A 57266-nucleotide genomic window follows, 5' to 3' on the forward strand; every position below is an offset into this window, starting at 1 on the left:
CCCATGCAGCAGGGAGAGAATATCCTCCCTGTTGTGTAAAAATAAAAAACCCACCTCTGGAAAGCGGTGGGTTTTTTTATAAATCATTAAATCGACCAGTGACGAATAATTCTTGATGAAGACTCATTGTTAAAGTCTGCAATTCCTGGTAACTCTTTGGTAGCATGTTGATCAATAAATGGCGAATCCTTATTTTTGCCACTTTGCATAACGACAAAAAAGACAATGAAAAAACTGAGTCGCAATGATCCCTGCTCTTGTGGCAGCGGGAAAAAATATAAGCAATGCTGTATGGCTGCAGATGAAGCAGCAAATGCGCAAGCGGATAAACAAAAACAGCAAGTACAAGACCAGATTGCTACCTGGCTGAACCAGGGCATGACACTGCACCGTAGTGGAGAAATTGAAGCTGCCAGAAAGATTTATGAGCAAATCTTACAGATCAAACCAGAACATGCAGATGCCTTGCATTTATACGGAGTGACTGCTCACCAGCTGGGAAATTATGTACAAGCGATACAATTTATCCAGCAATCATTGCAGATTAATCCCCAGAATTTTTATGCACTGAACAATTTGGGATCAGCACTGCGGGAATCCGCACAGTTGGGGCGCGCGCTGGAATGTTTTCAGCAAGCCTGTAAACTCAAGCCTGACTATGCTGAGGCGCATAGCAATATAGGTAATGTGTATAAAGATATGGGAAGGCAGGACGAAGCTATATCGGCTTACAGACATGCAAACAGTTTGAATATGTCATTAGCTGAGCCCTGGAATAATCTGGCGCTGATTTATCAAAAACGTAAGGAATTAGGCCTTGCCATACAATATGCAGAACGCGCAGTCGCATTGCAGCCAAATCTGGCGGAGATTCATAATACCCTGGGTAATATTTATAAAGATGCTGGTCAGATTGCACAGGCATTGAACAGTTATCAAAGCGCCGTTACCCTAGATCCACAACATGGTAATGCCCTTCATTTCATTCATGTACTCAATGGTCAGACCAGCAGCCAGGCACCGGTGAGCTATGTCAGCAAGATATTTGATGATTATGCCGAACGCTTTGACCAGCATCTGCAAGAGGTGCTGGAGTATCAGATTCCCGTTGTCATTGGCAAAGAACTCAGGAAATTACGCGTTACTGGCGCAAGCGCATGGCGCATACTTGATCTGGGATGTGGTACAGGGCTGGTGGCAAAAGAACTCGCCGCTATGGCAGTGCAGTTGGTAGGCGTTGACCTATCCGAAAAAATGCTGTTAAAAGCCCAGGCCAGGCAGATTTACCACAGACTGATTAAGGCAGATTTGCTCACCATGACGCAGCAAGAAGCAATGGCAAGTTATGAAGTGGTGGCGGCGGCTGATGTATTTGTGTACTTGGGGCAACTTGATAAAATCATCCTAGAGGTCAGTCGCTTATTGGTTGCAGATGGCCTGTTCGCTTTTTCTGTTGAAGCTGCTGATGAAGACCCGACTCAGAGAGGGAACAGCATAGGCTATATGCTGCGCAGCAGTGGCCGCTATGCGCATCAATTGAGTTATCTGGACAAGTTGGCATCTGAGTATGGATTTACGTCCTTACAATGTTCGCCACAAACCATCCGAATGGAAAATTTGCAAGCCATTCCCGGGTATCTGTTGCTCTGGCGAAAACAGACCTAAGGCATCTCACAAAATTAATTTTGTGCTATTGCCTTTCCAAATTAAAAGAATGAAGCACCGACGACAACTGCTTGAGTTATTCGGGGAGTGGTGCGGTGTGCCTTAATTTTGAAATAAGCTGCGGCTTAATACCGGTAGTTGTGCTGAAAAAAGCGCCATCACTTTATCCTGCTGATACAATACTGCACTTGATTTTGACCGAAGCGCCTTCATTTCAGCGTAAGTAATCGTGTTGTGCGTGTTGTGATCAAAATAAATAATGATTTGCGATTTAATGCCATCTAAGCTTGGCGCTTAACCCATGCCATCAATGGAAATGGGCTTTTTCTAGTTATTGGAGTTTTACTATGTTTCAAAATGCTCAAACCCTGGACAAGAACCTGCATGGCTCTTTGCGCTTTCAACCTGCTGCAGACTTTGCGTTTGCCCGTGGCCTGACCACTGCCCCTCTGGCACCGACAGAAATTCCTGAAGCAGCTCAGTTCTATCCTATTTTGTTCTCGCAATCCGGCTTGCTCAATGCAATCGCAGTTTTGGGATTGAGAGAGCGCAATGTTTTCCTGAATGAAAAAAATCAATGGACTGACACTTATGTGCCTGTTCATGTTCGCCGCTATCCATTCATCCTGGGTCGTATTGGTGATACGGATGACTACGTGCTGGCTGCTGATATGGACGCACCACAGTTCAACACTAAAGAAGGTGAACTGGTATTTACTGAAAAAGCAGAATTCAATCCTAGCTTCGGCAAAGTATTGGAATTGCTGAACAGCTATGAGAAAAATCTGCGTGAAGGCCGCGTTATCTTGAATGAGCTGGAAACCACAGGCGTGTTGGTTGCTAAAGACCTCAACTTCCGTGAAGGCAACGAAGTGCACCTGATCGGTGGTTTCCGTATTGTTGACCGCGAAAAAGTCATGGCACTTGACGACGCCACACTGGCACGCTGGGTACGCAGCGGCTTGATGTCTCTGCTGGAATTGCATTGGGCATCTTTCCAACACCTGCCGAAAGTCGCATTGGCATCTTCACGTCCAGATCAGGTTCAATAATCTGTATTTGACTTGCATTAGAATGTGAATGGAAAATGGGGCCTGTGCCCCATTTTTCTTTTGGATCAAATTACAAGGTGAATGCTTTGAAATTACTACACGTAGGCTGCGGCCCGCAAAACAAGTCAGGTACTACACCTTTTTTCCAGTCAGATGAATGGCAGGAAGTGCGTTTCGATATTGATCCCAAGGTCAACCCTGACATACAGGGCACTTTAACCGATATGAGCGCCGTTGAAACAGGCTCTATCGATGCGGTTTATTCATCGCATAATATTGAGCATCTGTATCCGCATGAAGTACCCGTCGCGCTTAAAGAAATCATGCGCGTACTCAAAGATGATGGCATCTTTGTGGTGACCTGCCCGGATATGGTGTCTGTCTGCAAGCTGGTGGCTGAAGATAAATTGCTGGAACCCGCCTATATCTCCCCGGCAGGGCCGATTGCACCGATCGATATTTTATATGGACACCGTGCTGCCATGGAGAAAGGTAATTTGTTTATGGCCCATCGCTGTGGCTTTACCCAGAAAGTACTGATGAATACCCTGGCTGGCGCAGGTTTTCAAACGGTAGTAGCTGCTTCACGTCCCTCTGCTTTTGATTTGTGGGCAGTGGGTAGTAAAAGTGCCAGACCTATTCTCGAGGTTGAAAATTTATTGCGTGCGCAATTGAAATAAGCAGTATTTGCTGATGATGCAAAAGAAAAAAATAAATACTGCGGCCAAAGGAGTCAGCCCTACTGCCCAGGCAGGCAAGGCTGCGCAGTTGTTACAGCAGGCGCTGGCCTTGCATCAGACGGGTAAGCTGGCTGAGGCAGAAGCCATTTATCAGCAAATACTGCTGGCGGATGCCAGGCATTTCGAGGCCTTGCAATTTTTAGGGATGATCAAGCGCAGCACAGGTGAACTGGAGCAGGCGCTCGATTTGCTCACAATGGCTGCATCCGTCAATCCGGCCAATACCATCATTCATGCCTCGCTTGGTAATGTCTTGCTGGATCTGCAGCGTCATGCAGATGCCATTGTCAGCTATGACCGTTTTCTGTTATCCATGCCAGACTTTGCCGAAGTCCTGAACAACAAGGCAAATGCACTCAGTGCTGTGGGACGTGAGGCCGATGCCATGGCCTGTTACGAGCAGGCGCTGCTTAAACAGCCAGATTTTCCCGATGCCTATTTTAACCGGGGCAATCTTTACATGGATATGCGCCAATATGCGCTGGCTCTGCACGATTATGAACAAGTGCTGCGCACCAATGCGTCCCATTTTCAAGCCTGGAATAATCGTGGCAATGCGCTCTTGAAGCTGGAAAGACTACCAGAAGCATCGCAAAGTTATCAGCAGGGATTAAGCATTGCACCAGGCAATGCAGAGTTGCATGGCTGTCTGGCCAATCTCTATAAAATCACTGGAAAATTAAATGAAGCTGTTCAGCATTATGCCAAAGTGCTGGAGCTGACTACGACTGGTTTCCCCAGGCAAAATGCCGCGCTGCAACTGGTAATTTTGCATCATGTGTTTGGCAATCCGGCAAATGTAGACGCTTTGTTGCAAGTGGCAAAAGGCATGCTCAACAATGCGCTTATCAAAGATAAAGGTTCTTTGATCTACTGCGCCTTCATGTTGAAAATACAGTCGTGGTGGCAAACTTACAGTCAGCAGGCGCAATTCCCGCAAGCGCAAGGCGTACTGTATGTCATAGGGGAAAGCCATATGCTGTCGGCTCATAATCTGGTCGTCAGTTATGGAGGGCAGCATTTGCAATGTAAGGGATTGTGGATAGAGGGATGTACGCAATGGCAAATCGGTAAAACCAAGGCTAATCATTACCAGCAATTACTGGCAGATTATCTACGGGTAATACCTGTAGCTTCCAGCGTATTGATCACTATAGGCGAAATTGATTGTCGCATCGATAGCGGCATCTTGAAAGCCAGCAAAAAATCTACTGCTTCCGCCGAAATTAATCTGACACAACGCGTACACAATACTATAGCCGCCTATCTGGACTTTATTGCTGCCCAAGCGCAACCGCGCCAGCTCAAGTGCATCATCAGCGGCGTACCAGCCTATCATATGAATGAAAGTGGCTGTGCTCAAGATGAGCTACAAGAGTTTGGTCAATTCCTGTCCCTGTTCAACACCAGCTTGAAGCAGCAAGTATTAGCGAGAGGCATGAATTTTCTGGATGTTTTTGCCATGACCGATAGCGGTAGCGGTAAAGCCAGCCAGCAATGGCATATAGATGAGCATCACCTACGTCCTGACGGCATTCTTGAGGCATTTTCCCGTCATTTGCTTACAGCATGAAATTGCCTGCAGCAAGACACATTTGCATGCTTCCCCAGAGCTGATTAGCGTTTATACTGTAACAATTTTCCAAGTTCGTATTCCTACTCAATTTGCGCTATGAAAATCCTGTTTGTTCACCAAAATTTTCCAGGTCAGTTTGTGCATCTTGCGCCCGCTCTGGCTGCCGATCCAGCGAATGAAGTTGTCGCACTGTCCATGCAAAAGGCTGCGCCAGCACTATGGAATGGGGTCAAGGTATTTTCATATCAGCTTACCCGTGGTACCAGTGCTGAAACACATCCGTGGCTGGCGGACAGTGAGCCAAAAGTCATCCGCGGTGAAGCTGCCATGCGTGCAGCACTGCAATTGCGTGAACAAGGTTTTGTGCCTGATGTGATCATTGCTCACCCTGGCTGGGGTGAGAGCCTGTTCTTGAAAAAAGTCTGGCCCAAGGCCAAACTAGGCATCTACGCAGAATTCTTTTATCACGCACAAGGTGCGGACGTCGGCTTTGACCCTGAGTTTTCTTCCAATGCCATTGAACAGGCCTGCAAGATACAACTCAAGAATATCAATAATCTCTTGCATATAGAAATAGCCGATGCGGCTATTTCCCCTACACATTGGCAAGCCAGTACCTTTCCCGGTGCCTTTCGTGAGCGCATCAGCGTCATTCATGACGGTATCAATACGGATATGATCGCTCCCAATCCTGGTGTGGCCTTGACCTTAGGTGGCGGATTGAAGTTGACGCGGGATGATGAAGTCATTACCTTCGTGAACCGCAATCTGGAGCCGTACCGCGGTTACCACATCTTCATGCGTGCCTTGCCGCAGATACTGGCGCAACGTCCCAACGCGCACGTCCTGATGGTGGGTGGTGATGATGTCAGTTATGGTGCCAAGTCTGAAAGTGGGAAATCATGGAAAGAGATTTTCCTCAACGAAGTGAGTGCTCAATTGCCAGAGAGTGCGCGCCAGCGTATCCATTTCCTTGGTAATATTCCTTACCAGCACTTCATTCCCTTACTGCAATTATCACGCGTCCATGTCTACCTGACCTACCCCTTTGTACTGTCGTGGAGCTTGCTTGAAGCCATGAGTGCTGGGTGTGCCATTGTCGCCTCCGATACCCAGCCTTTGCGTGAAGCCATACGCCACAACGAGACAGGCAGATTGGTAGATTTCTTTGATGTAAAAGCTCTAAGTCAGGAGGTCTGTGATTTGCTGGACCAGCCAGAGGAAAGACAGCGTTTAGGTGAAAATGCCCGTCGTTTTGCCTGTGAATTTTATGACTTGCAAAGAGTGTGTTTGCCTGCTCAACTGGAATGGGTATACGCGCTCGGAAATGAAACAAAAGTTAACATTCAAAATGATATATCTGCACAGTCGCTTGTAAACACTGTCGTAATTGAGTTAAAATAAAACCGTAGCCAGCAAGACCATTAAGAACTCAGCGCCCCGCAACGGATATTGCGGGGCGTTTTTTTTGCTTCTGCTCATCATCATTCTTTATCTTCATTGTGCCCGTATGCACAATTTGCTCACTCAACACCTTTTAGCTCATGCCGTACTAGGCGTATTCCCTGGCTAAATCATTTGGTCTTGTGTATGCCGATGTGACTAATATCACTTTGCTTCATGCTAAGCATGTTTTTAGGTGTAGAAAAACATGTCAATTAAATAAATTCTGGATTTTTCAAAAATTCTTGTCATGCCCCATATATGGGGAGTATGCAGAAATTACCAATAGCTTCACAGTCAAATTGGAGTAATTTTTTATATACAGGGGGGGGTATGCAAAATATACATGCTTCGATACACGAAACACGTTTTAAAAGCGTAAAACTTGTGTTACGCTTTCGAAAAATGTGATGTACATCACATTTAATTGAGTTGTGAACAGGGATAATGCCGCCTTGCCTTAAAAATGCAGATGAATTTGTTTTCTACAAACTTTATTCATCAAGTGGCCACCTTTTATATTGCGATGTTTTTAGCACTTCAGTGTGCAAAGAATACAAATGATCTCGAAATTAAAACTTCCACAAACTGAAATTGCACAGGTCCTGATGACCTTTAAAAGTGCTTTCAGGACCGTTGGCATTTTCAGTGCCATCATCAACCTGTTGATGTTAGCACCTTCCCTGTACATGTTACAGGTTTACGATCGCGTTTTGCAAAGCCGCAACGAAATCACATTGTTGATGTTGACATTGCTGATGTTGGGTGCTTATGCCTTGATGAGTGCGCTTGAATATATCCGTAGCTTTGTATTGATACGTCTCGGCGCCAAGCTCGACATGCAAATGAACAAGCGCATTTATACTGCTGCATTTGAACAAAACCTGAAGCGTGGTGGTGGCAATGCTGGCCAGGCTTTGCAGGATCTGACACAGATTCGCCAGTTCCTCACAGGTGCTGGCTTGTTTGCCTTCTTTGATGCGCCATGGTTCCCGTTCTACCTGGCCGTGATTTTCATGTTTGACACCTACCTGGGTTTGTTTGCTCTGGCTGCGGTGATCGTCATGGTGATCCTGGCGTACGCCAATGAAGTCGTCTCCAAAAAGCCTTTGACTGAAGCCAATACCATGGCCATCGTCTCTAGCAATCTGGCCACCAACAACCTGCGCAATGCGGAAGTCATTGAAGCTATGGGTATGTTGCCTAACCTGATGTCGCGCTGGTTCAAATTGCATGGTCGTTTCTTGCAGTTGCAGGCAGAAGCCAGCGAAAAGTCAGGCATTATCACCGCCTTGAGTAAATTTGTTCGTGTTTCGGTACAGTCTCTGGTACTCGGTTTTGGTGCTTTGCTGGTCATTGAAGGCAAGATGTCACCAGGTATGATGATTGCCGGTTCTATCCTGTTGGGTAAGGCGACTGGCCCTATTGATCAACTCATCGGTGTATGGAAACAATGGAGTACAGTCAAAGGTGCCTATGGCCGCTTGAATGAATTGCTGGCATCCAACCCACCTCGCCAGGCGGGTATGGATTTACCTAAACCACTCGGTGCTTTGTCTGTTGAGGGTGTAACTGCTGCGCCTCCTGGCTCTACCGTTGTTGTTGTCAAAGGCCTGTCCATGGCCCTGCAACCAGGTGATGTACTTGGTGTGATTGGCCCTTCAGGTTCAGGTAAATCCACGCTGGCACGTTTGCTGGTCGGCGTCTGGCCTGCTGCTGTCGGCAAGGTGCGTCTGGATGGCGCAGACATCTATCAATGGAACAAGGACCAGCTTGGACCAAATATCGGTTACCTGCCACAAGACATAGAATTGTTTGGCGGTACGGTAGCAGAAAATATTGCCCGTTTTGGCGAAGTCGATTCTGAAAAAGTCATCCTGGCTGCCAAGCGCGCTGGTGTACACGAATTGATTTTGCATTTCCCGCAAGGCTATGACACCCGTCTGGGTGATGGCGGTGCCGGTTTGTCCGGTGGTCAAAAACAGCGTATCGGCCTGGCCCGTGCCATGTATGACGATCCGTCCCTGCTGGTACTGGATGAGCCGAATTCAAATCTGGATGATGCTGGTGAGCAAGCGCTTGTGATGGCGGTCAATGATTTGCGCCAACGTGGCAAAACAATCGTGCTGATCACTCATCGCACTACTATCCTGGGCGCTACCACCAAGCTTCTGTTGTTACGCGACGGTGTAGCTCAGGCCTTTGGCCCGCGTGACCAGGTATTGGCTGCGCTGAATCAGGCAAATCAACAACAGGCACAGCAGATGCAACAAGCCCAGCAGGCTGCTGCGGCACAACAGGCAGCCCAGCAAGCTCAGGCTCAGAACAGTCTGCAGTCCGCAGCTTCAGAGCCGCCAGCAGATACGCAGGCAAGAATCAATGCCACAGCTGCAGAAGAGGAATAATCATGAAAAATGCATTGGTAAAAAAAGGTGATGTCACGGATGTGGCAACGCACAACGTAGAAATACTTGAAGTCAACACAGATGCACGTGGCTACTCCCGCCTGGGCTGGATCATTATCCTGATCGGCGTGGTTGGTTTCCTGTTGTGGGCATTTACAGCGAAGCTTGACAAGGGTGTGCCCATGAGTGGCAACGTCGCCGTCGCGTCCAGCCGCAAAGTTATTCAGCATCAGACCGGTGGTACTGTCGATGAAATTCTGGTCAAGGATGGCGATGTCGTTAAAGAAGGCCAGACCCTGTTGAAGATGAATTCTGTCAGTGCCAAATCAACTGCAGAAATCACCCGGGTGCAATTGTTTACTGCCCAGGCAGTAGAAGCCCGTTTGCTGGCTGAACGTGCCGGTGCAAAATCCATCAGCTTCCCCAAGGAACTGGATGAGGCAAAAAGTGATAGCCGTGTAGCCAACACAATTTTGCTGCAACAGCAATTGTTCACTACCCGCCAGATATCCATGCAAAGTGAGTTGGGTGCAGTCGATGAAAATATCGCTGGCTTGAGATCGCAATTGAAGGGGCTGGAAGAATCCATGGTCAGCAAAAAGCAGCAACAGGTGTTCCTCAAGGAGCAGCTTGATGGTATGCGTGACCTGGCCAAGGAAGGTTATATCGCCCGTAATCGCCTGCTGGATTTGGAACGTACTTATGCACAGGTAAATGGCAGTGTTTCTGAAGACCTGGGCAATATGGGCCGTGTGTCACGCCAGATCATGGAACTGGGCTTGCGCAAATCCCAGCGTCAGCAAGACTATCAAAAAGAAATCCGCACGCAATTGTCTGATGTGCAAAAAGAAGCAGAAGCTTTGCAAAACCGCCTGACTGCACTGGACTTTGATCTGAACAATGTCATGGTAAAAGCACCCGTGGCTGGTACCGTAGTTGGCCTGAATGTATTTACCAAAGGTGCAGTTGTGCCTAGCGGTTTCAAATTGATGGAACTGGTTCCTCAGGACGACGCCCTGATCGTGGAAGCCATGTTGCCAGTCAATCTGGTTGACAAGGTTCATGCTGGTTTGAAAACCGAGTTGATTTTCTCTGCATTCAACACCAATACCACGCCACACATCCCTGGCATCATTACCCAGGTATCGGCTGACCGTACGGTAGAAGAAAGAACCGGCCAGGCTTTCTATAAAGTGCGTGCTGAAGTCGCACCTGAAGGCAAAAAGCTGATTGCCAACCTGAATATTCGCCCAGGCATGCCTGTTGAATTATTCGTCAGCACTGGTGGCCGCACCATGATGAACTACCTGCTGAAACCGATTATTGACCGTGCCCATTCCGCAATGACTGAGGATTAATGATGAAAAAATCATGGAAGCGCCTTAATCTGATCGCAGCTGCCTGCGGCATACTCGTGATGTCGGCAAGTCAGGTTCATGCCATGGGCCTGGTGCAGGCCTATGAAGCAGCACTGATCAATGACCCGACTTACCGTGCCGCTGTTTCTGAAAATGTCGCTGGGAAGGAATACCGCAAGATAGGTCGCGCAGGTTTGCTGCCGACCATACAATACTCCTATGGCACCAGCAAGAACAGGGCAGAAATCACCTCGCCGTCGACGAATTTCCTGGGGCAGCCAACTGGCGGATTTACAGAGAGTAATTACGACTATACCAGTATCACCAATTCCGTTTCGTTGCGCCAGGTATTGTTCAGCCTGGATACAGCTGCACGTTATAAACAGGGTATAGCGCAGACCAACTATAGCGATGCCATCTTTTCGGCACGTAGCAAGGACTTGATCATTCGTTTGACGACGGCCTATGCTGATGTCAAATTTGCCGAAGATCAGCAGGACTTGTTCCGTGCCCAAAGAGATGCTTACGCTGAACAAAAACGCATTAATGAGCGCATGTTTGAAAAAGGTGAAGGCACCAAGACAGACATGTTGGAGACCCAGGCAAAGCTTGATGTTGCCGAGGCTCAGGTGATAGAAGCGCAAGACAATTTACTGAATGCAAGAAACGCTTTTTCTGCCATCGTCGGCAGTGAAGTAAATCAACTTGACGGCTTGCGCCCTGAGTTCACCGTCATGCCCGTCACTCTCTCAAGTTTTGAAGAGTGGATGACGATTGCAACAGAAAACAATCCTGAGATAGCAGCTGCTAAATATTCAGTAGAAGCGGCCGAGCTGGAAATCAGCAAGGCCAAGGCAGGCCATACACCAAGACTGGAACTCAATGCCGGTTACAATCGTGGCTTGTCTGACAGCATCACGACACGTACGCAAGATCAGACGATCAAAAGCGTCGGTGTGCAATTGGTGATACCGATTTATTCTGGTGGTTATGTCACGGCAATCAGTAACCAGGCCATTGCCAACCGCGACAAAGCCAAGGCCGATCTGGATGCAACCCGGAATAGAATCTCGATAGAATTGCGCAAGCAATTTAATGCGATACAAACCAGCTTGACGAAAATCAGCGCCTTGCAAAAATCGGTTAATTCAGCGACTTTGCTGGTTGAAGCAACCAAGCAAAGTGTCAAGGGTGGTGTCCGTATCAATCTTGACGTGCTCAGCTCCGAGCAACAACTGGTCGCTACCAAGCGTGACCTGGCGCAGGCCAAGTACAATTACCTGATCAGCTTCCTCAAGCTGCGTGTCACCGCTGGCAATATTACTGTGGATGATGTGCAGACAGTTGCTGCTTATTTCTCACCCAACTGATATTGACTAAGACTGTAGCCAGGAATTAAATCTGGTAGCAAGTCAGACACTAAGTTAGCAGAAATAAAAAAACGGCACATCCTTACAAATGTGCCGTTTTTCATTTTCAGGCAGAAATCAGCCCGCCAATTTTTTCTTCAGCAATTCATTGACCTGTGCGGGGTTGCCCTTGCCCTTGGTCGCCTTCATTGCCTGGCCAACCAGCGAATTGAAGGCCTTCTCTTTGCCAGCGCGGTATTCATCGACAGATTGCTGATTCGCAGCCATGACTTCATCAATGATTTTTTCCAGTGCACCGACGTCAGAAATCTGCTTCAAACCTTTGACTTCAATCACCTGATCTGCCAGATTCACGTCCGCAGAGGGCGCTTGCCACATGGCAGCAAACACTTCCTTGGCAATCTTGTTGGAAATCGTGCCGTCAGCAATACGCTGCAACAACACAGCCAACTGCGCAGACGTTACCGGAATGGCGCTGATATCCAGGCCTTCGCGGTTCAGGGTCGCAGCCACATCGCCCATCATCATGTTCGCGGCAGGTTTTGCCTGTGCCGTACCAGCAGCAGTCACCACGGCTTCAAAATAAGTTGCCATGCCCTTGGATTGCGTCAGGATAGTCGCATCGTATTCAGGCAGGCCCAATTGCTCAATAAAACGCTGGCGCATGGCAGATGGCAACTCCGGCATGGTGGCGCGTACTTGCTCTACCCATTCACGGCTGATTTTCAGTGGCGGCAGATCTGGATCAGGGAAGTAACGATAATCCATCGAATCTTCCTTGTCGCGCATTTTTACCGTGATTTTCTTATCCGGGTCGTACAGGCGCGTTTGCTGAATGACTACGCCACCATCTTCTATCAATTCAATCTGACGGCGCACTTCATAATTGATCGCTTCTTCCAGGAAACGGAAAGAGTTCAAGTTCTTGATTTCACAACGTGTACCAAATTCTTTCTGGCCTACCGGACGCACAGAAACGTTGGCATCGCAACGGAAAGAACCTTCCTGCATATTGCCATCACAGATATCCAGCCAGGTCACCAGCGAGTGCAATGCTTTTGCATAGCCGACTGCCTCAGCTGCACTGCGCATGACAGGCTCAGTGACGATTTCCAGCAAGGGTGTGCCAGCACGGTTCAGGTCTATGCCTGTCATGCCCTGAGCTGCGCCATGCATGGATTTACCAGCGTCTTCTTCCAGATGGGCGCGTGTCAGTTCTATGTTCCTGAATTCGGTCTTGCCATCTTTTTCAAACACACAAGGTACGAAACCACCTTGCACTACCGGGATTTCAAACTGGCTGATCTGATAGCCTTTAGGCAGGTCAGGGTAGAAATAATTTTTACGGGCAAAGATGGATTCCGGTGCAACCAGCGCGCCAACTGCCAGGCCAAACTGTATGGCTTTTTCCACCGCGCCTTTATTCATGACTGGCAGCACGCCAGGCAAAGCCAGATCAACCGGGCTAGCCTGGGTATTTGGCTCAGCGCCAAATTGTATTGAAGAGCCGCTGAAAATTTTTGAATTGGTCTTGAGTTGCGCGTGCGTCTCAAAACCGATAACGACTTCCCATTGCATAATATTTCCTCGTCTTATCTTTATCTTATTGCGTCTGCCTGCTTATGGACATAAAGCCGCAGATCCATTCAACTCATTGATCGTAGGTACAGCTGCCGGTCTTAGTGTCCACCGTCAGTGCTGAAAAATTCTTGCGCGAGCCGCACAGGGTAGGGCAGCTGGGCTTGATATGCAGGGCATCGCCTTCACGTTCCAGACGTATGCTGCATTGAAAGCCACGATCAAAATCATAACCCCGTTTGAGTCGCGCTGCTGAGGCGTCCTTGAGTTGCAAGCGCCAGCCTTTTTCTGTCAATTCTGCTTCCACACCATCTTCAGTATCTATGCTGCATTCATGTCCGCGATTACTGCGAAACACAGAAGACTCCCACTGAAATTCCGTGACCTGCGTACCATTCAATTGCATGCGTGCCTGATCACTGAAAATCAGGCGCTCACCATCACCATCTTCCTTTTGCGTTTGTGTGCAGGCGATACGGGTATCAAGTGTCTGCGCAGACACGCTGCTGCCTATCACCAACATAGCGGCACTCAGGAAGATCTTCAAGCTCATACAGGTGCGCGGGTATGCCAGTCAGTCACTTGCTGGAACTGGTGGGCCACATTCAGCAATTTCGCTTCATCATAGTAATTGCCGATGACTTGCAAACCTACCGGCCGCTTGGCATTCTTTTCGCCTTGCCCAAAACCGCAAGGGATGGACATGCCAGGTAAGCCAGCGAGACTGGTCGACAGGGTAAAGATATCGGCCAGATAGTTGGCCACAGGGTCATCGGCTTTCGAACCCAGGTCCCATGCCACAGTCGGCGCTACCGGCCCCATGATGACATCACATTTCTCAAACGCTGCAGCAAAATCCTGCGCGATCAGGCGGCGTATTTTTTGTGCCTGTAAATAATAAGCATCATAGTAACCGTGCGACAGTACATAGGCACCAACCATAATACGGCGCTTGACTTCAGCACCAAAACCTTCGGCGCGGGACTTCTTGTACATCTCTTCAAGATTTGTATAATCCGCTGCACGATGGCCATAACGCACACCATCAAAACGGCTCAGATTCGAAGAAGCTTCTGCCGGTGCGATCACATAATACACAGGGATGGACAACTCGGTCTTTGGCAGAGAAATTTCTACAAGTGTCGCGCCCAGTTTTTCATATTCAGCCAGTGCAGCACGTACCGCCTGTTCCACATCCGCAGCCAGGCCGTCAGAGAAAAATTCCTTGGGCACACCTATGCGCAAGCCTTGCAAAGACTTGTTCAAATCACGGTTGAAATCTTCTTTTTTGCGTTCGAGAGAAGTCGAATCTTTCTCATCAAAACCTGTCATTGCATTCAGCAAAATGCCGCAATCTTCAGCGGTTTGGGCGATAGGGCCACCCTGATCCAGCGAAGACGCAAAAGCAATCATGCCGTAGCGCGATACGCTGCCGTAAGTAGGCTTGATACCAGTCACACCGCAAAACGATGCCGGTTGACGGATAGAGCCGCCCGTATCGGTTGCTGTTACTGCCGGTGCCAGGCGTGCAGCAATTGCTGCAGCTGAACCACCAGAAGAGCCGCCAGGTACGGCAGTCTTGTCCCAGGGGTTTTTCACCGGGCCAAAATAAGAATTTTCATTCGAAGAACCCATGGCGAATTCATCGCAATTCAATTTGCCCAGTGTGACTGTACCGGCCTTGTTGAACAGTTCAACCACGGTTGCATCGAAGGGACTGACATAATTTTCCAGCATGCGCGAGCCTGCTGTAGAGCGCCAGTCGCGCGTCACAAAAATATCTTTATGAGCAATAGGCACGCCTGTCAATACGCCAGCATCACCACTGGCCAGGCGTGCGTCGGCTGCTGCAGCCTGTTGCAAGGTCCATTCAGGATTGACGTGCAAAAAAGCATTCAGATCACTGGCAGCAATACGGTTCAGATAATGCTGGGCAAGTTCGGTGGCGGAAACCTGCTTGCTTTGCAACAGGGCGGATAATTGCGAAATTGTCTTGGTATGCATAAGTGAAATATGACTTATTCAGTCTCAATAACCTGAGGTACGAGGTAAAGGCCATCTTGTGTTGCTGGCGCTGGCTTTTGATAATCTTCGCGATGATTGCTTTCGGTAACCACGTCTTCACGCAGACGCAAAGCCATTTCTGGCAGCAGGGCAGCGATAGGGTGGCTCAGAGGGGCTACACCCGTGGTATCCACCGCTTTTAATTGTTCTACCAGAGAGAAAATGCCATTCAGTTTCTCCAGAGTGGAAATTTCTTCCTCTGTAGAAGTTTCTATATTTGCCAAATTGGCAATTCTTTTCACATCTTCAAGTGTCAGTGACATAGTTCAGGGGCGCATTTTTACGCGAAAAAGAGTGTCAAAAAATACATAATTCAACATCCCACCAAAAGCTTAATTTAGGTGTTGGTATCGAATAAATTTAAACAGATTATAAGGTAGAATGGCGGGTTAATGCCCTAATTGGCTTGCTAAATCCCCTAACATGCTCAGTTATGGTTTGGATAGCGAGATGGCTGGTCAGTTTCCGGTGGAGCCGGTCAGGGTTAAAAATTCGGTAGCGCAGCCCGATAAAGCGGGTTGAGCCCACAATCAGTTAAACACAGGACAATACATGTTTGGTTTTTTACGTAGTTATTTTTCAAATGATCTGGCGATCGATCTGGGAACAGCCAACACGCTGATTTATGTACGTAGCCAGGGTATCGTGCTCGATGAGCCATCCGTAGTCGCGATCCGCCAGGAAGGCGGACCAAACGGCAAGAAAACAATTCAGGCAGTAGGTAAAGAAGCCAAGCAAATGCTGGGCAAGGTGCCGGGTAATATTGAAGCTATCCGTCCTATGAAAGACGGCGTGATTGCCGACTTTACCGTTACTGAGCAAATGCTCAAGCAATTCATCCGTATGGTGCATGACACCAAGTTCTTCAAACCGTCCCCACGTATCATTATTTGCGTCCCTTGCGGTTCTACCCAGGTAGAACGCCGTGCGATTCGTGAATCTGCTCTGGGTGCCGGTGCTTCTCAGGTATATCTGATTGAAGAACCGATGGCCGCAGCGATAGGCGCTGGTTTGCCAGTGTCTGAAGCTACTGGTTCCATGGTAGTCGATATCGGTGGTGGTACTACTGAGGTAGGTATCATTTCCCTCGGTGGCATGGTCTACAAGGGCTCTGTCCGCGTTGGTGGTGACAAGTTTGACGAAGCTATCGTCAACTACATCCGTCGCAATTACGGCATGTTGATCGGTGAGCAAACTGCTGAGGCAATCAAAAAGGCTATTGGTTCAGCTTTCCCAGGTTCCGAAGTCAAGGAAATGGAAGTCAAGGGGCGCAATCTGTCCGAAGGCATCCCGCGTTCTTTCACGATTTCCAGCAATGAAATCCTGGAAGCGTTGACTGATCCGCTGAACAACATCGTTTCTGCCGTTAAAAACGCACTGGAACAAACACCTCCAGAACTGGGTGCCGACATCGCTGAAAAAGGCATGATGCTGACCGGTGGTGGCGCACTTTTGCGTGATCTGGACCGTCTGCTGATGGAAGAGACAGGCTTGCCAGTCATCGTCGCAGAAGATCCGCTGACTTGTGTGGTCCGTGGCTCTGGCATGGCACTGGAACGCATGGATAAGCTGGGTTCGATCTTTTCTTACGAATAATAAGAGTTAAGCACCGGACCATCGTGGGGTTTGACAGCCAGCGCTGATGTTGGCTGTACTCCCCGTATTTGATGAGGCATGCATCAGTCCTGGTTACTGAAGCAAAGCTGAATTGATTGCAAATTAAAATGCTTGTTGCGCTGTTCATTGAGAAACACCGGTAAAGTATGGATTACAGCCCACCACCACTCTTCAAGCAAGGCGCCTCTGCGCGCGTGAGAGTGGTTTTCTTTGCCGTCCTGGCGATCTTTTTGTTGGTTGTTGATGCCCGACTGAAATCCCTGACACTGGTCAGGCAAATATTGGGCAGCGTGCTGTATCCGGTGCAAATGGTCGCCGTCATGCCGCGCGATACCGTCAAGCGCGTCTCTGAATATTTTGTTTCAGTGACTGCACTGGAAAAAGAAAACACGCAACTGAAACGCCAGCAAACCCAGAATGCCGATACCCTGCAACAGACCGGGCAATTGGCAGCAGAAAATACCCATTTGCGTAAATTGCTGGATGCGCGTGAGCGTTTGCAAGTCAAGTCTGTCATGGCAGAAATCATTTACGATGCACGTGATCCGGCCAGTCGCAAGGTCATTATTGACCGTGGTATCAAACAGGGTATCGCCTTGTCCCAGCCGGTGATTGATGATCAGGGCGTAGTTGGTCAGGTGACCCGGGTATTCCCATTGACAGCTGAAGTCACTTTGTTAACGGATAAAAACCAGGCCATACCGGTGCAGATACTGCGAAATGGCTTGCGCAGCGTCGCTTATGGCCGCGGCCAGTCCAGCTATCTGGACATGCGCCTGACCACCAATGCCGATATCCAGAATGGCGATCAACTGGTGACTTCTGGCATAGACGGTATCTATCCTCCCGGCCTGGCTGTTGCCAAGGTAGTGCAGGTAGAAAACAAGGCTAACACCACGTTTGAAAACATATTATGCGTGCCAACAGCGGGTATAGACCGCAACAGGCAATTACTGGTCTTGCTGGTGTCTACTGATAACTTGTCGCGCCCGGACACTGAAGATGTACGCGCCAAGAAAGAAAAAATCAATCGCAAGGTGACCCGTGATGCGACAGCGCCGACATCCGAGACCAAGCCTGTGGACCAACCCATGAAAGATTTGCCGGTCAAGGACAGCGCTGTGAAAGAATCTCCAGCCAAGGATGTCCCTGCAACTGCCAAGGAACCAGCTCCATGAATAGCCCGCATTACATATTATTGCCGGTCAACCCGCTATTTATTGCCATCAGTTTTGCCGTCGCCTTTTTTCTCAATTTTTTGCCATGGGGCGGCTGGATAGGCATACCTGATTTCGTCGCGTTGGTGCTGGTATTCTGGACCATACACCAGCCGCGCAAAGTTGGCATAGGTGTGGCGTTTGCCATGGGACTGCTGATGGATGTACATGATTCCATCTACATGGGCGAAAATGCTCTGGCTTATACCCTGCTATCGTATTTCGCCATCATGATACACAGGCGCGTGCTGTGGTTTCATCCATTGACGCAAACCTTGCATGTATTCCCTTTATTCCTGTTTGCCCAACTGGTGCAGCTTGCGGTACGCATGCTGGTAGCACCAGATGCAAATTTCCCTGGCTGGGCCTATTTTACTGTCAGCCTGGTGACGACCGTACTGTGGCCGGTTGCTACCCTGTTGCTGCTGGCACCACAAAGGCGGGCCAAAGATAAAGACCATACACGTCCTATCTGAGCCTGCTGCCCGATTGCTGCCTGTTTCAAGCTTTTCACTATGACAGAACTAAAGAATACAGAACGCGAACTGCATTACTTCCGTATGCGCCTGGTTTTTATCGGCGTATTCGTGTTCCTGTGTTTTGCCGCACTTGTTTCACGCTTTGTCTGGCTGCAAATCATCAAGCATAATGACTATGCCTTGCTGGCAGATGAAAACCGCATAGACATCGTCCCTGTCGTCCCTAATCGCGGCCTTATCACTGACAGGAACGGCGTCATCCTGGCGCGTAATTATTCTGCCTACACACTGGAAATAACGCCCTCAAAAATTCGGCAGGACATGGACATCCTCATTGATGAACTGGCGATACTGGTGGATATACAACCAAAGCATCGCAAGCGTTTCCGCAAATTGCTGGAAGATTCAAAAAGTTTCGAGAGTCTGCCTATACGCACCCGTCTCACTGATGATGAAGTCGCCAGGTTTACTGCACAGCGTTTCCGTTTTCCCGGTGTCGATATCCAGGCGCGCTTGTTCCGTCAATATCCCCAGGGGGATTCTGCTTCGCATGTGATTGGTTACATCGGTCGTATCAGTCCCAAGGATGCCGAGATCATTGATGAAATGGAAGATTCCGCCAACTATAATGGCACCGACTATATAGGCAAGGAAGGTCTGGAAAAAAGTTACGAAAAGATCTTGCACGGCAATACCGGTTTTGAAGAAGTTGAAGTTGCTGCAGGTGGCCGTGCCGTGCGCGTGCTGTCCCGCTCTGCACCGACTTCAGGCAAGAACCTGATTTTGTCAGTCGATATAGAGCTGCAAAAAGTCGTAGAAGAAGCTTTTGGTGACAGACGCGGGGCACTGGTTGCGATTGAGCCCGCCACTGGTGATGTATTGGCTTTTGTTTCCAAGCCTACCTATGACCCCAACCTGTTTGTTGAAGGCATCGACCAGCAAAGCTGGAATGAACTCAATACTTCAGAAGACAAACCCTTGCTGAACCGTCCACTGACGGGTGCCTATCCACCAGGTTCGACCTACAAGCCTTTCATGGCACTGGCTGCACTGGAGTTGGGCAAGCGTACCACCTCGCAGGCAATTGCTGATCCTGGCTACTTTACTTTTGGTAACCATACTTTCAAGGACGATAAAGCTGGTGGACATGGCATGGTGGATATGTACCGGTCCATCGTGCAATCCTGCGATACTTATTACTACATGCTGGCCAATGACCTGACTGTGGATGTCATGCATGATTTCATGGCACCGTTTGGTTTCGGGCAAAAGACAGGCATTGATCTGGAACATGAGCGCTCAGGGCTGTTGCCATCTACTGCCTGGAAGCGCGCAGCCTTCAAAAAGCCTGAACAAAAGCGCTGGGTATTGGGTGACACGATATCCCTTGGGATTGGACAGGGCCAAAATACCTTCACTCCTTTGCAAATGGCGCACGCCATGGCGACACTGGCGAATAATGGCATCATCATGAAACCGCATCTGGTCAAGATGACGGAAGATCCGCAAACGAGGCAAAGGATACTGACAGTTCCCAAAGAGACTGCCCGTATTCCCCTTAAACAGGAAAATATAGATTTCATCAAAAACGCCATGGTAGGTGTTACCAAAGAAGGTACGTCAGCCAGGGTATTCCAGGGAACTGAATATGTTTCCGGTGGCAAGACAGGTACAGCACAGGTGGTGGGTATCAAGAAAGGCGAGAAATATAATGCCAAGAACATGGCAGCCCGGCATCTTGATCATTCCCTGTATACCGCCTTCGCGCCCGCCGACAAACCAAAAATTGCCATTGCCATTATTGTAGAAAACGGTGGCTTTGGTGCCGAGGCCGCCGCACCTATCGTACGCAAGGCACTCGACTATTACTTGTTGGGCAAGCGTCCGCAAGACAAGGGCAGCAAGGACCAGGTACCGCCTCAGCCCAAGCCGCAGAGCGACATGACCCTGTATCGTTCAGATGCTGAAGTCAAGGCGCCTGCCGAGCCTGATCCAGGTCCCAAGCCAGGTGGTGAAACCTTAGGTAATAAGGATTGAAAATGCAAAAAAATAGTATTAACTGGCATTTCATCCGTTCGCATATATTTGTCTTTGATGCGGCCTTGGCGATACTGGTATTTCTTATCATGTCTATAGGTATCATGACCCTGTATTCAGCGGGCATGGATTTCCCCGGCCGTGTCGAAGGCCAGATCAGAAATATCCTGGTGTCTTTCTTCATCATGTGGGTGATGGCGAATATCCCGCCACAGACCCTGATGCGCTTTGCCATACCGATTTACACCTTTGGTGTGGCCTTGCTGATTGCAGTGGCCGTATTTGGCCTGGTCAAAAAAGGTTCGCGTCGCTGGCTGCATGTAGGTATAGACATGCAACCTTCAGAAATGATGAAGATCGCTACTCCGTTGATGCTCGCCTGGTATTTTCAAAAGCGTGAAGGCGCTTTGCGCTGGCGTGACTTTGTCATCGGTGCAGTGATCCTGGGCATACCTGTGGCCCTGATCGCCAAGCAACCGGATCTGGGTACTGCCATGCTGGTTGTCGCAGCAGGTTTTACTGTGGTGTTTTTAGCCGGTCTGTCATGGAAGTTTTTGATCTCACTGACAGTGGCAGCCGCCGTTCTCATCCCTACTGTGGTCTGGCCCATGCTGCATGATTATCAGCGTGACCGGGTATTGACTATGCTCGATCCTAATCGCGATCCCCTGGGTAAAGGTTTTCATATTATACAATCCACCATTGCTGTCGGTTCTGGAGGCTTGCATGGCAAGGGTTATCTGAAAGGGACGCAGGCCCATCTGGAATTTATTCCCGAACATACGACAGATTTTATCTTTGCCGTCTTCTCTGAAGAATTTGGTTTTGTCGGCAATGTGATCCTGGTTAGCCTGTACTTTTTACTGATCCTGCGCTGCCTGATGATCGCTGCCAATGCACCCACCCTGTTCGCCCGTTTGATGGCCGGTGCCGTGACTATGATATTCTTTACCTATGCCTTTGTTAACATGGGCATGGTCATAGGCATCGTGCCCGTCGTTGGCGTACCTTTGCCTTTCATGAGTTACGGCGGCACTGCATTGGTGACGCTGGGTATGGGATTAGGGATAATGATGAGCGTACAGCGTAACCGCAAACTGGTGCAGACATGAGATTGTACATGTTCGCCAAGTCAGCCATTCCTGGCACTGGCTGGCGGTTGCCGCTGCTGGCAGCCAGCGGTATTTTATTGGCAGCATGTGGCAGTACCCCCAAACAGAATGTCATTATTGCAGATGGCCAGCGCCCTGCAAGCAGCACAAAATCCACGACTGGCCAGACTGCAAACTCACCCAAGGCAAGCTCTGGTAAAGGTGCTTATTACAAGGATGATGGCCCTGGTGAAAATATACCCGAAGGCCTGGAAAATACCGTAGACCCCATCCCTACGCTGGAAAATTATTCGCGCTCAGGTAACAAGCCCTATGTAATATTCGGCAAAACTTATACGCCGATAGCCGACAGTACCACTCCTTTCGTACAGCGTGGCGTTGGTAGCTGGTACGGCAAGAAATTTCACGGGCAAAAGACTTCATCCGGTGAACTGTACGATATGTATAAAATCACTGCAGCTCATCCCACCTTGCCGATACCGTCCTATGCGCGAGTAACAAATCTTACTAATGGCAAGCAGATCATTGTACGCATCAATGACCGCGGGCCGTTTCATGCCAGTCGCATCATCGATTTGTCTTATACCGCAGCACTGAAGCTTGATGTCATCGGCAAAGGTAGCAGCCAGATTGAGGTCGAGCGCTTATTGCCGGCCGATATAGAAAGAATGGCTGAGAATCGTAAAAACCAGCCAGTCCAGCCTGTGCAGGCCATGCAATCCATGCAGCCTGTTAAGCAAGAGACTGCAGTTGCGATGACGACCCCCCTACCTGCCAGAGAAATGCCTGTCGTGCGCAATAATCCGGCGGCGACCATGAGCATGGAAGAATTACTGGCAGCCCAGGAAAGCAAGCCCATAGAAAAATTTACCCAGCCGGTGGCTGGCGTAGTGAATTCAACTGTGAACACTGCCGCAGCCACCACGTCATCTGCCACCCCTGGTTATTACATACAATTCGGGGCCTATGCGATACGCGCCAACGCAGAAGCCATCATGAATCATCTCAAAGGCAGGGCAACCAGTAAGCTGCCTGGTTTTGATATCGTGCAGCAAGGCAGTCTGTACCGTCTTGTCAGCGGTCCCTTTGCCAACCGTACTGAAGCTACTGCGGCGATTGCCCAGGCCAGTGATCTTGGCGTTGGCAAGCCCCTGGTCGTGCAGCGCTAGGCTTTATTTCTCATCAGGCTTATTCCTCACCATCTTGTTTCATTTCCAGCGCCATTTGATACAGGGCATTTTTCTTTTGCCCTGTCAGTTGCGCTGCCAGTCCTGCGGCCTGCTTGACTGAACATTCTTCCAGCAAGATCTGCAAGACCCGGCGCGCTTCCAGCTCTTGCTCATCAGCAGCAGCGGCAGCCGCTTCAATGAGGATCACGTATTCGCCTTTTTCCCTGTGGCTGTCTGCAGCCAGCCAGCTTTCTGCTTCTGCCAGAGTGCAGCGATGAATTTCTTCAAACAGTTTACTGACTTCGCGTGCCAGCACGATGCGCCTTGTGTCGCCAAAGATGGCGCGCATGGCGGCTACCGCTTCGATGATGCGATGTGGTGCTTCATAGAAAATCAGGCTGGCGGGTATGGCTTGCACTTCCCTCAATATGCTGTCACGCTGCCCCGCTTTGGCTGGCAGGAAGCCAACAAAATAAAAACGGTCATGAATAAGGCCGCTGGCTGACAGAGCGCTGATAGCCGCAGACGCACCTGGCAAAGGTGTGACAGACATGCCTGCCAGTTTGACCGCATCCACGATCTTGGCACCGGGGTCAGACACGCCGGGTGTACCGGCATCAGACACCAGCGCAATACGCTCGCCAGCTTGCAAACGGGTCAGTATTTTTTCTGCCACTTCGCGCTCATTATGCTGATGGGCAGCGATCAGGGGTTTGCTGATACCATAGCGCGATAGCAACTGTGCAGTATTGCGGGTATCTTCGCAGGCAATCGCATCTGCCAGCGACAGCAGGTGCAGGGCGCGCAGGGAGATATCGGCAACATTACCAATAGGAGTAGCGACTACATATAATGTCGCAGCCGGATAATTTTGTCGGGTGACTGCCTCAATCACAGTGGCACTTGTGAACAGTACGTTGTCGGTGGTGCTCATGCCTGTTCCTTTATTTAATATGCAAGATAAGCAAATGAATTAGCCGAGATTGTACGCCAATGAGACTCGCAAAGACTTCAGAAACGCCGGATAGCAAATCAGGAGCTGACCAGCGCACCAGCCGACGCCGTACCGGCGACGAGGCCGAAAGCCTGGCGCTGGCGTATTTGCAAAAAGCTGGCTTGAAACTGATACAACAGAATTTTTTATGCAAAGGTGGAGAAATCGACCTCATCATGCAAGATGGCGCCGTTTTGGTCTTTGTGGAAGTCAGAAAACGCAGTTCCATGCAATTCGGTGGTGCCATTGCCAGCGTCACGCCGGCCAAGCAAAGACGCATGGTGCACGCCGCGCAGGTCTATCTGCAAACAAAAAAGACCCAGCCAGCTTGTCGCTTTGACCTGGTGGCCATTGATGGTGAGCAATTCAACTGGTTAAAGAATATCATCGTTGCTTGATGAAATTGCAAGCTGGCGGACTGTTTGAGTCCACTAATGCCCAGCCTGCCGTATAATCTGACGCAATCAGACTAAGTAAGCATTATGACAAATCAACGCATATTGGCGCACTTCCAGGAAAGTGCAGAATTAAAGATGCGGGCCGGCACAGAGCTGGCCCAGCCTATTTCAGAAGCTGTGGAACTCATGTTCTCGGCGCTGTCTAACGGTAACAAGATACTCGCCTGTGGTAATGGCGGTTCTGCCGCCGACTGCCAGCATTTTGCTGCCGAACTGGTTGGACGCTTCGAACGTGAACGCCTGCCTTTACCGGCCATGGCGCTGACGACAGATACTTCGATTCTGACTGCAGTAGCGAATGACTACAGTTTCAATGAAGTCTTTTCCAAGCAAGTCCAGGCTTTTGGCCAGTCTGGCGATATCTTGCTGGCCTTGTCCACGTCCGGCAATTCGCTGAGTGTGGTGAATGCCATTAATGCTGCACTTGAGCGGGATATGCGTGTCGTGGCGCTGACTGGCAAGGGTGGCGGGGAAATAACAAATATCCTGACTGAAGCCGATGTCCATATCTGCGTACCGCATGACAGGACAGCACGCATACAGGAAGTTCATTTGTTGACCATACATTGTTTGTGTGACGGCATAGATGCCGCATTATTCGGAGGTGACGCTGATGATTAAAAAATCCTGGAGCAAACTGGCCAGACCCGTAGCTGTGATCGGCCTGTGTTGCGCTGCTGCCCTAAGCCTGCAAGGCTGTGTTGAGATGGTGGTGGGTAGTGCAGTCATCGGGACATTTGCTGCTACTGACCGCCGCACTTTTGGTGCGCAAACTGATGACAAGGCCATCGTCATCAAGGGCGAAGCCCGTCTGCCCGGCCTGCTTGGGAAATATGGACATGTCGATGTCAATTCATTTAACCGCCGTGTCTTGCTGACCGGCGAAGTGGCTGATGAAAATGCCAAGGCAGCGGCAGAACGTGAAATACGCACGATAGATGGCGTAGTCTCGGTCGCCAATGAATTGATTATTGCCCCCGTCTCTAACTATACTTCTCGCTCCAATGATGCGCTGATCACTACCAAGGTCAAGGCTACCTTTGTCGATGCCAAGGATGTTTCCGCCACTGCTTTCAAAGTGGTGACTGAAGGCGCAGTCGTTTACCTGATGGGCCGCGTAACCCAAGGCGAGGGTAACCGTGCTGCTGATCTTGCTGCCAGCATCAATGGTGTACGCAAGGTGGTCAAAGTATTTGAATACATCAGCGAAGAAGAATTGAAGACTTTCCAGGCGACGCCAAGTAAAAATCCTCCCAGCGACAATTAAACCAGCATGATCAGCAACGTTTTGCCGGTCTTGTTTTTTCTGGAGACATCATGATTGCAATGATCGTGTTAGCGGTCATTTTCGCAATCCTGGCATTCTGGGTGCTGGGCATACAAAAACGCCTGCTCAATTCACGCAGACGCATCAAATATGCATTTTCACAAATGGATATACAGTTCAAACGCCGTTATGAACTGATACCCAATCTGGTTGAAGTTGCCAAGGGTTACATGAGGCATGAACGGGAAGCGCTGGAAGCAGTTATTGTCGCACTCAATGAAGCTGTCATGGCCAATTCCATGGCTTGCATACATCCTCTGGTCGGCATCGCTATATTGCACCTGGCAGCGGCTGAAGACAGACTGACCGTGACTTTAGGCAGAATGTTTGCCATTGCCGATGCATGTCCTGATCTGCAAGCCAATCAAAGCATGCAAAAGCTGACCGGGGAATTGAACGACGCCGAAAACAAGATCACATTTGCCCGCCAGGCTTACAATGATTGCGTCGTGCAATACAACGAGAGCATGGAACATTTTCCTGGCCCTGTCATTGCCAATATGTTTGGTTTTCATGTTGCCGAATTAATGCAGGTAGCAGCAATCGACACAGCCTTGTTTCAGCCTGCTGCTACATAAATCCTGCAAAGTTCAGCCCGGCTCTTTGCGCTGATACCGCATGTGTAAACAGGAAAAGCGTGCATCCTCAAAAAAAGATGCGCGCTTTTTATTCTTGAGCGGGGAATTTTTATGTACGCCCAACGATAGACGCAGTCGCCATCAATTCATCAATCAGGGCCAGCAATATCTTGCCGGACAAGCGATGCGGATCGAGTACAGGCAAGGGTGAATACTTCAGCAAAATCGAAGGATTGATCTTGCCCATATTGGCCTGACCCATGGTCCAGCCAGCGTAGCGACGTTCCAGAATTTCTTCATAATCGAGCAGGATCACATCAGTATGGCGCTCGTCGCGCAGGATATGGCTGTACAGGGTATTGACGGCTTCGCGGCCACCCTCCAACACTTGCATGAATACCTGGTCACTATGGCAAAGTACACCCGTGATGCCGTGTTGAGGATTATGCTGACGCGACTGGCTGACGATGGATTGCACGATATCGCACATTTTTTCATCCACGACGCGGCTGGCGTAAAGTAAGCGTACTAGCATGGCAAGTCCTGGTTAGCGTTTGATCAGAGATAAAAATTCACGGCGCAGGTTCGCATCCTTCAGAAATGAACCGTGCATCACACTATTAATCATGGCAGCATCCATGTCTTTCACGCCGCGCCAATGCATGCAAAAGTGGTCTGCTTCCATGACCACGGCCAGGCCATCCGGCTGCATTTTTTCTTGCAGGGTATCAGCCAGTTGCACTACCGCTTCTTCCTGTATCTGCGGACGGCTCATGACCCATTCAGCAATGCGCGCATATTTCGACAGGCCGATCAGGTTTGAATGCTCATTTGGCATGACGCCTATCCATACCTTGCCAATAATCGGGCACAGATGATGCGAACAAGCGCTGCGTACCGTGATAGGGCCGATGATCATCAATTCGTTCAGATGTGAAGCATTCGGGAATTCGGTAACCGCCGGCATGGGGACATAACGGCCCTTGAATACTTCCTGTATGAACATCTTGGCGACGCGGCGGCCGGTATCCTGGGTATTGTGATCACTCTCGGTATCTATCACCAGGCTTTCCAGGACGGCGCGCAGTTTTTCTTCCACTTCTGCCTGCAATTCATCCATCTCGCCTGCTTCTATGAAGCTGGCGATATTGTCATTGGCGTGAAAACGCGTCTTGCTGGCCGTGATGCGTTCACGTATGCGCTGCGAGACAGGGATATTGACAGCTTTATAAGCAAGGGGCGTATCGTTGGACATGCTGAAAACCGGGATGTAAAAAGGCTATGGTAACTGAATTGTCAAATTGGCGTTGCGGGTAGCTTGTCTACGCATTGTTGGCTAAGCCCCAGGCTTTGCACTGTTACGCTGGTATTCGGCCTCACGCTCTGCTTTCCACTGTGGCAGGCAATGCGGGCAAAAGCAACTGGCATCAAGCTTTAACTCACCATCGGGTAATTTTTTAAATGCAATCGGTGGCAGGGCGGTGCACCAGCATGCCTGGCCAGTATTATCTGCCATTGCGCAAGTGAATACACTCTGGCAGCGCGGGCAAACACTCATTTTGCACTGCCCTCACTGCCAGTATTATCGGCTTCGACAGGCAAACCCTCACTGGCGGTCTTTTTCATCGCCTTGCGCAAGAATGACATTTGACCATCGAAGCTGGTACAGGCGCGGCAAATTGCCAGGTGCATTTTTAACTGGGTGCGCTCAGACAAACTGAGCGGGCGGTCCAAACCCTCAGAAATGAGCTGATGTGCTTGTTTGCAAACAATAAAGACACTCATATTTTTTCTCCTGATGACACCCTGCCAAACCAGTTCAGGTCCAGGCATTCACGCAGGCGTAACCGCGCACGATAGAGTACCACCCACAGATTAGACGTACTCAGCTCCAATTCCTTACAAATTTCTTCAGTTTCCAGTTCCAGCCATTCCCGCATCATGAATACCCGAGCAGTTTTGGCCGGCAGGTTTTCGAGGCAGACTTCCAGCACACGAAAAAAGTCTTTTTGTTGCAGCGTTGCTTCAGGCGCACCCCAGGCAGTTGGCATGCCTATCACGTGGCCGTTGGCATTAAATAAACTGTCTATCAAATCATCTTCAGACTCTTCGTCCTTGATTTCCAGCGGCTTTTCTTTTTTCAGAGAGCGCAGGTGGTCGATGATCTTGAATTTCAAAATGCCCGTCACATAAGTGCGCAAGGAAGAATTGCCGGCAAAACTGTCAGGTTTTTCCAGCACTGCCAGCAAGGTTTCCTGCACCGCGTCTTCCGCTGCACATTCATTGCGCAGTTGTAATTGTGCAAAGCGATACAGGCCAGGGCGCAGGTTTTCCAGTTGTTGATGTAAATCTGTAATCGATGTCATAAGTCTGCTGACTGAATTGGAAAAGATTTGGGCTCAAATCCTGTAAAATTCAGGCTTGATGAAATAACCCACTATCATACCTTCAGGATATACCGTCATTATGAGCGATTTGAACGCAAACACGACAGAAGAACTTGCACCGGAAGACCGGCTGGCAGGCGTGGAACCAGCCATCAAGGCTGAAATTCTGGCGGAAGCCCTGCCTTATATCCGTAAATTCCACGGCAAAACCATCGTCGTCAAATACGGTGGCAATGCCATGACAGAAGAACGCCTGAAGCACGGCTTTGCCCGTGATGTCATTTTGCTCAAACTGGTAGGCATGAACCCGGTGGTTGTCCATGGCGGCGGCCCGCAAATTGATAATGCGCTCAAGAAAATGGGCAAGCAGGGTACTTTTGTCCAGGGTATGCGTATCACCGATGAAGAAACCATGGAAGTCGTTGAATGGGTACTCGGTGGTGAAGTCCAGCAGGATATCGTGATGCTCATCAACCACTACGGTGGTCAGGCAGTAGGTCTCACCGGTAAAGATGGTGGCCTGATCCGTGCCCGCAAGATGATGATGCCTGATCGTGAAAATCCAGGTGCCATGCTGGATATCGGTTATGTCGGTGAAATTGATGCCATCAACCCTGCTGTCGTTAAAGCCCTGCAGGATGATGCCTTCATCCCTATTATTTCCCCTATCGGTTTTGGTGCAGATGGCCAGGCTTACAATATCAATGCAGATCTGGTCGCAGGCAAAATTGCAGAAATTCTGAAAGCTGAAAAGCTCATCATGATGACCAATATCCCTGGCGTGCTCGACAAACAGGGCAACCTGGTGACCGATTTGTCTGCCCGTGAAATTGATGAAATGTTTGCTGACGGCACCATTTCTGGCGGCATGCTGCCCAAGATTTCTTCTGCACTCGATGCTGCCAAGTCCGGCGTGAATACCGTGCACATCATTGATGGACGTATCGAACATTCGCTGTTGCTGGAAGTCTTGACCGAGCAAGCCTTCGGTACCATGATACGCAGCCACTGATGATGAAAGCTATGCTGCTGGAGCGTCAGCCTCATGCCTGGACGCTCTGAGCCCTTGTGGCTGTTTGACCTGGACAATACGCTGCACAATGCTTCACATGCGATTTTCCCCGTCATCAGCCAGAACATGAATGCCTTCCTGGCGCGTGTGCTGGGGGAAGATGGCAAACCGGCAGATGCTGAACGGGTAAATGCTATCCGTCAGCAATACTATGCCCGCTATGGCGTCACCATGCTGGGCATGGTCAGGCACCATGGCGTCAGGGCAGATGAATTTTTGCACGAGGTCCATCATTTCGATGACCTCAGTAGCATGATCAGGTATGAGCGCGGTTTAAAAAAATTATTACGTCGTTTGCCTGGCAAAAAGATTTTGTTGACCAATGCGCCGCGCGTGTACTCTGGCCGGGTACTCAGGCACATGGGTTTGCACAAGCATTTTGATGCGCATATCCCGGTTGAGGCCATGCGTGTGCATGGGCAACTGCAACCCAAGCCTTCGCGCCCTTACCTGCGCAAGCTGCTGGCAACTTATGGCAAACAGGCAAGAGACTGCGTTCTTGTTGAAGATAGTGTGGAAAATTTGCTTGCTGCAAAGCAAGAAGGTCTGCGCACAGTCTGGGTCACAGGGTATACTCCTGCCCATCAGCGTAAAAGAGCTGCCGCCTGTGCCGACGTCAAAGTAAAATCCGTCATACAACTCGCCCGTCATATTCATCGTCTGCGCGCCTGACATCAGGAGCGCGGAAAATGTGGTTGGGGATTGCGCACTTGCTGGCTGGTCTTTAGAATCACGCCCCGGATGTGGCTGAATTGCTGCATTTCCCCTTTTGAATCCACTATTTGACATTATGGCCAGCACCAAACCCGGCGAACGTAAATTACAGATACTCCAGACGCTGGCGGCGATGCTTGAGCATCCCAAAGGTGAAAAGGTCACGACCGCTGCACTGGCTGCCAAAGTAGCCGTGTCTGAGGCTGCGCTGTACCGTCATTTCGCCAGCAAGGCGCAGATGTTTGAAGGCCTGATCGAGTTCATTGAGGCATCCATCTTTGGCCTCATCAACCAGATCAATGAAAGCCAGGAAGATGGCATGGTGCAAGCCCAGTCCATCATCAATATGCTACTCAATTTTGCCGAGCGCAATCCCGGCATGACCCGTGTGCTGATCGGCGACGCCCTTGTGAATGAAGATGAACGCCTGCAACTGCGCATGAACCAGCTGGCAGAACGCATGGAAATGGCTTTCCGTCAGTCTTTGCGCCTGGCTGCCAGCCAGGGCCATTTTGCTGAAGAAGAGGCGCAAGCCCGTGCCAGCCTCTTGTGCAGTTTTGTCATGGGCCGCTGGTTACGTTTTGCCAAGACCGGTTTCAAATTGCTGCCGACGGAGCAGGCGACCATGCATATCGCCTTGCTGTTGCGCTGAACCTTCCAAGCCAATTGCACTTCATCGCCAGCTGACGCATCATAGTCCTTGTTTTCGGAACAATGGATGCGCATAGCTGCTCATGAGACTGCCTCAGCAACCCGGACGTTTATTTCTATGGCGTGGAGCCGCCCTGGTGATTTCACCGGGCATAGATTCGTCCCTGCATACCCATTTTGCATTGCAACTCACTTACGGGCTGGAGCGTCCGTTTCGTGCGCGTCTACAGGCAGAGCATGATTGGACAGAAACCAGCAGCGCCAGTTTTTCACCGCATGATGCTCACCAGATAGACAGCGATGGCGGCATGCTGGCACATCTGTTTCTCGAAATACCGGAAGTGGTCAATACTAATGGCACTGATTTGCAAGCTGCATTCGGGACGCAACCTGAATTTCAGGCTTTGGTAGCCAGTTTCTCTGACAATCGTCACCAGTCGCTGGATATGGCGGCCGCCCTGCATATACGGCAAACCTGGCAAGCTTGTGCCTTGCCGCACAGCCAGACCAATACTTCACTTGATAGCCGCATCCTCAGTGCACTGGATGCCATTGCCGCCAGCCATGGTGCAGATTGTAATGGCGAGAGCCTGGCCAGGCTCGTGCACTTGTCCGAAAGCCGCTTTACCCATTTATTTCGGCAGCAAACCGGCATGTCCCTGTCACGCTATCTGCTATGGTCACGCATGGTGGATGCAGTAGCGGCAGTTGCCCAGGGCAATAATATGACGGCGGCTGCCCATGCCTCCGGCTTTGCTGACCTCGCACATATGAGCCGTACCTTCCGCAGCATGATGGGGGTGGCACCCTCAGAACTGCACAGGATGGCGATTGCGTTCAAGCAGGATGCTATTTGATGGATTACTCTGAGGGTATAACAATATCCGGGAGACCCTCATGCAACAAGCAAATCAAAGACAGATAGAACAATTGCTGGCGAAATACAGCGAAAGCCATCTGAACCCCACCAATGAACTGATTCACTTTGTCTGTGTACCTGCTATCGTGCTGTCCTTCCTGGGCCTGATCTGGGCCGTGCATCCGCTGGCAGCGCTGGCAACTACCATATTGTCGCTGGTCTATTACATGACACTCTCAGTGCCATTTGCCGTTGGCATGCTGGCCATGTCAGGCACGATGCTGTGGATACTCTCGCAATTGCCCCAGCACCTGATGTGGCAAACCTCACTGGGTATTTTCGTGATTGCCTGGATAGGCCAGTTCATCGGCCACAAGATAGAAGGCAAGAAACCTTCTTTCTTTGATGACTTGCGTTACTTGCTGATCGGCCCTTTGTTTGTACTCAGTTTTTTATATCGCCGATTACATATCGCCTACTAAATGCTAAGTTGTACGGCTTGCGAAGTCTTGGGCAAGTCATTGCTATACATGCGCCAGGTATTGCGGCCGCTGGCCTTGGCGGCTTTCAGTGCAATATCGGCATGATGCAAAAATAGCCGCTGCTCTTTGGCATGCAGAGGGCAGCAGGCTATACCTATGCTGGCGCTCAGCAAGATCTGCTGGCCGCGCAGTGTCATGGGCTGGTTGATGGCGTGAACCAGCCTTTCCGCCAGATGCTCGACTATTTCCAGACTGCCCACGTTTGGCATGATGGCAGCGAATTCATCACCATCAACACGGCATAAAGTGTCGGTGCTGCGCAAAACGCCGCACAGGCGGTTCGCCATGGTCGCCAGGATCAGATCCCCGGCATCATAGCCAAAGCTTTCACTCAGGCCTTTGAAGTGATCAAGATCGATGAACATGAGGGCGGCCATTTCTTCGTCAGCCACGGCATCTTCCAGGCAATTACTGAGCAACCTGTGGAAGTAATGGCGATTTGGCAATTTGGTCAGGCTATCGTGATTATTCAAAATCGCCAGGCGGCTATCGGCTTCGCGCCTTTCCTTGGCCTCGCTTTGCATATCGTTTTCCCAGGCTTCCATACGGGCGAGCATGAGATTGAAATGCATGTTCAGGCTACCCAGTTCATGTTCCGGGTCCTGTGGGGCACGCAGGCTGTAATCACCCAGTGTCGCCACTTTTTCTGCAATCACGCTTAATTCCATGATGGGCTGCATGGAACGCAACTGCCGGGTGGTCAGCCAGTAAGCTGCCAGCGCAGTGATAAAGACGGACAGGAAACCGGCTATCAGCAAAAACAACAGCACATGCTGGTACAGCGGCCAGGTACTGAGCTGCAATTGCACCTGACCAATGACCGTGGTGCCGCTCACTACCGGGCTGATCGCGCTGAAATTGCTGAGGTGGTAGTCCACCGTATGACGCCTGAGCAGAGTCGCAGCCTCTATGCCGCTGGTTTTGATCAACTGCGCCTGGGGGTTCCAGGCCAGCATGGGTTGCCCGTTTCTGTCATACACATGGGCTGTCAGCATGTCTGGCGTATTGGTAGCATTCAGCAGCAGGCTTTGCAATTGCCGCATGTCATTGGCAATCATGGCGTCCGCCATATTGCTGGCGAGGATGTCAGATTTATACAAAGCTTCCGAACGCAGGTTTCTTTGCAAAAGATAACTGGACAGTATCAGGCTCAAGATCAAGGCAGCCAGCATCGCCAATGCGATTGCCTGCAAATTCTTTCGAAAAATGCGTTTTGCCATTGGTAGCCTGAAGTAAGTGTTTTGCATGAGAAAGCTAAGGAATTGTCCGTTGGAAATGCTGTGCGATAAATGATATGAGCGACTATACCTTTGTGCCAGAATGATGTCATCAGGACTTACGCAAAACTGCCCCAGCTGCATTGCAGCTCCTGGCCGTACAGTGCTACTGTCGTCGTCGCTGACGGTGTAGTCGGGGTTTCAAGCAACATGTTGCTTGCCGACGTAACAAACAACTCTTGCAAGAGTTGTTTCCCTCAGTGACAGCCTTGCTGGAACAATTTTGCGTAAGTCCTGAAATCCGTACCCAATACTTTTACCCTAATTGCAGGCTTTGTGCGCTGCTTTATGCAGAATCCTGCATCTGCGAGTAAACTGCGGCACATCTTTATAGTTAGCTTGAATCCGCGTGTCAGATTTTTCCAACAATCCTGTCTTACCATTTTCTCTGCCTCAGGCGGGGGAGTGCTTTGCCCTGCTTGATGATGCCCATGCAGCAGTGCCGCAATCCCGCTTTTATTGCGACTTGCAGAACATCCTGGTTTGCAGCACAGCGCAAGAATGGCCGGCATTGTGGCGTGATGCAGAATTGGCGTTGCAACAGGGCAGTTTTGCCCTGGCCCTGCTGTCTTATGAGAGCGGTGCGCAATTGCAGGGTATCGCTGAACACGCGGCACCAGTTGTGTCACGCCTGCTTTTGTTCAGGCAATGTCATATCCTTGATAGCCAGCAAGTCACTGCATTTTTGCAAGCGCAGGCAGCGCCGGATGCTGTTGCCGGGATAGCTGGCATACAGCCCAGTGTTGATGCCAGCCACTTTGAAGAATGCATAAACAGAATCAAGGAATACATCGCTGCTGGGGATACCTATCAGGTCAATTACACTTACCGCCTGCATTTTGACAGCTATGGCACGCCCGTAGCACTCTACAGCCGCTTGCGCCAGCGTCAGCCCGTGCCTTACGGTGCGCTGATCTGTTTACCTGATGGCGAGGCGATAGTGTCGCTGTCACCTGAATTATTCGTACGCCAGCAACTGGGTAAACTGCTGGCGCGCCCGATGAAGGGTACGGCGGCCGCAACTGGCGATACAGAGCAGGATCAGCGTCTGGCAGCCGAACTTGCCGCCGACACAAAAAACCGCGCAGAGAATCTGATGATCGTTGACCTGTTGCGTAACGATCTGGGCCGTATCGCCAAAACCGGCACGGTCAGGGTACCCAGGTTATTTGAAGTGAATCGTTTTTCCAGTGTCTTGCAAATGACGTCAACAGTAGAGGCAGATTTGCAGGATGGCCTGAATCTGGAACAGATACTGACTGCCTTATTCCCTTGCGGTTCGATTACCGGGGCACCCAAACACCGCACCATGCAAATCATCCGCGAGCTGGAAGCAGAGCCGCGTGGTTTGTACACCGGTGCGATAGGATGGTTTGATCCGCCTGCGCAAACTGGTGCAATAGGTGATTTTTGTTTGTCCGTACCGATACGCACTTTGCAATTGCAAGCGCCGCTGGATGATGCGGAGCCTGCACTGCGCCTTGGTGTGCTGGGGGTAGGCGCAGGCATAGTCTATGACAGCGTGGCCCAGGAAGAATATGCAGAATGCCATTTGAAGGCGCGCTTCCTGACGGGCCTGCCGCCACAGTTTGAACTGTTTGAAACCATGCATGCAACGCAGGAAGAAGGTTGCCGTCATCAATCAAGACATTTGCATCGCCTACAGGCATCGGCGCAGTATTTTGGCTTTGCCTGGAATCACGAACAGGTCAGGTTGAAATTACGACAAGTCTGTGATGCCCTGCCTTCTGCCATACCGCACAGGTTGCGTCTGGCCCTGAAGCCGGATGGCGCACTTGATGTGCTTACTGCAGTGTTAAGTCCCATGCCAGCCAGCCCCAAAGTCATGCTGGCAAAAACTGCCAGTGACAGCCGTAATTTGTTCCTGCGCCACAAAAGCAGTTTGCGTCAGCAATATGACCAGGCATGGCAAGCTGCAGAACAGCAGGGCGCATTTGACATGTTGTTTTTTAACGAAAGAGGGCATTTGACTGAAGGCGGGCGCAGCACGGTCTTGTTGAAACTGAATGGCAAATGGCTGACTCCCCCGCTGGCAGATGGTGTCTTGCCAGGTATCATGCGGGCGATCTTGCTGGAAGATAAGCGTTACCAGCTTACAGAACAGGTCCTGACGCTGGGCGATGTGCAGGCAGCAGAGCAAATCATGCTGTGCAATTCTCTGCGTGGTGCTTTTGTTGTTGAATTGATTAACTAAATTGAAAACAAGGCTTGCTGGATAGTCAAGAAAAAGCTGCCAATACTTGCCTATCTGAAGTATAAAGATGAATTCCGCCTTTAGCCTTGGAAATTGATCCAGCTTAAATATTGTGCCTGTTCGTAGGAAAGGTTACACTGGAAAAAAATTAACCGACCAAGCGGTCGGCAAATTGCATTTTTATTCATATTGATTAGTATTGATTAATATTGCAGATAATCGCAAAACAGGAGACTACCCATGAAGAAACGGTTTTTACTGGCGGCTTTGCCTGCCATGTTATCGCTGGTGTTGGCAAGCAACGCCTCTGCTCAGATCAAGGTTGGCGTCAACGTGTCGGCAACTGGCCCCGCAGCTTCTTTGGGCATTCCTGAAAAAAATACCTTTGCCTTGCTGCCAAAAGAAATCGCTGGCAAGAAGATAGAATACATCGTTCTCGATGATGCATCCGATACCACCACGGCAGTAAAAAATGCCCGTAAGCTGATTGCAGAAGACAAGGTCGATATCATCATCGGTTCCACCATCACGCCAAATTCCCTGGCCATGATCGATGTGGCGGCAGAAAACGAAACGCCGATGATTTCCATGGCAGCTTCTTCAGCCATTATTTCACCTGTTGATTCCAAACGTTACTGGGTATTCAAGACCCCGCAAAATGATTCACACATGTCGACGGCGATCACCGGCCACATGAATGACGTCGGCATCAAGACGGTCGCTTTCATTGGCTTTGCCGATGCTTATGGTGAAGGCTGGTTCAAGGAGTTTTCCAAGATCGCTGAGTTGCGCAAACTCAAAGTCGTCGCCAATGAACGCTTTGCCCGCAGCGATACTTCTGTCACTGGCCAGATCCTGAAAATCCTGGCAACCAATCCTGACGCGGTATTGATTGCCGGTGCGGGTACTCCAGCAGCCCTGCCACAAAAGACCTTGAAAGAGCGCGGCTACAAAGGCAAGATTTATCAAACCCACGGCGTCGCCAATAATGACTTCCTGCGTGTCTGCGGCAAGGATTGTGAAGGCACCTGGTTGCCAGCTGGCCCATTGCTGGTGGCAGAGCAATTGCCAAATGATAATCCAGTCAAAAAATCTGCCATGCGCTATGTCAAAGCCTATGAAAAAGAATATGGCGCAGGTTCTGTCTCCACTTTTGGTGGCCATGCCTGGGACGCCAGTCTCTTGCTGGAATCAGCAGCAACTGTGGCTTTGAAAAAAGCACAGCCAGGCAGCAAGGAATTCCGCGCGGCCTTGCGTACAGCGCTGGAAAATACCGTCAACCTGCCAGTCTCGCACGGCATCGTCAATATGACCGATACTGACCATCTGGGTTTCGATCAGCGTTCCCGCGTCATGGTGCAAATCGTCAATGGCAAATGGAAATTGATCGGTCAGGCGAACTGATAGTTGGATGGATGTATCAAGGGAGCTGCGGCTCCCTTTTTGTTCGGCCCAAAGTATGGGGGCCATGCTTGAACTAGTAAGAACCTGTTTGCGATCTTAAGCGCGTGCACAATAGGAGTTTATGCGGGGATCATGTGCTGCTCAAAATGCTCATGTACTAAAGTACATTCCGCTTTTTGCGCTGCACTTTTGTTACCCTTACCCCGCTGACGCCCGCTCGCTACAGATCGTAAACAGGTCCTAAGCAAGAAAGTCAGGTTTACATGGATTTTTCAATTGCCGCCATCCTCGCCCAGGACGGTATTACCAGTGGTGCCATCTATGCCTTGCTGGCATTGGCGCTGGTGCTGGTGTTTTCCGTCACGCGGATTATCTTCATACCGCAAGGTGAATTCGTTGCCTTTGGTGCACTCAGTCTGGCAGCGATACAGACTGGCAAATTTCCGCATTCTGCCAGCCTGTTGCTGGCCTTTGGCTTGCTGTGTCTCGGCAAGGAAGTATATTTGCAGGTGCGCAGCAAGCAGCCTGTGAATGCCAAGGCGCTGGCTTTGTCAGCCGGCAAGCTGTTGCTGTTTCCACTGGCAGTCTGGTTGTTGGCGCGTAATGTCGCCGCGCAAGAATGGCCGTTGTTCGCTCAGGTTCTTTTGGCGCTGGCGATAGTCGTGCCCATGGGGCCGATGATTTACCGTCTGGCGTATCAACCTCTGGCAGAAGCCAGCACTTTGGTCTTGCTCATCGTTTCTGTTGGTGTGCACTTTGCCCTGACTGGCATGGGCCTGGTGATGTTTGGTGCCGAAGGTTCACGCACTACGGCTTTCAGCGATGCCCGTTTTGAACTCGGTGCCATGCAAATCTCTGGCCAAAGCCTGGTGGTCATTGCGGTGTCGGCCCTGTTGATAGGCGCACTGTATTTTTATTTTGAACGCAGCCTGTCTGGCAAGGCTTTGCGTGCTACCGCCGTCAACCGTCTGGGTGCGCAACTGGTGGGGATAGGTACCACGCAAGCTGGCCGTCTGGCATTCACCCTGGCCGCAGCCATGGGGGCATTGTGTGGCGTATTGATCGCCCCGATGACAACGGTGTATTACGATGGCGGCTTTTTGATCGGCCTCAAGGGTTTCGTCGGTGCCATCGTTGGCGGCCTGGTGTCATACCCGGTCGCGGCAGCAGGTGCACTGCTGGTGGGTTTGCTGGAATCGTACTCATCTTTCTGGGCCAGTGCCTATAAGGAGGTTATCGTATTTACCCTGATTATCCCGGTCTTGCTGTGGCGTTCACTCTCCAGCAAACACACTGATGAGGATGAAGAATAATGAAGACACTCCTCACCAACGGTATCAAACACGGTAAATGGGTATTGCTGGCACTGGTATTGCTGTTCCCCTTGCTGCCTGTGCCTGAATTCTGGATCACCCTGGCCAATTACATAGGCCTGTATGCGATCGTGGCACTCGGCCTGGTCTTGCTGACCGGGGTAGGCGGCATGACCTCTTTTGGCCAGGCAGCTTTCGTTGGTCTGGGTGCTTACTCCACCGCTTACCTGAGTACTGCTCTTGGCTATTCACCCTGGCTGGGTTTGCTGGCTGGCCTGGTGCTGACCATGGCGGCAGCGCTTGCTATCGGCCTGATTACCATGCGCCTGTCTGGCCATTACCTGCCACTCGGTACGATCGCCTGGGGTCTGTCACTGTTTTTCCTGTTTGGTAATCTGGAATTTCTCGGCAAATACGATGGCCTGAATGGCATACCGCCGATAGAAATCGCAGGCCTTAAACTCGATACTGGACGCAGCATGTTTGGCCTGATCTGGGTGATCTTGCTACTATCTATCGTTGCTATACAAAACCTGCTGCAATCACGTCCTGGCCGCGCCATCCGTGCACTCAAGGGTGGTGGTGTCATGGCAGAAGCCATGGGTGTCAATACGGCGCGCATGAAGGTCATCATCTTCGTCATTGCTGCCATGCTGGCCAGTGTCTCCGGCTGGCTGTATGCGCATATGCAACGTGCAGTCAACCCTACACCCTTTGGTTTGAATCAAGGTATTGAATACCTGTTCATGGCCGTGGTTGGTGGTGCAGGACATGTCTGGGGTGCCTTGCTGGGTTCGGCCCTGCTGACACTGTTGAAAGACAAATTACAAAGTATCTTGCCTGCACTGCTGGGCGCGAATGGTAATTTTGAAGTCATCGTGTTTGGCGTCTTGCTGGTCTTGCTATTGCAACGTGCGCGCGATGGCGTATGGCCTTACCTGGCCAGCGGGAGCAAGCGCCTGTTTGTCAAATGGCTGCCAGAAGACAAAGGCATACAGGTCGCTGCAGATGCGGCGGTATTGCCAGTGCGTGCCAAACCAGCAGTTGATACTGTTATCCTCGAAATCGACAAGGCGCGCAAGCAATTCGGTGGCCTGGTTGCTGTCAATGACATGCAGTTCACCGTCAGTGCCGGACAGATCGTCGGCCTGATAGGACCGAATGGTGCAGGCAAATCGACCATGTTCAATCTGGTCACCGGTGTTTTGCCCTTAACCAGCGGTGCCGTGCGTTTTTATAAGGATGGCAAATTGCAGGATATCGCCAACCTGCCATCGCGTGAAATCGTCAAACTCGGCATAGGCCGCAGCTTCCAGCATGTACGTTTGCTGGCCAGCATGACAGTCCTGGAAAACGTGGCGATAGGCGCGCATCTGCGTACCAAGGGCGGCGATGTCATGGAAGTCATCGCCAGCATTTTACGACGCGATGGCAAGATAGAAAATTCCCTGCTGGCCGAGGCAAAAAGGCAATTGGAGCGGGTAGGTCTGGCACATCTGATCAATGAAGAAGCAGGCAGCCTGGCCCTGGGCCAGCAACGCATACTTGAAATCGCCAGGGCACTGTGTTGCGACCCCAGCTTGCTGTTACTCGATGAACCTGCCGCCGGTTTGCGCTATAAGGAAAAACAGGAACTGGCCGAACTTTTGCGCAAATTGCGTGCAGAGGGCATGAGCATCCTGCTGGTCGAGCATGACATGGATTTCGTCATGAACCTGACCGATCAACTGGTGGTCATGGAATTCGGTACCAAGATTGCCGAAGGCTTGCCACAAGAAGTACAACAGAATCCGGCAGTGCTGGAAGCTTATCTGGGTGGGATAGATTGATGACGAATACAAATTCTCCAGAAACCGCGCCAGCGGTTTTGGCAAGTACGTCCCTGTCTGAACCGGCTTTGTTGCACACCAAAGACCTGCAAGTGTTTTATGGCAAGGTCGAGGCTTTGCAACCAGCCAATATACGTGTCGGTGCCGGGCAGATCGTCACCGTCATTGGCCCGAATGGGGCAGGCAAATCGACGATGCTCAATGCCATTGCCGGTGCCCTGCCTGCAACGGGCAGTATGCGTGGGCAGATAATATTGGCCGACAAAAACCTCGCCAGCGTCAGCATAGAAAACCGTGTCGCGCAGGGCATGTCGCTGGTGCCAGAAAAACGCGAACTGTTTGCCAGCATGAAGGTAGAAGACAATCTCTTGCTGGGTAGTTATCGCCGTTACCAGGCTGGTGAAAAAAATTATGCTGATCAGCTCGATGTGGTGTTTGATCTCTTTCCACGTCTGAAAGAAAGACGCACCCAGGAAGCAGGGACGCTGTCCGGTGGTGAACGTCAGATGCTGGCAGTAGGCCGGGCCCTGATGGCCAAGCCACAATTGCTGATGCTGGATGAACCCAGCCTCGGCCTGGCACCACTGATCGTCAAGGAAATTTTCCACATCATCCAGCGCCTCAAGCAAACTGGCGTTGCCATCTTGCTGGTAGAACAAAACGCCCGCGCTGCCTTGCAGGTAGCAGACTATGCCTATGTGCTGGAAACCGGGCAAATCGCGCTGGAGGGTGATGCCGCAGAACTGGCGAACGACCAGCGCGTGATTGATACTTATCTGGGACTGGCCAAGAAGAATCACTGATGCCAGCAGGACGCAGAAATGAGAGTATTGATTACAGGATCTACCAGTTGGGAAAGCCAGGCCGCAATACGCCGTGAATTGGCTCGGTTGCCTCCAGCAACCATCGTTGTTACTGGTGATACTCCCGGTATTGATGCTCATGCCAAAGTAGTTGCATTGGAATTTGGTTTTGCGGTCGAAGCCATGAAAAAAAACAATGCCGACTATCGTGCTTTTCCCGGTGAAGGGTGGAAGGGCTTGAATGTCCGGATGCTGGCGACGGGCATAGACCTGATGCTGGCTTTTCATGCCGATTATAGCAAACCCGGTTGTGCCCGTGGCACACACCATGCGGTAGAACTGGCTGAGCTGGCACAAATACCGGTTAAAATTTTCACGCAGTAGGCGACAGTGATCACAATAGTGCAAAGGAAAAACCATGATCTCTCATGTATTCATAGGCATCCATGACTTCAGCAAGTCTTTTGCGTTTTACTCTGCACTCATGACAGAACTGGGACTGGTATTGAAATTCAAGGATGCTGACGAACCCTGGGCAGGATGGATGGCTGCTGATCAGCCACGCCCGTTGTTTGTTATTGGCAAGCCTTTTAATGGTGAACCGCCGCAGCACGGCAATGGCCAGATGGTGGCACTGCTGGCGGCATCACGCGCGACAGTACAGCGCGCCTATGCAGCGGCGCTGGCACTTGACGGTACATGCGAGGGCCCACCTGGGCTGCGCCCGCACTATCATCCCAATTACTATGGCGCGTATTTTCGCGATCCTGATGGCAACAAGATTTGCGTTTGCTGCCATCATCCTGAGTAATGCTTATTTACCAGTTTCCAGAAAAACCATCGCCCGCTCCAGCACTTCATCTTTCCCTGCCCTTATGCCTGCCAGCGTGGGAGCAATCTTGATATCTGGCTGTATACCTATGCGTTGCAACTGACGGCCATCGGCATGCCGCACGTCATGACCGGAGAAACCAAAATATAAGGCTCCGGGCAAATACGCACCGGTGATATCTCCGTTGGCACCAGCGCTGTGTGTGCCTATATAGGTCAGTGGTGCTAATGATTCTATGATCAATCCAGTATGCTCGGCAGCGCTTTGGGTCTCTTCATTGATCAGCATGACCAGCTTGCCGCGATACAAGTCTTGTGTTTTTCTTCTGATAGTTTGTTCAAAGCTATAGTAACCACCACCCTGATCACCTTCAAACGCCGAGACCAGTGGACGGCGGAACTGGGCCACTACATTTGCCTGTTTCACATTCAGTCTGGGAGCTATTTTCCATACTGAATTACGTGGATAGCCACGCATATCGAATATAAGTGCCTTGCTGTCCTTGATTGCCTCAAACATGGCATTGACATCGGCTCCTTCGAGCCGGTCTAGGTCTACATAGGCGATATCCTTGTTGAGCATTTTAAATACTGGCGCGGTATTTTCAGGAGCCTCAGTATCATTCACGCGTGGCAGATGTATCTCGTGCTGATTGCCTGTGCTATCTGCGATGAGCAAGCTTGCCACACTTTTTTCCTGACCCACTAGCAGGTTGGCAAGTGCATCCCTGATCCTGGTTTCCGGGTTGGATGCAGAGATGGTCTTTGATAGTTGTTCAATTTTCTCCCCGACTGCCACTCCGTCTATTTTGAGGATGATGTCACCCACATGCAAGTCAGGGTTTTGTTGCAGACGTGAGTCTGTAATCTTGCTGATGACCACTTGCTTGTCTATCATGAGCAGATTCATTGCCAGCCACGCTTTGCCAAAATATTCTGTACTGATACGATTCCTGACAAAGACGTGGCTGTCTTGCAAATTGCTAGCCATCTCTGCCATCGTCAAGGCATATTCCACTGCGTTGTTGACGTCTGCAATACGCTTCAGGTAGATGGGTAACTGATCCGACCAGGCTTTGTCCATCAAATGCTTATAGGGGAAGAAAGTCTCGGCAATCGCCCATAATTTGATCACTGCCAACTGTCGCCAGGCCAGGTCGGGATAACGCATGTCACGATAAGGTAACTCCAGTGCTCTGACAGCCACGCCGGAACTTGCCTGATAGCGTATTGCTGCACCAGGTTTGCGCTTGCCCTGTAATAAGCTCACTGCCCTGTTGATACTGGTGCTGGTTTTTGCAGTGGATGTATCTGGCGCTATCTCTGCATCTGCAGCAAAACCGGTGGTGCCATCGGCATAGATCAGGTCTGCCTTGCTGTATGTGACTGAGACTTCGCCAGCGATGACCTGACGTTTGGCAGGCATAAACCAGCCTGGCGTAGTTTTCCCCTGTGCCAGTATCCATGCTTTGCCAGTTTTTTGCAGTGCCAGTACAGCAGATGGAACAAGGCTGGCCTGGTTAATCATGAACACCATAGGCAGTGTTTTATTGGGCTGTGTCTGCGCAAGAGGATTAATGGTCTCTGCCTCCATGGTTTGTAGCGCTGAAAAATAGCCGCCGCTGTTCATTCCCTTTTGTGGAGCGAAGCCAGAGTGCACGCGGATTCTTTCAGTCGGCAAGATAAGAGGTGCAGTAATCCAGTGTGCTAAAAGGGAATTCAGATTTTCCGTGTCGTACCAGCCATACTGTGCAGGCCGCAAATCGATGATGAGACCCTTGGCCCGGCTTTTGATTGCATCCCTTGCCTGCAGCAGTTTTGCGTAGTCAGGGTGATCATTGCTCGTGATCTGTGGCTCATGCAAATGCAGCAGGGCGATATCGCCACTCAACCATTCCAACAGGTCCTGATTTGCAGGCAAGACAAGTTGATGCGATTCATCTGATCGATCATTGTCACCCACTACTGATATCTCCGCCGCAGGGTCATTCAAGGTGGCCATCATGCTGGCAAGAGCATCACGCAATTCTTGCTTTGACTTCGCTGCCTGAACCTTGGGCAAAGCAGTTACCAGAGCCTTATCCCAATCAACATTACCTTTGGTCAGCGCGGGGTGACGCCACTTGATGTCGCACCAGAGCTGCGCAAGATCGCGCAATCGTATTTCTTGCTGATTCAGGGGTTGTGCATGCAAAGGCAGGCAAAAAAATTGGAGGGAACACGTAAGGATAGCGAAAAAGCGAGCGCAGTCTTTCGCCGTAATAGTTAAACACATAGAGATAGGTATTGAGAAAGATACAGAGAATGGCGTGAAATAAACGTAATTAAATAAACGCCAATAAATCCGGGCGTGAATGCCCGCAGGATTATGGCACATCAAGTATGCTCAATCATCCATTCCTTCAAGCCATTTACCCATTTCGCTGCGGGTAATTTACAGGCCAGGCGTATCGCTGTTGCGCGTTCATACAAGTCTTCAAAATCTACTGCGGGGGCTTGTTTGAAGGCGATGGCGACGGTGTTGGCATCATGTACCAGCGGTAGCCAGACCACCGCATCAAAAGCTTCTTGCAGGGCGGCGAGATTGGCAGTGCAATTCGCTTCATAGTTATGCGGATTGCCAAACAGGTTAACGGTCAGCATGCCATCTTCATTCAAGGTATTGGCACAGGCCTGGTAAAAAGCAGCGCTGCTCAGTGCGGGGGCATCGGCAGCGGCATCATATAAATCAATTTGCAGTACGTCGGCCTGGCCGTGGTTGGCGCTATCGTTGACATAGGCTAGCGCATCCATGCACAGGACTTGCAGGCGCTCATCATTGACCGGTAATTTGAAATGCTGGTGACAGCTCGCGATGACCTTGGGGTTCAGTTCTATCGCAGTGACCCTGGACTGTGGAAAATTACGGTAGCAAAACTTGGTCAGTGATGCTGCACCGAGGCCTAGCTGTACGATATGTTGTGGCTCGTGTTTGAACAACATCCACATCATCATTTGCTGCACATATTCCAGCTCTATCTGGTCTGGCATGGCCATGCGCATGGCGCCCTGGATGGCATCAGAGGATAGATGCAGGGTACGTACACCCTGGTATTCGGCAATGCTGACGTCAGGCAGCTCCGTGCCGGCTACCTGATTTGCCTTGTATAAATTCAAACCCATCTTTTGCATTAATTTCTTAAGCACGAATTTCTAAGCATTAGTTGCAGATATCAGGCCCGGGTTTTTGGCCATGTTTCCAGGCCTTCGATTGCCACCATCTTTTGCCAGCTCGGGCGGGCGATGACGAGTTGTGCCAGTTTGCTCAGCGCAGGCCATTCAGTGGCCGGGCGTGGCATATTGCGTGACCAGCGCATCAGCATGGTCAGTTGCAGGTCAGCGCCAGAAAAAGTCTCGCCCAGCAGATAAGGGCCATTCTTGCTCAGGTGCAGGTCAAGCTGATCCCAGATGGCAGCGATACGTTTTTGCAGAGCGGCTTTGGTGGCTTCACTATGCTCTTCAAAACCCAGTTCGGCAGGATAAAACCAGGCACGGAAAGTCGATTGCAGGCTGCTGCTGATGAACACTATCCATTGCCGCCACTGATCGTGTTCCACGCTGCCCATGGCTGGTACCAGGCCCGCTTCCGGGTGACGTTCAGCCAACAGCATCAACAGCGCGGCTGATTCGAGATAAGGACGATTATCAATGACCAGGGTAGGCACGACACCATTTGGATTCAAGCGCAGGTACTCTGGATCTTTTTGCTGGTTCTTTTCTACATCGACCAGTTTCAATTCATGGTCAGCCCCAATTTCCAATAAGGCCAGATGAACGATCATGCTCGCTGTGCCGGGGCAGTAATACAAAGTATACATGGCTATCCTTGATGAGTTTTTAATACGGCTTTAATTCGGGTGAACTTGTCCGCAAACCAGGCATTGCAGATTCTTGCTGATACCTATGCTGGTCCAGTCCATGCGCAAGGCATCCAGCAACAGCAGACGGCCTGACAGTGCCTGGCCTATGCCCATGATGACTTTCAGCGCTTCGGCAGCCTGCATACTGCCTATGATGCCTACCAGCGGCGAAAACACACCCATGCTGGAACACAGTACTTCTTCAAACGGCTGGTCAGGCGGGAACAGGCAGGCATAGCAAGGGGATGCTTCATCACGACTGTCAAACACACTGATCTGGCCGTCAAAACTGATAGCTGCACCAGATACCAGCGGTACGCCAAATTTGACGCAGGCAGCATTCACGGCATGGCGGGTAGCGAAATTGTCGCAACAATCAAGGACGATGCTGGTCTGGCTGACCAGTTCTTCCAGACGTGCACCGGCAGCCCGCTCTTGCAGGGCGATGATGCTTATTTCGGGGTTGATCGCTTCCAGAGTGTGCTTGCCTGAATTGACCTTGGCCATGCCCACTGCTGCCGTGGTATGCATGATCTGGCGTTGCAGATTGGTCAGGTCCACGCTGTCATTGTCGACCAGGGTGATGTGGCCTACCCCGGCGCTGGCCAGATACAGGGCTGCAGGTGAACCCAGGCCGCCGGCACCGATGATGAGGGCACGTGCCTCAGTGATTTTTTGCTGGCCTTCTATACCTATCTGGTCCAGCAGGATATGACGGGAATAGCGTAAGAGTTGCTGGTCGTTCATCGTTGTAAAAAAGGCCGCAGTATGCGGCCTTTTTGTCAGGTCTTATTTTTTCTTGATATCGGTTTTATGGTCGGCTTTGTCAGTTTTAGCTGGCTTGTCAGCGTCCTTGCTGCTGTTTTTGCCGTCTTTGTCCTTGCCTTCCTTGTCAACCACCTTGGCTTCAGTGACTTTTACCGGCAAGCCTTTCAGATGATTCAAAGCCTGGGCCAGTTGGAAGTCTTCTGCACTACCGTATTCGAGCGGCTTGATTTTTTTCACCAGTGCGGCCACACGCTGTTCTTCTTCCGCTTCATCGACTTTAGGACGGGCTACTTCTTTTTCCTTGTCGTTCGTCAAATGCTTTTGCAAGTCCGCTTCACGGGCACGCAAGCCATTGATGCCGTCACCGTCTGCGGTTTCTTCAACGTTCAGGTCAGGAACAATGCCCTTGGCCTGGATAGAGCGACCATTTGGTGTGTAATAGCGGGCTGTAGTCAGCTTGACTGCGGTATCTGCAGAAATCTGACGTATGGTTTGTACCGAACCCTTGCCAAAGCTCTGGGTACCAATAATGGTAGCGCGTTTGTAGTCTTGCAAGGCACCGGCGACGATTTCAGAAGCAGAGGCAGAGCCGGTATTGATCAATACCACCATAGGCACATTTTTGATCGCTTCTGGCAATTTCGCCAGCGGGTCGCTCAAAGTACGGCCAGAATAGTATTCACGGCGGGCATAGAAAGTCGCTTTGGAATCTTGCAACTGACCATTGGTAGAGACCACAGGCACATCCTTGGGCAGGAAGGCGGCTGAGACACCAATGGCACCAGGCAAGACGCCGCCCGGGTCATTGCGCAAATCGAGTACCAGGCCTTTGATGGCTGGGTCTTGCGCATACAGGGTCTGGATTTTCTTGGCCATGTCTTCGACGGTCGGTTCCTGGAACTGGGCAATTCTTAACCAGGCATAACCAGGCTCAACGATCTTGGCCTTGACGCTTTGCTGTTTGATCAGTTCGCGGGTAATCGTGACGACGATGGGTTTATCTTCCGTTTTACGGAAAATAGTCAGGGTGATCTTGGTATTCGGCTCACCGCGCATACGCTTGACGGCTTCATCAAGCGTCAGGCCTTTGACAGGTTGGGAATCAAGCTTGGTGATCAGGTCACCAGGTTTCAAACCTGCACGGTAGGCTGGAGAATCTTCAATCGGGGAGACGATCTTGACATAGCCGTCTTCCATCCCGACCTCTATACCCAGGCCGACAAATTTGCCCTGAGTACCTTCTTTTAATTCTTTATATGATTTCTTGTCCAGGTAGGCTGAATGCGGGTCCAGTGAAGCCACCATGCCGGAAATTGCTTCCGTCAGCAACTTATTGTCTTCCACCGGTTCGACATAGTCAGACTTGATGAGGCCAAATACTTCTGTGAGTTGACGCAATTCTTCTACCGGCAGGAAATTGCCTGGGGTTTTTTGCGCCACTGCCGAAAACTGCATGGAAACTGCCACACCGGCAACCATGCCGAGGCCAATTAAACCAAAATTCTTGAATTTGCTGCCCATGTGATTCACCTAAAACCTATTTAACGATCCAGTTGAGAGGATCAAATACACGTCCTTGATGACGTACTTCAAAGTATAAACCTGATTCTTCATTACCGCCGCTGTTTCCGGCACTGGCAATGACATCACCCGTTTTTACCACATCGCCGACATGCTTCAATACTGCCTGATTATTGCCATACAGGCTCCAGTAACTGCCGCCATGATCAACAATCACCATATTCCCATACCCCTTCCACCAATCGGCAAAAATCACTTTGCCCGGGGCGATGGTCTTGATTTCTGCACCTTCATTCGCCTTGATGAACATGCCTTTCCAGCTGGGGCCATCAGTGCGTTTGCTGCCAAATCTGGCAAGAATTTCACCTTTCACTGGCAAACGCAATTGCCCTTTCAGCTTGTCAAATTCACCTGCAGGCGGGGTTGCCGCCCTGGCTTGCCTGGGCGGCTCATCGTCGTCAATCGCATTGGGATTGGTGATTTTCGCTGGTTTTTTACCCTGTGCCGCCTGCCTTGCTCTTTCTTTCTGCGCTGCTGCAATTCTTTCCTGGCGTTGTTTTTCTTCCAGTGCCGCCCTGGCTGCATCTGCCTTGGCCTGTTCTTCAATCAGTTTATTTAATTGTGAGACCAGATTGCTCAGTCTTTGTTCATCTTTTTCCAGACTATCAGCCTGTTTTTTTTGTACATATAATTTTTCTGCCAACTGACTTACCAATGTGGCATGTCGTTTTTTCTCTTTTTCCAGCGCCAGCTTATGACTTTTTTCTTCGTCAGCTATTTCATCGAGTTCTGCCTTGGCTTCTTTAGCTTCTTCGGCATTTTTTTCCACAGCTTGAAGGCTGATGCGCAAGCCATCTATCAGTTTGGCCTGGGTTTGCGATACATAGCTCATGTATTGCAGTTCGCGGTTGATGCGGTTGGGGTTATCGCCAGACAGCAGCAATTTGATACGGTCACTGTCGCCGCGCATATACTGGCGGCGTAAAAAATTCGATAGTTGTGTTTTTTGTTTTTCAACTTTATCAGCCAGAGCCTGTTGTTGCCCTGTCAGTTGTTTGACTCTTGCTTCAGTCTGCGCCTGTTCTGCCTGCAAGTCACGCAAGGAACGATTGGCTTCGGAAATGGATTTTTCTGATTCAGCCAGGGCATCGCTGGCATTGTCCTTGGCCGTTTCAGTTTTGTTTATATCGTTTTTTAATGCCTTCAGGCGATTTTGCAACTCGGCCCGGTCTGCTTCTGCCTTGTTTTTTTGCTGGGAACGCGCATTACTGGCAGCCATGGCAGACGTTGCCACGCCTGCCAGGGACAGGCATAGCAAGCTTGCTATTAAAAACGGTGAAGACTTGGTTTTAAATGGCATTCAATGCTTATTTGGATTTACCCTGGCTGGCAACGGCCTGCAAGGCTGCTGCAATAGCGTCCTGGTCACCCAGATAATAATGTTTGATTGGCTTCAGGTCGGCATCAAGTTCATACACCAGCGGTTGGCCATTCGGGATATTCAGGTTGACGATGTCGTCGTCGCTGATGCCGTCAAGCATCTTGATCAGGGCGCGCAGACTATTGCCATGGGCAGAAATCAGGATGCGTTTGCCCGAGCGTATTGCCGGGGCTATGCTGTCGTCCCAGGCTGGCATGACGCGGGCAACCGTGTCTTTCAAGCATTCGGTCAGCGGGATCTGGCTGCGCTCCAGGCCTGCATAGCGCGGGTCATTGAAGGAGGTGCGGTCATCATCTTCTGCCAGTGGCAGAGGTGGCGTATCGTAGCTGCGACGCCACACCAGCACTTGCTCGTCCCCATATTTGGCCGCTGTCTCTGCCTTGTTCAAGCCTTGCAGTGCACCGTAATGACGTTCATTCAGACGCCAGTCATGAATCACTGGCAACCACATCAAGTCCATTTCATCGAGTGTGCCCCACAGTGTACGAACCGCGCGCTTGAGTACTGAGGTATATGCCAGGTCAAAGGTAAAGCCTGCTTGTTTCAGGAGCTTGCCGGCCTGGGTGGCTTCAGCCACGCCTTTTGCTGTCAAATCAACATCAGTCCAACCGGTGAAACGGTTGTCCAGGTTCCAGGTAGATTCGCCGTGGCGCATTAAAACGATTTTATACATAGTGTGCTAGAGGGTGAGATAAGATGAGATGAGTGATTTAGTATGCGATTGCGGCATCTATTTTATAATGACGCGCTTCTGATAACCATTCTTACTACTGGAATCCTGTGAAATTCATTATTGACAATATATTCTGGATAGGGCTTGCCATCATCTCTGGTGGTGCATTGCTGGTACCTGCTTTACAAAGACGTGGTGCCAAGGTGTCGCATTTTCAAGCTACACAATACATGAATCAGGCTAAAACCCTGATTCTCGATGTGCGCAGTGCTGAAGAATTTGCTGCCGGTCATTTGCAAAATGCCAAACATATCCCCTTGCCAGAGCTGAACGACCGTCTGAAAGAGATAGAAAAGTCAAAAAGCAATGTGGTCATTACTGTTTGTGCTTCAGGCGTGCGTTCTTCCAGCGCTGCTGGTTTACTCAGCAAAGCTGGCTTTGCCCAAGTGTTTAGCCTTGATGGTGGTATAGATTCCTGGAAGTCGCAAGGCTTGCCAACAGTAAAGTAAAGCAGGAGAGCATCATGAAAGCCCATGTAGTCATGTATACCACAGCCGTTTGTCCGTATTGCACGATGGCTGAGCGTCTGTTGAAGTCCAAGGGTGTGGACGATATAGAAAAAATCCGTGTCGATCTTGAGCCCGGCCTGCGTGAAGCGATGATGCAGAGAACCGGTCGCCGCACCGTACCACAAATCTATGTAGATGACACTCATGTGGGTGGCTTTGATGACCTCTCTGCCCTCGACAGGGCGGGTAAACTTGATCCTTTGCTGAATCCGGTTGATTAAAAGCAGGTATTTGCCGGATTTTCTACGGGTTTTGCAGCAAAATTGCTGTTTTTGCAGACTACTTGCTACAATAGCGCGCTGCGATCTTGAAATGGCTGGAAACGGCCCTATCTGCCAGTCTCGCTGTTCATTATTAATCTTTTAGAATTTTAGAAAGTTTCACATGTCTGACGAAAATCTGCAGCCCGTATTCCAAATTCAACGCGTTTATCTGAAAGATTTGTCGCTTGAACAGCCAAATTCCCCAGCTATTTTCCTGGAACAAGAAGCCCCTGGCATCGAAGTTTCCGTTGATGTCGGCTCTGAAAAGCTGGCTGATGGCATCTACGAAGCCACAGTAACAGTCACAGTGACTGCAAAAATCGGTGAAAAAGTTGCTTTCCTGGTTGAAGGCAAACAAGCCGGTATTTTCGAAGCACGCAATATCCCTGAAGATCAACTCGATCCTCTGCTGGGTATCGGCTGCCCGAACATCGTCTATCCTTACCTGCGTTCCAACGTAGCTGATGCGATCACACGTGCTGGTTTCCCTCCTATCCATCTGTCGGAAATCAATTTCGAAGCTTTCTACGCGCAACGTCTGACATTGGCTGCTGAGCAGGCAAATGCCAATACTGAAGCGCCAACAACTATTCAGTAATCTGCTTTATTACGATGGGTCTGATCCGGTTCCGGCCGGGTCAACCTGATGAAAGTTACCATGCGACGCTTGCTGACGCCTTTGCCTCTGTTGTTATTGACGCTGCTTGCGAGTGGTGCAGCCCAGGCTTTGGAATTCCGTTCTGTCGGTGCTTCACCCGTGATCATGTACGATGCACCATCTGCCAAAGGCGCAAAATTGGCAGTGGCACCACGTGGCATGCCGCTGGAAGTAGTGTTTACTTCCGGTGCATGGAGCAAGGTAAGAGACGTCAGCGGTGAAATGAGCTGGGTCGAATCCAAGGATTTGATCACCCGCCGCAGCCTGGTGGTGCGTGCAGCCAATGCCAAGATCAGGGCAACGGCAGATGAATCGGCACCGCTGGTATTCAGTGCTGACAAGCACGTCTTGCTGGAAATGGCTGAGCCTGCTGCTGGCGGCTGGGTCAAAGTGAAACACCGTGACGGCCAGCTAGGCTTTGTCAAAATCAATGAAGTCTGGGGTTTGTAGTGCCTGGATTTGAGTGCATAGACAGATGACAGTTTGCAAAAAAGGACAGCCTGCTGTCCTTTTTTTACATCTCCCCGGTTATTAAAATAAGCAGGAGTCAGGGACAAGTATGAATATCAGCGTATTGGGCGCAGGTGCCTGGGGCACGGCAATGGCAATTGCTTTTGCGGCAAAAAATAATGTCTTGCTGTGGGGGCGCAATCAGGCTGCCATGTCTGCCATGCAGGCGAACAGGCAAAATGATGACTATTTAAGCGGCTTTTCTTTCCCCGACAATCTGCAGGTCACGGCTGACTTTGCTGCTGCCATGGCACATGCGGCTGGCCCTGAGGGCTTACTGGTAATTGCCACCTCAGTCTCGGGCTTGCGCCCTACGCTGGAAGCTTGCCGGGCTTACCAGCCAAAAAACATCATCTGGCTATGCAAGGGTTTTGAAGAATCCACGCAGCTCTTGCCGCATCAGGTGGCTGAACAAGTGCTGGGGCAGGGCGTGGCTTTCGGCGCCCTGTCCGGCCCTTCATTTGCGCAAGAAGTCGCCAAAGGCCTGCCTTGTGCATTGACGATAGCTTCCAAGTCGAAAGACCTCAGTCAGTTGGTGGTACAAGCCCTGCATGTGAATGCCATGCGGGTGTACTCAAGCGATGACGTGGTTGGTGTGGAAGTCGGTGGTGCAGTCAAAAATATCCTGGCGATTGCTACAGGTGTGGCTGATGGCCTGGGCCTGGGCCTGAATGCGCGAGCTGCCCTGATCACCCGCGGTCTGGCAGAAATCAGCCGCCTTGGCGTTGCCCTTGGTGGCCGTTCAGAAACGCTGATGGGGCTGACTGGCGTAGGTGATTTGATCTTGACCTGTACCGGTGACTTATCCCGTAACCGCAAGGTGGGTCTGGCGCTGGCACAGGGTAAATCCCTGGATATCATCGTGCAGGAACTGGGTCATGTCGCTGAAGGTGTGCGTTGTGCACAGGCAGTACGTTCGCTGGCACAAGGTCTGGGCATACAGATGCCAATTACCGATGCCGTAGCTGGCGTACTGTTTGACGGGATTTCATTGCAAGAGATGATAGGTCGTTTGCTTGCGAGGGATGCCAAGCAGGAAACTCATTAGAAAACGCACCAGGGTAATATTAATATTGCCGCCGGTATTCGGGGGAGTGCAAGACGCGGTCAATGACAGTATCAGGTACGTGATGCCTGCGTAAAAAGTGCATGGCCTTGGCCAGTCCCAGTACTTCAAGATAGTGGATGCCAAGGTCGACCATGAAGCGTGTTGTCACATCACGCCTGCGCAAAGGCTGCCTGTGCATGTGTAGCATTTTCCGGCGTCTGCATCCTGCCATGATGCCATCTCCCCCTGGTCTGCTGAGTTCTGCGAAGTTTTGCTCAGTGTCAATAAACTCAGTGTAGAGCGACAAAGAACGGGCAAAGACAGAAATTATGCTGTTTTGACATAACTTAACAAAAAAGACCATGGCTGCCATGGTCTTTGTCTGCCCCTCGCCACATTTTGGCTGATTCTGCAGGGAACTGGTATTGCTATTATTTCAAATCTGTTGCTGCCGTAAAGATGGCGAGCAGGTTCTCCAGGCCCAACTGGTCTTCTTCGTTGAAGCGTTTCAGGCGCGGGCTGTCGATATCAAACACGCCATAAATCTCGCCATCCTTGATCAAAGGGATGACTATTTCAGAGTTGGATGCTGAGTCGCAGGCTATATGCCCGGGGAATGCATGTACGTCTTCTACGAGGACGGTGCGTCGTTCTGCTGCAGCCGTACCGCACACCCCGCGTTTGAAAGGGATGCGGGTGCAGGCAACCTTGCCCTGGAACGGTCCCAACAGCAGGTCATTGGGAAATTCTGCATCTGGCTTGCTGGCTGGTGCGCACAGGTAAAAACCTGCCCAGTTCAAGTCAGTGATGCTGCTGTAGATGAAGGCAGAAAACTGGGCTGCATTGGTGACCAGATTGCGTTCACCCTCAAGTACGCTGGCCAACTGGCGCGCCAGCATGGGGTAATCGGGTTTATCGCTGGCAGCAGGGGTATCAAACATGAGGGCGTTCCTGGAGAGTTTTTAATTTTTTTCCTGACTGTCCGGTTTTTTGGTGGCAGTAGCAGGTTGAGGTAGGGGCTTGGAATTTTTTTTCGCAGTCAGATAATCAGGCAAAACTTTTCTTGCCTGATTAGCCCTGCCTTTGGCCGATGCCGGGACTTGCGACGGCTCAACGCGAAACTGCATGCGTTGTCGTGTTGCCAGTGCCTTGTTAGCCATCTTAAACCCCGGATTGCAAATTGAAACTAAGATTAAAACTAAGTTTAAAATTAAAGCACGTAGCGTGACAGATCTTCATTCACCGACAAGGCTTCCAGACGTTCATTGACGTAGGCAGCATCGATAGTCACAGTCTTGCCGCTATTCTGGTGGGCATCGAAAGAAATCTCTTCCAGCAGCTTTTCCATGACGGTGTACAGGCGGCGGGCACCGATATTTTCTGTCGTTTCATTGACTGAATAAGCAATGCCAGCCAGGCGTTCAACGCCTTCAGGCGTGAAGTCTATCTGCACGTCTTCCGTTGCCAGCAAGGCTTGATACTGACGTGTCAGGCAGGCATCGGTGCCTGTCAAGATACGCTCAAAATCAGCGATGGACAAAGATTCCAGTTCCACGCGGATAGGGAAACGGCCCTGCAGCTCAGGTATCAGGTCAGACGGCTTGGCCAGATGGAAAGCACCTGATGCAATGAACAGGATATGGTCAGTCTTGACCATGCCATACTTGGTATTGACAGTCGTACCTTCTACCAGTGGCAGCAAGTCACGCTGCACACCAGCGCGTGACACTTCAGCGCCGCCGGTCTCTGAACGTGAAGCGATCTTGTCGATTTCATCGAGAAAGACGATGCCGTTTTGCTCTACATTGCGTATTGCATCTTGCTTCAGTTCTTCTTCATTGACGAGTTTGCCTGCTTCTTCTTCAATCAGGAGCTTCATCGCTTCCTTGATTTTCAGCTTGCGCGATTTCTTGCGGCCATTACCCATGCCAGAGAACATGGTCTTGATCTGCTCGGTCATTTCTTCCATGCCCGGCGGTGCCATGATTTCCATATGTGTCACACCTTCTGCCACTTCGATTTCAACTTCCTTGTCATCCAGCGCACCTTCACGCAGGCGCTTGCGGAAAGTCTGGCGGGTGGTGTTGTCTGGCGTTGCAGCTTCGGCTTCACTAGGATGGAAACCAAAGTCACGCGCTGGTGGCAGCAGAATATCGAGGATGCGGTCTTCTGCCGCATCTTCAGCACGGGCACGTACCTTGCGGGTAGCTGCTTCGCGGGTTTGCTTGATGCCGATGTCGACGAGGTCGCGGATGATGGTATCTACATCGCGGCCTACATAACCAACTTCAGTGAACTTGGTCGCCTCGATTTTGATGAAGGGGGCATCCGCCAGCTTGGCCAGGCGACGGGCGATCTCGGTTTTACCGACGCCTGTCGGTCCTATCATCAGGATATTTTTTGGGGTGATTTCATGGCGCAGCGGTTCTTCTACCTGCTGACGGCGCCAGCGATTACGCAAGGCAATGGCAACGGCGCGCTTGGCCTTGGACTGGCCAACTACATGTTTATCAAGTTCAGAGACAATCTCTTGTGGAGTCATGTTCATTGCTTATTCCAATTCATTCCAGTGTTTCTATGGTGTGTGACAAGTTGGTATAAATGCACAACTCGCCAGCAATAGTCAGGGATTTCTTGACGATGTCGACTGGCGACAGGTCGGTATTTTCAAACAGCGCAATCGCGGCGGACTGGGCGAAGGTGCCGCCCGAGCCAATCGCGCCTATGCCCTGATTGGGCTCCAGCACATCGCCATTGCCGGTAATTACCAGTGTGCTGTCTTTATCGGCCACCAGCAACATGGCTTCCAGGCGGCGCAACATGCGGTCGGTGCGCCAGTCCTTGGCCAGTTCTACCGAAGCGCGCATCAGATGGCCCTGATGTTTTTCCAGCTTGGATTCAAAGCGTTCTATCAGAGTGAAAGCATCAGCCGTGCCGCCAGCAAAACCGGCCAGCACCTTGTTGTGATACAGCTTGCGTACCTTGCGGGCAGTGCCCTTCATGACGATATTGCCCAGTGTCACCTGACCATCGCCGCCCAGGGCAACCAGGTTGCCGCGTCGCACCGTCAAAATGGTGGTGCCGTGAAATTGTTCCATATGAACCTCAAAGAATATTGCCATTCCTGCACACGACCACGGGTCATGAACATGCAGTATAAGCAGGCCAAATTACCTGTTTTGTAGAAAATGGGGTGTTTTTTCTGAATTGCAAGCGTGGACAAACCGGGTGCATAAATACCATCATAAGTATCACCACGAGGGCGGGCAAAAGCCCACCTCGATACAGTTTAGTGCTTGCGGGGGATGATGCTGGCGATGTTTTTCAGGCCCATGGCATTGAACAACATCATGACCAGGTAATTAACGCCTTCAAAGCGTATATTCATGCCGGCTTTGCTGGCGATAGGTGCCAGGCCGTTCAGTAATTGCGCAGAGGCACCGAATTCCACCCGTTCCAGACGGGTGCAATCAAGGATCAGCGGATTGTGCTGTTCTGCCTGCATGGCAATATTGGAAATCAGAAATTCTGTCTTACCTTCGACTACTTTCGGCATCATATAGCGGTCAGAGGCTTCTTCCTGCGCCGGGGCTTCAGGCATGGCGCTGGTGACATTGTTCTTTGGTGCTTCAAATGAAGGAGGCGACACTTCGAAAGTAATGCAGTAATCCATACTGACTTCTTCGAAGGCTTGCTCAAAATGCAGTAATTGCAGGATTTCCAGCAACAACAGCCATGGCGCTTCAGTTTCATCACGACGGCCTACCAGCAAGATACTGC

At 50.6% G+C, this 57266-nt stretch carries 59 protein-coding genes (1 of these 59 running past the window's edge); 35 read left to right on the forward strand and 24 right to left on the reverse strand.

Annotated elements, in window-relative coordinates; genetic code table 11:
- Positions 1–225: 225 nt before the first annotated feature.
- The 8 genes from AC3WQT_RS14045 to AC3WQT_RS14080 all read left to right on the forward strand — a co-directional run bounded on the left by AC3WQT_RS14045 (position 226) and on the right by AC3WQT_RS14080 (position 11609).
- Positions 226–1665, forward strand: coding sequence for a tetratricopeptide repeat protein (locus tag AC3WQT_RS14045; protein WP_492704578.1), 1440 nt, complete (start codon positions 226–228; stop codon positions 1663–1665).
- 347 nt (positions 1666–2012) lie between these two features.
- The gene (locus AC3WQT_RS14050) at positions 2013–2717 is read left to right on the forward strand and encodes a SapC family protein (RefSeq protein WP_492704579.1); all 705 of its coding nucleotides are present in this window, start codon (positions 2013–2015) and stop codon (positions 2715–2717) included.
- Positions 2718–2803: 86 nt separating this feature from the next.
- On the forward strand, positions 2804–3397 hold the full coding sequence (locus AC3WQT_RS14055; RefSeq protein ID WP_492704580.1) for a class I SAM-dependent methyltransferase: 594 nt from the start codon (positions 2804–2806) through the stop codon (positions 3395–3397).
- A 13-nt stretch (positions 3398–3410) separates the two neighbouring features.
- Complete coding sequence (locus AC3WQT_RS14060; protein WP_492704581.1) at positions 3411–5030, forward strand: tetratricopeptide repeat protein; 1620 nt, start codon at positions 3411–3413, stop codon at positions 5028–5030.
- Positions 5031–5171: 141 nt separating this feature from the next.
- Positions 5172–6437, forward strand: a complete 1266-nt coding sequence (locus AC3WQT_RS14065) for a glycosyltransferase (protein ID WP_492704582.1) — start codon at positions 5172–5174, stop codon at positions 6435–6437.
- Positions 6438–7036: 599 nt separating this feature from the next.
- The gene (locus AC3WQT_RS14070; RefSeq protein ID WP_492704583.1) at positions 7037–8881 is read left to right on the forward strand and encodes a type I secretion system permease/ATPase; all 1845 of its coding nucleotides are present in this window, start codon (positions 7037–7039) and stop codon (positions 8879–8881) included.
- Positions 8882–8883: 2 nt separating this feature from the next.
- Positions 8884–10239 carry an HlyD family type I secretion periplasmic adaptor subunit gene (locus tag AC3WQT_RS14075; protein ID WP_492704584.1) on the forward strand — a complete coding sequence of 452 codons (1356 nt, stop codon included), beginning with the start codon at positions 8884–8886 and terminating at the stop codon, positions 10237–10239.
- On the forward strand, positions 10239–11609 hold the full coding sequence (locus AC3WQT_RS14080; protein ID WP_492704585.1) for a TolC family outer membrane protein: 1371 nt from the start codon (positions 10239–10241) through the stop codon (positions 11607–11609). The genes AC3WQT_RS14075 and AC3WQT_RS14080 overlap by 1 nt, the downstream gene beginning before the upstream one ends.
- Positions 11610–11726: 117 nt before the next feature.
- Here the strand turns inward: AC3WQT_RS14080 and gatB are convergent, their stop codons facing one another.
- Genes gatB through gatC form a run of 4 tightly spaced genes read right to left on the reverse strand, consistent with a single transcriptional unit; the run spans position 11727 to position 15514 of the window.
- Positions 11727–13205, reverse strand: a complete 1479-nt coding sequence (gatB, locus tag AC3WQT_RS14085; RefSeq protein WP_492705042.1) for an Asp-tRNA(Asn)/Glu-tRNA(Gln) amidotransferase subunit GatB — start codon at positions 13203–13205, stop codon at positions 11727–11729.
- A gap of 55 nt (positions 13206–13260) precedes the next feature.
- Positions 13261–13740, reverse strand: coding sequence for a hypothetical protein (locus tag AC3WQT_RS14090; RefSeq protein WP_492704586.1), 480 nt, complete (start codon positions 13738–13740; stop codon positions 13261–13263).
- The gene (gene gatA / locus AC3WQT_RS14095) at positions 13737–15191 is read right to left on the reverse strand and encodes an Asp-tRNA(Asn)/Glu-tRNA(Gln) amidotransferase subunit GatA (RefSeq protein ID WP_492704587.1); all 1455 of its coding nucleotides are present in this window, start codon (positions 15189–15191) and stop codon (positions 13737–13739) included. Before gatA ends, AC3WQT_RS14090 begins: the two co-directional genes overlap by 4 nt.
- Positions 15192–15205: 14 nt before the next feature.
- Positions 15206–15514, reverse strand: a complete 309-nt coding sequence (gene gatC, locus AC3WQT_RS14100; protein WP_492704588.1) for an Asp-tRNA(Asn)/Glu-tRNA(Gln) amidotransferase subunit GatC — start codon at positions 15512–15514, stop codon at positions 15206–15208.
- A gap of 289 nt (positions 15515–15803) precedes the next feature.
- Here gatC and AC3WQT_RS14105 point away from each other — a divergent pair, with 289 nt between their 5' ends.
- The 6 genes from AC3WQT_RS14105 to AC3WQT_RS14130 all read left to right on the forward strand — a co-directional run bounded on the left by AC3WQT_RS14105 (position 15804) and on the right by AC3WQT_RS14130 (position 22882).
- Positions 15804–16847: a rod shape-determining protein gene (locus AC3WQT_RS14105; protein WP_110256286.1), complete on the forward strand. Its 1044-nt coding sequence runs from the start codon at positions 15804–15806 to the stop codon at positions 16845–16847.
- Positions 16848–17014: 167 nt separating this feature from the next.
- Positions 17015–18046: a rod shape-determining protein MreC gene (mreC, locus tag AC3WQT_RS14110; protein WP_492704589.1), complete on the forward strand. Its 1032-nt coding sequence runs from the start codon at positions 17015–17017 to the stop codon at positions 18044–18046.
- Positions 18043–18561, forward strand: coding sequence for a rod shape-determining protein MreD (gene mreD / locus AC3WQT_RS14115; protein WP_492704590.1), 519 nt, complete (start codon positions 18043–18045; stop codon positions 18559–18561). The genes mreC and mreD overlap by 4 nt, the downstream gene beginning before the upstream one ends.
- A gap of 39 nt (positions 18562–18600) precedes the next feature.
- A complete protein-coding gene (mrdA, locus tag AC3WQT_RS14120) occupies positions 18601–20601 on the forward strand; it encodes a penicillin-binding protein 2 (protein WP_492704591.1) in 2001 nt (666 codons plus the stop codon).
- Positions 20602–20603: 2 nt separating this feature from the next.
- Positions 20604–21713, forward strand: coding sequence for a rod shape-determining protein RodA (gene rodA, locus AC3WQT_RS14125; RefSeq protein ID WP_492704592.1), 1110 nt, complete (start codon positions 20604–20606; stop codon positions 21711–21713).
- A gap of 8 nt (positions 21714–21721) precedes the next feature.
- Positions 21722–22882 carry a septal ring lytic transglycosylase RlpA family protein gene (locus tag AC3WQT_RS14130; protein WP_492704593.1) on the forward strand — a complete coding sequence of 387 codons (1161 nt, stop codon included), beginning with the start codon at positions 21722–21724 and terminating at the stop codon, positions 22880–22882.
- A gap of 19 nt (positions 22883–22901) precedes the next feature.
- Here AC3WQT_RS14130 and rsmI read toward each other — a convergent pair whose 3' ends face one another.
- Entirely contained in the window at positions 22902–23816 is a 915-nt protein-coding gene (rsmI, locus tag AC3WQT_RS14135; protein WP_492704594.1) for a 16S rRNA (cytidine(1402)-2'-O)-methyltransferase, read from the reverse strand.
- Positions 23817–23875: 59 nt separating this feature from the next.
- On the opposite strand from rsmI, the gene AC3WQT_RS14140 reads away from it, so the two are divergent.
- The 4 genes from AC3WQT_RS14140 to AC3WQT_RS14155 all read left to right on the forward strand — a co-directional run bounded on the left by AC3WQT_RS14140 (position 23876) and on the right by AC3WQT_RS14155 (position 26239).
- Positions 23876–24274: a YraN family protein gene (locus tag AC3WQT_RS14140; protein ID WP_492704595.1), complete on the forward strand. Its 399-nt coding sequence runs from the start codon at positions 23876–23878 to the stop codon at positions 24272–24274.
- Positions 24275–24358: 84 nt separating this feature from the next.
- Positions 24359–24955: a phosphoheptose isomerase gene (locus AC3WQT_RS14145; RefSeq protein WP_162043771.1), complete on the forward strand. Its 597-nt coding sequence runs from the start codon at positions 24359–24361 to the stop codon at positions 24953–24955.
- Positions 24948–25601 (forward strand): BON domain-containing protein, encoded by a 654-nt coding sequence (locus AC3WQT_RS14150; RefSeq protein WP_492704596.1) that lies wholly within the window; start codon positions 24948–24950, stop codon positions 25599–25601. The genes AC3WQT_RS14145 and AC3WQT_RS14150 overlap by 8 nt, the downstream gene beginning before the upstream one ends.
- 50 nt (positions 25602–25651) lie before the next feature.
- A complete protein-coding gene (locus tag AC3WQT_RS14155) occupies positions 25652–26239 on the forward strand; it encodes a LemA family protein (protein WP_492704597.1) in 588 nt (195 codons plus the stop codon).
- Between the two features lie 109 nt (positions 26240–26348).
- On the opposite strand, the gene AC3WQT_RS14160 is transcribed toward AC3WQT_RS14155, so the two are convergent.
- The 5 genes from AC3WQT_RS14160 to AC3WQT_RS14180 form a co-directional block, all read right to left on the reverse strand.
- A complete protein-coding gene (locus tag AC3WQT_RS14160; RefSeq protein WP_492704598.1) occupies positions 26349–26774 on the reverse strand; it encodes a BLUF domain-containing protein in 426 nt (141 codons plus the stop codon).
- Between the two features lie 12 nt (positions 26775–26786).
- On the reverse strand, positions 26787–27494 hold the full coding sequence (gene folE / locus AC3WQT_RS14165; RefSeq protein WP_492704599.1) for a GTP cyclohydrolase I: 708 nt from the start codon (positions 27492–27494) through the stop codon (positions 26787–26789).
- Between the two features lie 81 nt (positions 27495–27575).
- Complete coding sequence (locus tag AC3WQT_RS14170) at positions 27576–27797, reverse strand: cysteine-rich CWC family protein (protein ID WP_492704600.1); 222 nt, start codon at positions 27795–27797, stop codon at positions 27576–27578.
- Complete coding sequence (locus AC3WQT_RS14175) at positions 27794–28024, reverse strand: zf-HC2 domain-containing protein (protein WP_492704601.1); 231 nt, start codon at positions 28022–28024, stop codon at positions 27794–27796. Before AC3WQT_RS14175 ends, AC3WQT_RS14170 begins: the two co-directional genes overlap by 4 nt.
- Positions 28021–28605, reverse strand: a complete 585-nt coding sequence (locus AC3WQT_RS14180; RefSeq protein WP_492704602.1) for a sigma-70 family RNA polymerase sigma factor — start codon at positions 28603–28605, stop codon at positions 28021–28023. The genes AC3WQT_RS14175 and AC3WQT_RS14180 overlap by 4 nt, the downstream gene beginning before the upstream one ends.
- 100 nt (positions 28606–28705) lie before the next feature.
- Here AC3WQT_RS14180 and argB point away from each other — a divergent pair, with 100 nt between their 5' ends.
- The 5 genes from argB (at position 28706) to AC3WQT_RS14205 (ending at position 32404) form a co-directional block, all read left to right on the forward strand.
- Positions 28706–29638, forward strand: a complete 933-nt coding sequence (gene argB, locus AC3WQT_RS14185) for an acetylglutamate kinase (protein WP_492704603.1) — start codon at positions 28706–28708, stop codon at positions 29636–29638.
- Positions 29639–29671: 33 nt separating this feature from the next.
- Positions 29672–30370, forward strand: coding sequence for a pyrimidine 5'-nucleotidase (locus tag AC3WQT_RS14190; RefSeq protein WP_492704604.1), 699 nt, complete (start codon positions 29672–29674; stop codon positions 30368–30370).
- Between the two features lie 118 nt (positions 30371–30488).
- Positions 30489–31064 (forward strand): nucleoid occlusion factor SlmA, encoded by a 576-nt coding sequence (gene slmA, locus AC3WQT_RS14195; RefSeq protein WP_492704605.1) that lies wholly within the window; start codon positions 30489–30491, stop codon positions 31062–31064.
- Between the two features lie 82 nt (positions 31065–31146).
- The gene (locus AC3WQT_RS14200) at positions 31147–31920 is read left to right on the forward strand and encodes a helix-turn-helix transcriptional regulator (protein WP_492704606.1); all 774 of its coding nucleotides are present in this window, start codon (positions 31147–31149) and stop codon (positions 31918–31920) included.
- Between the two features lie 40 nt (positions 31921–31960).
- A complete protein-coding gene (locus tag AC3WQT_RS14205; RefSeq protein ID WP_492704607.1) occupies positions 31961–32404 on the forward strand; it encodes an Mpo1 family 2-hydroxy fatty acid dioxygenase in 444 nt (147 codons plus the stop codon).
- On the opposite strand, the gene AC3WQT_RS14210 is transcribed toward AC3WQT_RS14205, so the two are convergent.
- On the reverse strand, positions 32401–33684 hold the full coding sequence (locus AC3WQT_RS14210; RefSeq protein ID WP_492704608.1) for a diguanylate cyclase domain-containing protein: 1284 nt from the start codon (positions 33682–33684) through the stop codon (positions 32401–32403). The genes AC3WQT_RS14205 and AC3WQT_RS14210 overlap by 4 nt on opposite strands.
- A gap of 406 nt (positions 33685–34090) precedes the next feature.
- Between AC3WQT_RS14210 and pabB the strand changes: the two genes are divergently transcribed.
- From pabB to AC3WQT_RS14245, 7 genes are all read left to right on the forward strand, one after another.
- Positions 34091–35956, forward strand: coding sequence for an aminodeoxychorismate synthase component I (gene pabB, locus AC3WQT_RS14215; protein WP_492704609.1), 1866 nt, complete (start codon positions 34091–34093; stop codon positions 35954–35956).
- 240 nt (positions 35957–36196) lie between these two features.
- A complete protein-coding gene (locus AC3WQT_RS14220) occupies positions 36197–37360 on the forward strand; it encodes an ABC transporter substrate-binding protein (protein WP_492704610.1) in 1164 nt (387 codons plus the stop codon).
- Positions 37361–37623: 263 nt separating this feature from the next.
- Positions 37624–38673: a branched-chain amino acid ABC transporter permease gene (locus tag AC3WQT_RS14225; RefSeq protein ID WP_492704611.1), complete on the forward strand. Its 1050-nt coding sequence runs from the start codon at positions 37624–37626 to the stop codon at positions 38671–38673.
- Positions 38673–40502, forward strand: a complete 1830-nt coding sequence (locus tag AC3WQT_RS14230; RefSeq protein WP_492704612.1) for a branched-chain amino acid ABC transporter ATP-binding protein/permease — start codon at positions 38673–38675, stop codon at positions 40500–40502. Before AC3WQT_RS14225 ends, AC3WQT_RS14230 begins: the two co-directional genes overlap by 1 nt.
- Complete coding sequence (locus AC3WQT_RS14235) at positions 40502–41305, forward strand: ABC transporter ATP-binding protein (protein ID WP_492704613.1); 804 nt, start codon at positions 40502–40504, stop codon at positions 41303–41305. The genes AC3WQT_RS14230 and AC3WQT_RS14235 overlap by 1 nt, the downstream gene beginning before the upstream one ends.
- Before the next feature lie 18 nt (positions 41306–41323).
- Entirely contained in the window at positions 41324–41689 is a 366-nt protein-coding gene (locus tag AC3WQT_RS14240) for a hypothetical protein (protein WP_492704614.1), read from the forward strand.
- Between the two features lie 34 nt (positions 41690–41723).
- Positions 41724–42116 (forward strand): VOC family protein, encoded by a 393-nt coding sequence (locus AC3WQT_RS14245; RefSeq protein ID WP_492704615.1) that lies wholly within the window; start codon positions 41724–41726, stop codon positions 42114–42116.
- A 3-nt stretch (positions 42117–42119) separates the two neighbouring features.
- On the opposite strand, the gene AC3WQT_RS14250 is transcribed toward AC3WQT_RS14245, so the two are convergent.
- From AC3WQT_RS14250 to gpmA, 7 genes are all read right to left on the reverse strand, one after another.
- Positions 42120–44294, reverse strand: coding sequence for a S41 family peptidase (locus AC3WQT_RS14250; RefSeq protein ID WP_492704616.1), 2175 nt, complete (start codon positions 44292–44294; stop codon positions 42120–42122).
- Positions 44295–44512: 218 nt separating this feature from the next.
- Complete coding sequence (locus tag AC3WQT_RS14255; RefSeq protein ID WP_492704617.1) at positions 44513–45322, reverse strand: spermine/spermidine synthase domain-containing protein; 810 nt, start codon at positions 45320–45322, stop codon at positions 44513–44515.
- Between the two features lie 26 nt (positions 45323–45348).
- A complete protein-coding gene (locus AC3WQT_RS14260) occupies positions 45349–45993 on the reverse strand; it encodes a glutathione S-transferase family protein (protein WP_492704618.1) in 645 nt (214 codons plus the stop codon).
- Positions 45994–46023: 30 nt separating this feature from the next.
- A complete protein-coding gene (locus AC3WQT_RS14265; protein WP_492704619.1) occupies positions 46024–46782 on the reverse strand; it encodes a HesA/MoeB/ThiF family protein in 759 nt (252 codons plus the stop codon).
- Positions 46783–46824: 42 nt separating this feature from the next.
- Positions 46825–48324: a S41 family peptidase gene (locus AC3WQT_RS14270; RefSeq protein WP_492704620.1), complete on the reverse strand. Its 1500-nt coding sequence runs from the start codon at positions 48322–48324 to the stop codon at positions 46825–46827.
- A 16-nt stretch (positions 48325–48340) separates the two neighbouring features.
- On the reverse strand, positions 48341–49684 hold the full coding sequence (locus AC3WQT_RS14275) for a murein hydrolase activator EnvC family protein (RefSeq protein WP_492704621.1): 1344 nt from the start codon (positions 49682–49684) through the stop codon (positions 48341–48343).
- A 7-nt stretch (positions 49685–49691) separates the two neighbouring features.
- Positions 49692–50438: a 2,3-diphosphoglycerate-dependent phosphoglycerate mutase gene (gpmA, locus tag AC3WQT_RS14280; RefSeq protein ID WP_492704622.1), complete on the reverse strand. Its 747-nt coding sequence runs from the start codon at positions 50436–50438 to the stop codon at positions 49692–49694.
- Positions 50439–50545: 107 nt separating this feature from the next.
- On the opposite strand from gpmA, the gene AC3WQT_RS14285 reads away from it, so the two are divergent.
- The 5 genes from AC3WQT_RS14285 (at position 50546) to AC3WQT_RS14305 (ending at position 53486) form a co-directional block, all read left to right on the forward strand.
- Entirely contained in the window at positions 50546–50947 is a 402-nt protein-coding gene (locus AC3WQT_RS14285; protein ID WP_423005782.1) for a rhodanese-like domain-containing protein, read from the forward strand.
- A 14-nt stretch (positions 50948–50961) separates the two neighbouring features.
- Entirely contained in the window at positions 50962–51228 is a 267-nt protein-coding gene (grxC, locus tag AC3WQT_RS14290; protein ID WP_492704623.1) for a glutaredoxin 3, read from the forward strand.
- 163 nt (positions 51229–51391) lie between these two features.
- Entirely contained in the window at positions 51392–51868 is a 477-nt protein-coding gene (secB, locus tag AC3WQT_RS14295; protein WP_492704624.1) for a protein-export chaperone SecB, read from the forward strand.
- 60 nt (positions 51869–51928) lie between these two features.
- Positions 51929–52378, forward strand: a complete 450-nt coding sequence (locus tag AC3WQT_RS14300; protein ID WP_492704625.1) for an SH3 domain-containing protein — start codon at positions 51929–51931, stop codon at positions 52376–52378.
- 109 nt (positions 52379–52487) lie between these two features.
- The gene (locus AC3WQT_RS14305) at positions 52488–53486 is read left to right on the forward strand and encodes an NAD(P)H-dependent glycerol-3-phosphate dehydrogenase (RefSeq protein ID WP_492704626.1); all 999 of its coding nucleotides are present in this window, start codon (positions 52488–52490) and stop codon (positions 53484–53486) included.
- Between the two features lie 19 nt (positions 53487–53505).
- On the opposite strand, the gene AC3WQT_RS14310 is transcribed toward AC3WQT_RS14305, so the two are convergent.
- The 6 genes from AC3WQT_RS14310 to AC3WQT_RS14335 all read right to left on the reverse strand — a co-directional run.
- Positions 53506–53685 (reverse strand): hypothetical protein, encoded by a 180-nt coding sequence (locus AC3WQT_RS14310; RefSeq protein ID WP_492704627.1) that lies wholly within the window; start codon positions 53683–53685, stop codon positions 53506–53508.
- A 232-nt stretch (positions 53686–53917) separates the two neighbouring features.
- A complete protein-coding gene (locus AC3WQT_RS14315) occupies positions 53918–54427 on the reverse strand; it encodes a GAF domain-containing protein (protein WP_492704628.1) in 510 nt (169 codons plus the stop codon).
- 21 nt (positions 54428–54448) lie between these two features.
- A complete protein-coding gene (locus AC3WQT_RS14320) occupies positions 54449–54646 on the reverse strand; it encodes a hypothetical protein (RefSeq protein ID WP_492704629.1) in 198 nt (65 codons plus the stop codon).
- Between the two features lie 50 nt (positions 54647–54696).
- Positions 54697–56034, reverse strand: coding sequence for an ATP-dependent protease ATPase subunit HslU (hslU, locus tag AC3WQT_RS14325; protein WP_492704630.1), 1338 nt, complete (start codon positions 56032–56034; stop codon positions 54697–54699).
- A gap of 13 nt (positions 56035–56047) precedes the next feature.
- Positions 56048–56584 (reverse strand): ATP-dependent protease subunit HslV, encoded by a 537-nt coding sequence (gene hslV, locus AC3WQT_RS14330; protein WP_422941668.1) that lies wholly within the window; start codon positions 56582–56584, stop codon positions 56048–56050.
- A gap of 191 nt (positions 56585–56775) precedes the next feature.
- Positions 56776–57266: the final stretch of an STAS domain-containing protein gene (locus AC3WQT_RS14335; protein ID WP_492704631.1), read on the reverse strand. Its footprint extends 901 nt past the window's final position; only the last 491 of its 1392 coding nucleotides appear in the window; its start codon lies off the right edge, out of view; its stop codon occupies positions 56776–56778.

The organism is Undibacterium sp. FW305-107 (assembly GCF_058788535.1).

Excerpts from the sequence above, each read along its gene's own strand:
- AC3WQT_RS14300 (WP_492704625.1), top strand. The coding sequence starts at position 51,929 with ATGCGACGCTTGCTGACGCCTTTGCCTCTGTTGTTATTGACGCTGCTT.
- AC3WQT_RS14080 (WP_492704585.1), top strand. The coding sequence starts at position 10,239 with ATGATGAAAAAATCATGGAAGCGCCTTAATCTGATCGCAGCTGCCTGC.
- AC3WQT_RS14200 (WP_492704606.1), top strand. The coding sequence starts at position 31,147 with ATGAGACTGCCTCAGCAACCCGGACGTTTATTTCTATGGCGTGGAGCC.
- AC3WQT_RS14245 (WP_492704615.1), top strand. The coding sequence starts at position 41,724 with ATGATCTCTCATGTATTCATAGGCATCCATGACTTCAGCAAGTCTTTT.
- AC3WQT_RS14225 (WP_492704611.1), top strand. The coding sequence starts at position 37,624 with ATGGATTTTTCAATTGCCGCCATCCTCGCCCAGGACGGTATTACCAGT.
- AC3WQT_RS14240 (WP_492704614.1), top strand. The coding sequence starts at position 41,324 with ATGAGAGTATTGATTACAGGATCTACCAGTTGGGAAAGCCAGGCCGCA.
- hslU (WP_492704630.1), bottom strand. The coding sequence starts at position 56,034 with ATGAACATGACTCCACAAGAGATTGTCTCTGAACTTGATAAACATGTA.
- AC3WQT_RS14205 (WP_492704607.1), top strand. The coding sequence starts at position 31,961 with ATGCAACAAGCAAATCAAAGACAGATAGAACAATTGCTGGCGAAATAC.
- AC3WQT_RS14305 (WP_492704626.1), top strand. The coding sequence starts at position 52,488 with ATGAATATCAGCGTATTGGGCGCAGGTGCCTGGGGCACGGCAATGGCA.
- mreC (WP_492704589.1), top strand. The coding sequence starts at position 17,015 with ATGGATTACAGCCCACCACCACTCTTCAAGCAAGGCGCCTCTGCGCGC.
- AC3WQT_RS14045 (WP_492704578.1), top strand. The coding sequence starts at position 226 with ATGAAAAAACTGAGTCGCAATGATCCCTGCTCTTGTGGCAGCGGGAAA.
- rsmI (WP_492704594.1), bottom strand. The coding sequence starts at position 23,816 with ATGAGCACCACCGACAACGTACTGTTCACAAGTGCCACTGTGATTGAG.
- slmA (WP_492704605.1), top strand. The coding sequence starts at position 30,489 with ATGGCCAGCACCAAACCCGGCGAACGTAAATTACAGATACTCCAGACG.
- AC3WQT_RS14070 (WP_492704583.1), top strand. The coding sequence starts at position 7,037 with ATGATCTCGAAATTAAAACTTCCACAAACTGAAATTGCACAGGTCCTG.
- AC3WQT_RS14145 (WP_162043771.1), top strand. The coding sequence starts at position 24,359 with ATGACAAATCAACGCATATTGGCGCACTTCCAGGAAAGTGCAGAATTA.
- AC3WQT_RS14235 (WP_492704613.1), top strand. The coding sequence starts at position 40,502 with ATGACGAATACAAATTCTCCAGAAACCGCGCCAGCGGTTTTGGCAAGT.
- AC3WQT_RS14265 (WP_492704619.1), bottom strand. The coding sequence starts at position 46,782 with ATGAACGACCAGCAACTCTTACGCTATTCCCGTCATATCCTGCTGGAC.
- grxC (WP_492704623.1), top strand. The coding sequence starts at position 50,962 with ATGAAAGCCCATGTAGTCATGTATACCACAGCCGTTTGTCCGTATTGC.
- AC3WQT_RS14105 (WP_110256286.1), top strand. The coding sequence starts at position 15,804 with ATGTTTGGTTTTTTACGTAGTTATTTTTCAAATGATCTGGCGATCGAT.
- AC3WQT_RS14270 (WP_492704620.1), bottom strand. The coding sequence starts at position 48,324 with ATGGGCAGCAAATTCAAGAATTTTGGTTTAATTGGCCTCGGCATGGTT.
- gpmA (WP_492704622.1), bottom strand. The coding sequence starts at position 50,438 with ATGTATAAAATCGTTTTAATGCGCCACGGCGAATCTACCTGGAACCTG.
- AC3WQT_RS14170 (WP_492704600.1), bottom strand. The coding sequence starts at position 27,797 with ATGAGTGTTTGCCCGCGCTGCCAGAGTGTATTCACTTGCGCAATGGCA.
- AC3WQT_RS14130 (WP_492704593.1), top strand. The coding sequence starts at position 21,722 with ATGTTCGCCAAGTCAGCCATTCCTGGCACTGGCTGGCGGTTGCCGCTG.
- mrdA (WP_492704591.1), top strand. The coding sequence starts at position 18,601 with ATGACAGAACTAAAGAATACAGAACGCGAACTGCATTACTTCCGTATG.
- AC3WQT_RS14140 (WP_492704595.1), top strand. The coding sequence starts at position 23,876 with ATGAGACTCGCAAAGACTTCAGAAACGCCGGATAGCAAATCAGGAGCT.
- AC3WQT_RS14260 (WP_492704618.1), bottom strand. The coding sequence starts at position 45,993 with ATGTATACTTTGTATTACTGCCCCGGCACAGCGAGCATGATCGTTCAT.
- AC3WQT_RS14220 (WP_492704610.1), top strand. The coding sequence starts at position 36,197 with ATGAAGAAACGGTTTTTACTGGCGGCTTTGCCTGCCATGTTATCGCTG.
- AC3WQT_RS14150 (WP_492704596.1), top strand. The coding sequence starts at position 24,948 with ATGATTAAAAAATCCTGGAGCAAACTGGCCAGACCCGTAGCTGTGATC.
- AC3WQT_RS14050 (WP_492704579.1), top strand. The coding sequence starts at position 2,013 with ATGTTTCAAAATGCTCAAACCCTGGACAAGAACCTGCATGGCTCTTTG.
- AC3WQT_RS14090 (WP_492704586.1), bottom strand. The coding sequence starts at position 13,740 with ATGAGCTTGAAGATCTTCCTGAGTGCCGCTATGTTGGTGATAGGCAGC.
- AC3WQT_RS14190 (WP_492704604.1), top strand. The coding sequence starts at position 29,672 with ATGCCTGGACGCTCTGAGCCCTTGTGGCTGTTTGACCTGGACAATACG.
- hslV (WP_422941668.1), bottom strand. The coding sequence starts at position 56,584 with ATGGAACAATTTCACGGCACCACCATTTTGACGGTGCGACGCGGCAAC.
- AC3WQT_RS14230 (WP_492704612.1), top strand. The coding sequence starts at position 38,673 with ATGAAGACACTCCTCACCAACGGTATCAAACACGGTAAATGGGTATTG.
- AC3WQT_RS14180 (WP_492704602.1), bottom strand. The coding sequence starts at position 28,605 with ATGACATCGATTACAGATTTACATCAACAACTGGAAAACCTGCGCCCT.
- AC3WQT_RS14320 (WP_492704629.1), bottom strand. The coding sequence starts at position 54,646 with ATGGCTAACAAGGCACTGGCAACACGACAACGCATGCAGTTTCGCGTT.
- AC3WQT_RS14210 (WP_492704608.1), bottom strand. The coding sequence starts at position 33,684 with ATGGCAAAACGCATTTTTCGAAAGAATTTGCAGGCAATCGCATTGGCG.
- folE (WP_492704599.1), bottom strand. The coding sequence starts at position 27,494 with ATGTCCAACGATACGCCCCTTGCTTATAAAGCTGTCAATATCCCTGTC.
- AC3WQT_RS14075 (WP_492704584.1), top strand. The coding sequence starts at position 8,884 with ATGAAAAATGCATTGGTAAAAAAAGGTGATGTCACGGATGTGGCAACG.
- rodA (WP_492704592.1), top strand. The coding sequence starts at position 20,604 with ATGCAAAAAAATAGTATTAACTGGCATTTCATCCGTTCGCATATATTT.
- argB (WP_492704603.1), top strand. The coding sequence starts at position 28,706 with ATGAGCGATTTGAACGCAAACACGACAGAAGAACTTGCACCGGAAGAC.
- AC3WQT_RS14315 (WP_492704628.1), bottom strand. The coding sequence starts at position 54,427 with ATGTTTGATACCCCTGCTGCCAGCGATAAACCCGATTACCCCATGCTG.
- gatC (WP_492704588.1), bottom strand. The coding sequence starts at position 15,514 with ATGTCACTGACACTTGAAGATGTGAAAAGAATTGCCAATTTGGCAAAT.
- gatA (WP_492704587.1), bottom strand. The coding sequence starts at position 15,191 with ATGCATACCAAGACAATTTCGCAATTATCCGCCCTGTTGCAAAGCAAG.
- secB (WP_492704624.1), top strand. The coding sequence starts at position 51,392 with ATGTCTGACGAAAATCTGCAGCCCGTATTCCAAATTCAACGCGTTTAT.
- AC3WQT_RS14160 (WP_492704598.1), bottom strand. The coding sequence starts at position 26,774 with ATGCTAGTACGCTTACTTTACGCCAGCCGCGTCGTGGATGAAAAAATG.
- AC3WQT_RS14175 (WP_492704601.1), bottom strand. The coding sequence starts at position 28,024 with ATGAGTGTCTTTATTGTTTGCAAACAAGCACATCAGCTCATTTCTGAG.
- mreD (WP_492704590.1), top strand. The coding sequence starts at position 18,043 with ATGAATAGCCCGCATTACATATTATTGCCGGTCAACCCGCTATTTATT.
- AC3WQT_RS14275 (WP_492704621.1), bottom strand. The coding sequence starts at position 49,684 with ATGCCATTTAAAACCAAGTCTTCACCGTTTTTAATAGCAAGCTTGCTA.
- AC3WQT_RS14060 (WP_492704581.1), top strand. The coding sequence starts at position 3,411 with ATGATGCAAAAGAAAAAAATAAATACTGCGGCCAAAGGAGTCAGCCCT.
- AC3WQT_RS14155 (WP_492704597.1), top strand. The coding sequence starts at position 25,652 with ATGATTGCAATGATCGTGTTAGCGGTCATTTTCGCAATCCTGGCATTC.
- AC3WQT_RS14310 (WP_492704627.1), bottom strand. The coding sequence starts at position 53,685 with ATGCACAGGCAGCCTTTGCGCAGGCGTGATGTGACAACACGCTTCATG.